General features: G+C 62.0%; 60 protein-coding genes, 2 tRNA genes, 1 other RNA gene and 1 pseudogene (1 of these 64 running past the window's edge). 31 read left to right on the forward strand and 33 right to left on the reverse strand.

Annotated elements, in window-relative coordinates:
• Positions 1–89, reverse strand: partial view of an RnfH family protein gene (locus ACREP4_RS01010; RefSeq protein WP_431594349.1) — the 5' portion only. Its footprint begins 169 nt before the window's first position; 89 of the gene's 258 nt are visible here — the first part of the coding sequence; it begins with the start codon at positions 87–89; its stop codon lies beyond the left edge, outside the window.
• A 4-nt stretch (positions 90–93) separates the two neighbouring features.
• Complete coding sequence (locus tag ACREP4_RS01015) at positions 94–522, reverse strand: type II toxin-antitoxin system RatA family toxin (RefSeq protein ID WP_431594350.1); 429 nt, start codon at positions 520–522, stop codon at positions 94–96.
• 51 nt (positions 523–573) lie between these two features.
• Here ACREP4_RS01015 and smpB point away from each other — a divergent pair, with 51 nt between their 5' ends.
• Entirely contained in the window at positions 574–1,077 is a 504-nt protein-coding gene (gene smpB / locus ACREP4_RS01020) for an SsrA-binding protein SmpB (protein ID WP_431594351.1), read from the forward strand.
• Between the two features lie 162 nt (positions 1,078–1,239).
• Here the strand turns inward: smpB and ACREP4_RS01025 are convergent, their stop codons facing one another.
• The 5 genes from ACREP4_RS01025 to ACREP4_RS01045 all read right to left on the reverse strand — a co-directional run bounded on the left by ACREP4_RS01025 (position 1,240) and on the right by ACREP4_RS01045 (position 6,015).
• Positions 1,240–1,845 carry a hypothetical protein gene (locus tag ACREP4_RS01025; protein WP_431594352.1) on the reverse strand — a complete coding sequence of 202 codons (606 nt, stop codon included), beginning with the start codon at positions 1,843–1,845 and terminating at the stop codon, positions 1,240–1,242.
• Between the two features lie 386 nt (positions 1,846–2,231).
• On the reverse strand, positions 2,232–3,398 hold the full coding sequence (locus tag ACREP4_RS01030; protein ID WP_431594353.1) for a hypothetical protein: 1,167 nt from the start codon (positions 3,396–3,398) through the stop codon (positions 2,232–2,234).
• Complete coding sequence (locus ACREP4_RS01035) at positions 3,391–4,509, reverse strand: ParB N-terminal domain-containing protein (protein ID WP_431594354.1); 1,119 nt, start codon at positions 4,507–4,509, stop codon at positions 3,391–3,393. Before ACREP4_RS01035 ends, ACREP4_RS01030 begins: the two co-directional genes overlap by 8 nt.
• A gap of 3 nt (positions 4,510–4,512) precedes the next feature.
• Complete coding sequence (locus ACREP4_RS01040; protein ID WP_431594355.1) at positions 4,513–5,451, reverse strand: DNA cytosine methyltransferase; 939 nt, start codon at positions 5,449–5,451, stop codon at positions 4,513–4,515.
• A gap of 282 nt (positions 5,452–5,733) precedes the next feature.
• A complete protein-coding gene (locus ACREP4_RS01045; protein WP_431594356.1) occupies positions 5,734–6,015 on the reverse strand; it encodes an excalibur calcium-binding domain-containing protein in 282 nt (93 codons plus the stop codon).
• A 163-nt stretch (positions 6,016–6,178) separates the two neighbouring features.
• Between ACREP4_RS01045 and ACREP4_RS01050 the strand changes: the two genes are divergently transcribed.
• The gene (locus tag ACREP4_RS01050) at positions 6,179–6,472 is read left to right on the forward strand and encodes a hypothetical protein (protein WP_431594357.1); all 294 of its coding nucleotides are present in this window, start codon (positions 6,179–6,181) and stop codon (positions 6,470–6,472) included.
• 6 nt (positions 6,473–6,478) lie between these two features.
• Here the strand turns inward: ACREP4_RS01050 and ACREP4_RS01055 are convergent, their stop codons facing one another.
• The 11 genes from ACREP4_RS01055 to ACREP4_RS01105 all read right to left on the reverse strand — a co-directional run bounded on the left by ACREP4_RS01055 (position 6,479) and on the right by ACREP4_RS01105 (position 21,788).
• Entirely contained in the window at positions 6,479–6,889 is a 411-nt protein-coding gene (locus tag ACREP4_RS01055; protein ID WP_431594358.1) for a hypothetical protein, read from the reverse strand.
• A 121-nt stretch (positions 6,890–7,010) separates the two neighbouring features.
• Entirely contained in the window at positions 7,011–7,406 is a 396-nt protein-coding gene (locus ACREP4_RS01060; protein WP_431594359.1) for a hypothetical protein, read from the reverse strand.
• Positions 7,407–7,469: 63 nt separating this feature from the next.
• Positions 7,470–14,690: a PLxRFG domain-containing protein gene (locus ACREP4_RS01065; protein ID WP_431594360.1), complete on the reverse strand. Its 7,221-nt coding sequence runs from the start codon at positions 14,688–14,690 to the stop codon at positions 7,470–7,472.
• A gap of 868 nt (positions 14,691–15,558) precedes the next feature.
• Entirely contained in the window at positions 15,559–16,500 is a 942-nt protein-coding gene (locus tag ACREP4_RS01070) for a hypothetical protein (protein ID WP_431594361.1), read from the reverse strand.
• Positions 16,497–18,362: a hypothetical protein gene (locus tag ACREP4_RS01075; protein ID WP_431594362.1), complete on the reverse strand. Its 1,866-nt coding sequence runs from the start codon at positions 18,360–18,362 to the stop codon at positions 16,497–16,499. The genes ACREP4_RS01070 and ACREP4_RS01075 overlap by 4 nt, the downstream gene beginning before the upstream one ends.
• A gap of 252 nt (positions 18,363–18,614) precedes the next feature.
• Positions 18,615–18,986: a DUF1064 domain-containing protein gene (locus ACREP4_RS01080; RefSeq protein WP_431594363.1), complete on the reverse strand. Its 372-nt coding sequence runs from the start codon at positions 18,984–18,986 to the stop codon at positions 18,615–18,617.
• A 47-nt stretch (positions 18,987–19,033) separates the two neighbouring features.
• Entirely contained in the window at positions 19,034–19,525 is a 492-nt protein-coding gene (locus ACREP4_RS01085; RefSeq protein WP_431594364.1) for a hypothetical protein, read from the reverse strand.
• Positions 19,522–19,674, reverse strand: a complete 153-nt coding sequence (locus ACREP4_RS01090; RefSeq protein WP_431594365.1) for a hypothetical protein — start codon at positions 19,672–19,674, stop codon at positions 19,522–19,524. Before ACREP4_RS01090 ends, ACREP4_RS01085 begins: the two co-directional genes overlap by 4 nt.
• A gap of 44 nt (positions 19,675–19,718) precedes the next feature.
• Positions 19,719–20,324 (reverse strand): hypothetical protein, encoded by a 606-nt coding sequence (locus tag ACREP4_RS01095; RefSeq protein ID WP_431594366.1) that lies wholly within the window; start codon positions 20,322–20,324, stop codon positions 19,719–19,721.
• A complete protein-coding gene (locus ACREP4_RS01100; protein ID WP_431594367.1) occupies positions 20,317–21,267 on the reverse strand; it encodes a helix-turn-helix domain-containing protein in 951 nt (316 codons plus the stop codon). Before ACREP4_RS01100 ends, ACREP4_RS01095 begins: the two co-directional genes overlap by 8 nt.
• A 2-nt stretch (positions 21,268–21,269) precedes the next feature.
• Positions 21,270–21,788, reverse strand: a complete 519-nt coding sequence (locus ACREP4_RS01105) for a hypothetical protein (RefSeq protein WP_431594368.1) — start codon at positions 21,786–21,788, stop codon at positions 21,270–21,272.
• Between the two features lie 132 nt (positions 21,789–21,920).
• Between ACREP4_RS01105 and ACREP4_RS01110 the strand changes: the two genes are divergently transcribed.
• The 3 genes from ACREP4_RS01110 (at position 21,921) to ACREP4_RS01120 (ending at position 23,203) form a co-directional block, all read left to right on the forward strand.
• On the forward strand, positions 21,921–22,244 hold the full coding sequence (locus tag ACREP4_RS01110; RefSeq protein WP_431594369.1) for a hypothetical protein: 324 nt from the start codon (positions 21,921–21,923) through the stop codon (positions 22,242–22,244).
• Positions 22,245–22,494: 250 nt separating this feature from the next.
• Positions 22,495–22,713 (forward strand): hypothetical protein, encoded by a 219-nt coding sequence (locus ACREP4_RS01115; RefSeq protein ID WP_431594370.1) that lies wholly within the window; start codon positions 22,495–22,497, stop codon positions 22,711–22,713.
• A 187-nt stretch (positions 22,714–22,900) separates the two neighbouring features.
• A complete protein-coding gene (locus ACREP4_RS01120) occupies positions 22,901–23,203 on the forward strand; it encodes a hypothetical protein (RefSeq protein ID WP_431594371.1) in 303 nt (100 codons plus the stop codon).
• A 48-nt stretch (positions 23,204–23,251) separates the two neighbouring features.
• Here ACREP4_RS01120 and ACREP4_RS01125 read toward each other — a convergent pair whose 3' ends face one another.
• A complete protein-coding gene (locus ACREP4_RS01125; RefSeq protein WP_431594372.1) occupies positions 23,252–23,536 on the reverse strand; it encodes a hypothetical protein in 285 nt (94 codons plus the stop codon).
• On the opposite strand from ACREP4_RS01125, the gene ACREP4_RS01130 reads away from it, so the two are divergent.
• The 14 genes from ACREP4_RS01130 (at position 23,535) to ACREP4_RS01195 (ending at position 30,990) form a co-directional block, all read left to right on the forward strand.
• The gene (locus tag ACREP4_RS01130) at positions 23,535–23,990 is read left to right on the forward strand and encodes a hypothetical protein (RefSeq protein ID WP_431594373.1); all 456 of its coding nucleotides are present in this window, start codon (positions 23,535–23,537) and stop codon (positions 23,988–23,990) included. The two genes, ACREP4_RS01125 and ACREP4_RS01130, sit on opposite strands and share 2 nt — an antisense overlap.
• A 501-nt stretch (positions 23,991–24,491) precedes the next feature.
• Complete coding sequence (locus ACREP4_RS01135; protein WP_431594374.1) at positions 24,492–25,016, forward strand: hypothetical protein; 525 nt, start codon at positions 24,492–24,494, stop codon at positions 25,014–25,016.
• Positions 25,013–25,324 (forward strand): helix-turn-helix domain-containing protein, encoded by a 312-nt coding sequence (locus ACREP4_RS01140; RefSeq protein WP_431594375.1) that lies wholly within the window; start codon positions 25,013–25,015, stop codon positions 25,322–25,324. The genes ACREP4_RS01135 and ACREP4_RS01140 overlap by 4 nt, the downstream gene beginning before the upstream one ends.
• Before the next feature lie 493 nt (positions 25,325–25,817).
• Entirely contained in the window at positions 25,818–26,048 is a 231-nt protein-coding gene (locus tag ACREP4_RS01145) for a hypothetical protein (protein ID WP_431594376.1), read from the forward strand.
• Positions 26,049–26,202: 154 nt separating this feature from the next.
• Positions 26,203–27,111, forward strand: coding sequence for a recombination-associated protein RdgC (locus ACREP4_RS01150; RefSeq protein ID WP_431594377.1), 909 nt, complete (start codon positions 26,203–26,205; stop codon positions 27,109–27,111).
• A 2-nt stretch (positions 27,112–27,113) separates the two neighbouring features.
• On the forward strand, positions 27,114–27,410 hold the full coding sequence (locus ACREP4_RS01155; protein WP_431594378.1) for a hypothetical protein: 297 nt from the start codon (positions 27,114–27,116) through the stop codon (positions 27,408–27,410).
• A 1-nt stretch (position 27,411) separates the two neighbouring features.
• Complete coding sequence (locus ACREP4_RS01160; protein ID WP_431594379.1) at positions 27,412–27,660, forward strand: hypothetical protein; 249 nt, start codon at positions 27,412–27,414, stop codon at positions 27,658–27,660.
• Positions 27,657–28,250: a hypothetical protein gene (locus ACREP4_RS01165; RefSeq protein WP_431594380.1), complete on the forward strand. Its 594-nt coding sequence runs from the start codon at positions 27,657–27,659 to the stop codon at positions 28,248–28,250. Before ACREP4_RS01160 ends, ACREP4_RS01165 begins: the two co-directional genes overlap by 4 nt.
• A 12-nt stretch (positions 28,251–28,262) precedes the next feature.
• Positions 28,263–28,556, forward strand: coding sequence for a hypothetical protein (locus ACREP4_RS01170; RefSeq protein ID WP_431594381.1), 294 nt, complete (start codon positions 28,263–28,265; stop codon positions 28,554–28,556).
• A gap of 56 nt (positions 28,557–28,612) precedes the next feature.
• The gene (gene csrA, locus ACREP4_RS01175; protein WP_431594382.1) at positions 28,613–28,801 is read left to right on the forward strand and encodes a carbon storage regulator CsrA; all 189 of its coding nucleotides are present in this window, start codon (positions 28,613–28,615) and stop codon (positions 28,799–28,801) included.
• Positions 28,798–29,652 carry a hypothetical protein gene (locus tag ACREP4_RS01180; protein WP_431594383.1) on the forward strand — a complete coding sequence of 285 codons (855 nt, stop codon included), beginning with the start codon at positions 28,798–28,800 and terminating at the stop codon, positions 29,650–29,652. The genes csrA and ACREP4_RS01180 overlap by 4 nt, the downstream gene beginning before the upstream one ends.
• Positions 29,653–29,719: 67 nt before the next feature.
• A complete protein-coding gene (locus ACREP4_RS01185) occupies positions 29,720–30,076 on the forward strand; it encodes a DUF7694 domain-containing protein (RefSeq protein ID WP_431594384.1) in 357 nt (118 codons plus the stop codon).
• A 16-nt stretch (positions 30,077–30,092) separates the two neighbouring features.
• Entirely contained in the window at positions 30,093–30,755 is a 663-nt protein-coding gene (locus tag ACREP4_RS01190) for an HNH endonuclease (RefSeq protein WP_431594385.1), read from the forward strand.
• Complete coding sequence (locus ACREP4_RS01195; protein ID WP_431594386.1) at positions 30,736–30,990, forward strand: hypothetical protein; 255 nt, start codon at positions 30,736–30,738, stop codon at positions 30,988–30,990. Before ACREP4_RS01190 ends, ACREP4_RS01195 begins: the two co-directional genes overlap by 20 nt.
• Before the next feature lie 11 nt (positions 30,991–31,001).
• On the opposite strand, the gene ACREP4_RS01200 is transcribed toward ACREP4_RS01195, so the two are convergent.
• Positions 31,002–31,847: a hypothetical protein gene (locus ACREP4_RS01200; protein WP_431594387.1), complete on the reverse strand. Its 846-nt coding sequence runs from the start codon at positions 31,845–31,847 to the stop codon at positions 31,002–31,004.
• A 219-nt stretch (positions 31,848–32,066) separates the two neighbouring features.
• Between ACREP4_RS01200 and ACREP4_RS01205 the strand changes: the two genes are divergently transcribed.
• From ACREP4_RS01205 to ssrA, 3 genes are all read left to right on the forward strand, one after another.
• Positions 32,067–33,233 carry an Arm DNA-binding domain-containing protein gene (locus ACREP4_RS01205; protein WP_431594388.1) on the forward strand — a complete coding sequence of 389 codons (1,167 nt, stop codon included), beginning with the start codon at positions 32,067–32,069 and terminating at the stop codon, positions 33,231–33,233.
• Between the two features lie 53 nt (positions 33,234–33,286).
• Positions 33,287–34,084 (forward strand): hypothetical protein, encoded by a 798-nt coding sequence (locus ACREP4_RS01210; protein ID WP_431594389.1) that lies wholly within the window; start codon positions 33,287–33,289, stop codon positions 34,082–34,084.
• Positions 34,085–34,185: 101 nt separating this feature from the next.
• Positions 34,186–34,539: a transfer-messenger RNA gene (gene ssrA / locus ACREP4_RS01215) on the forward strand.
• 97 nt (positions 34,540–34,636) lie between these two features.
• Here the strand turns inward: ssrA and ACREP4_RS01220 are convergent.
• From ACREP4_RS01220 to ACREP4_RS01235, 4 genes are all read right to left on the reverse strand, one after another.
• Positions 34,637–35,185, reverse strand: coding sequence for a DUF805 domain-containing protein (locus ACREP4_RS01220; RefSeq protein ID WP_431594390.1), 549 nt, complete (start codon positions 35,183–35,185; stop codon positions 34,637–34,639).
• Positions 35,186–35,937: 752 nt separating this feature from the next.
• A tRNA-Phe gene (locus tag ACREP4_RS01225) sits at positions 35,938–36,013 on the reverse strand.
• Positions 36,014–36,257: 244 nt separating this feature from the next.
• Positions 36,258–36,333, reverse strand: a tRNA-Ala gene (locus ACREP4_RS01230).
• 123 nt (positions 36,334–36,456) lie between these two features.
• The gene (locus ACREP4_RS01235) at positions 36,457–37,635 is read right to left on the reverse strand and encodes a serine hydrolase domain-containing protein (RefSeq protein WP_431594391.1); all 1,179 of its coding nucleotides are present in this window, start codon (positions 37,633–37,635) and stop codon (positions 36,457–36,459) included.
• An 870-nt stretch (positions 37,636–38,505) separates the two neighbouring features.
• Here ACREP4_RS01235 and ACREP4_RS01240 point away from each other — a divergent pair.
• From ACREP4_RS01240 to dxs, 4 genes are all read left to right on the forward strand, one after another.
• Positions 38,506–38,991: an LEA type 2 family protein gene (locus ACREP4_RS01240; protein WP_431594392.1), complete on the forward strand. Its 486-nt coding sequence runs from the start codon at positions 38,506–38,508 to the stop codon at positions 38,989–38,991.
• Between the two features lie 37 nt (positions 38,992–39,028).
• Complete coding sequence (locus ACREP4_RS01245) at positions 39,029–40,819, forward strand: acyl-CoA dehydrogenase C-terminal domain-containing protein (protein WP_431594393.1); 1,791 nt, start codon at positions 39,029–39,031, stop codon at positions 40,817–40,819.
• Positions 40,820–41,021: 202 nt separating this feature from the next.
• Positions 41,022–41,687 carry an HNH endonuclease gene (locus tag ACREP4_RS01250; RefSeq protein ID WP_431594394.1) on the forward strand — a complete coding sequence of 222 codons (666 nt, stop codon included), beginning with the start codon at positions 41,022–41,024 and terminating at the stop codon, positions 41,685–41,687.
• Positions 41,688–41,874: 187 nt separating this feature from the next.
• On the forward strand, positions 41,875–43,782 hold the full coding sequence (gene dxs / locus ACREP4_RS01255; protein ID WP_431594395.1) for a 1-deoxy-D-xylulose-5-phosphate synthase: 1,908 nt from the start codon (positions 41,875–41,877) through the stop codon (positions 43,780–43,782).
• Between the two features lie 67 nt (positions 43,783–43,849).
• Here dxs and ACREP4_RS01260 read toward each other — a convergent pair whose 3' ends face one another.
• From ACREP4_RS01260 to ACREP4_RS01270, 3 genes are all read right to left on the reverse strand, one after another.
• Positions 43,850–45,022 carry an MFS transporter gene (locus ACREP4_RS01260; protein ID WP_431594396.1) on the reverse strand — a complete coding sequence of 391 codons (1,173 nt, stop codon included), beginning with the start codon at positions 45,020–45,022 and terminating at the stop codon, positions 43,850–43,852.
• Positions 45,023–45,104: 82 nt separating this feature from the next.
• Positions 45,105–45,707 (reverse strand): TetR/AcrR family transcriptional regulator, encoded by a 603-nt coding sequence (locus ACREP4_RS01265; protein ID WP_431594397.1) that lies wholly within the window; start codon positions 45,705–45,707, stop codon positions 45,105–45,107.
• 209 nt (positions 45,708–45,916) lie between these two features.
• The gene (locus ACREP4_RS01270; protein ID WP_431594398.1) at positions 45,917–46,372 is read right to left on the reverse strand and encodes a CopD family protein; all 456 of its coding nucleotides are present in this window, start codon (positions 46,370–46,372) and stop codon (positions 45,917–45,919) included.
• A gap of 63 nt (positions 46,373–46,435) precedes the next feature.
• Here ACREP4_RS01270 and ACREP4_RS01275 point away from each other — a divergent pair, with 63 nt between their 5' ends.
• Both ACREP4_RS01275 and ACREP4_RS01280 read left to right on the forward strand, forming a co-directional pair.
• Positions 46,436–47,032, forward strand: a complete 597-nt coding sequence (locus ACREP4_RS01275) for a class I SAM-dependent DNA methyltransferase (RefSeq protein ID WP_431594399.1) — start codon at positions 46,436–46,438, stop codon at positions 47,030–47,032.
• 84 nt (positions 47,033–47,116) lie between these two features.
• Positions 47,117–48,335: pseudogene (locus ACREP4_RS01280) on the forward strand (polyhydroxyalkanoate depolymerase); the annotation flags it as partial.
• Positions 48,336–48,774: 439 nt separating this feature from the next.
• Here the strand turns inward: ACREP4_RS01280 and ACREP4_RS01285 are convergent.
• The 5 genes from ACREP4_RS01285 to ACREP4_RS01305 form a co-directional block, all read right to left on the reverse strand.
• The gene (locus ACREP4_RS01285) at positions 48,775–49,089 is read right to left on the reverse strand and encodes a DMT family transporter (RefSeq protein ID WP_431594400.1); all 315 of its coding nucleotides are present in this window, start codon (positions 49,087–49,089) and stop codon (positions 48,775–48,777) included.
• A 1-nt stretch (position 49,090) separates the two neighbouring features.
• On the reverse strand, positions 49,091–49,447 hold the full coding sequence (locus tag ACREP4_RS01290) for a DMT family transporter (RefSeq protein ID WP_431594401.1): 357 nt from the start codon (positions 49,445–49,447) through the stop codon (positions 49,091–49,093).
• A 63-nt stretch (positions 49,448–49,510) separates the two neighbouring features.
• Positions 49,511–50,089, reverse strand: a complete 579-nt coding sequence (locus ACREP4_RS01295; RefSeq protein ID WP_431594402.1) for a TetR family transcriptional regulator — start codon at positions 50,087–50,089, stop codon at positions 49,511–49,513.
• Between the two features lie 207 nt (positions 50,090–50,296).
• Positions 50,297–51,283: a sensor domain-containing protein gene (locus ACREP4_RS01300; RefSeq protein ID WP_431594403.1), complete on the reverse strand. Its 987-nt coding sequence runs from the start codon at positions 51,281–51,283 to the stop codon at positions 50,297–50,299.
• Positions 51,283–51,645, reverse strand: coding sequence for a PadR family transcriptional regulator (locus tag ACREP4_RS01305; RefSeq protein ID WP_431594404.1), 363 nt, complete (start codon positions 51,643–51,645; stop codon positions 51,283–51,285). The genes ACREP4_RS01300 and ACREP4_RS01305 overlap by 1 nt, the downstream gene beginning before the upstream one ends.
• 152 nt (positions 51,646–51,797) lie before the next feature.
• Here ACREP4_RS01305 and ACREP4_RS01310 point away from each other — a divergent pair, with 152 nt between their 5' ends.
• The 3 genes from ACREP4_RS01310 to ACREP4_RS01320 all read left to right on the forward strand — a co-directional run bounded on the left by ACREP4_RS01310 (position 51,798) and on the right by ACREP4_RS01320 (position 53,477).
• Positions 51,798–52,703: a peptidylprolyl isomerase gene (locus ACREP4_RS01310; RefSeq protein WP_431594405.1), complete on the forward strand. Its 906-nt coding sequence runs from the start codon at positions 51,798–51,800 to the stop codon at positions 52,701–52,703.
• A gap of 119 nt (positions 52,704–52,822) precedes the next feature.
• Complete coding sequence (locus ACREP4_RS01315) at positions 52,823–53,224, forward strand: OsmC family protein (protein WP_431594406.1); 402 nt, start codon at positions 52,823–52,825, stop codon at positions 53,222–53,224.
• 4 nt (positions 53,225–53,228) lie between these two features.
• Positions 53,229–53,477, forward strand: a complete 249-nt coding sequence (locus tag ACREP4_RS01320; RefSeq protein WP_431594407.1) for a hypothetical protein — start codon at positions 53,229–53,231, stop codon at positions 53,475–53,477.
• Positions 53,478–53,537: 60 nt separating this feature from the next.
• Here ACREP4_RS01320 and ACREP4_RS01325 read toward each other — a convergent pair whose 3' ends face one another.
• Positions 53,538–54,350 (reverse strand): DUF4349 domain-containing protein, encoded by an 813-nt coding sequence (locus ACREP4_RS01325; RefSeq protein WP_431594408.1) that lies wholly within the window; start codon positions 54,348–54,350, stop codon positions 53,538–53,540.
• Positions 54,351–54,396 lie beyond the last annotated feature (46 nt).

Consider the following 54,396-nt stretch of genomic DNA (forward strand, 5'->3'; position numbering starts at 1 on the left):
ACCGCCTCGGACACCACGCAGCCCTCTGGCAACTCCAGCTCTCGCCGCTGGTAATGATCCGGCCACGCCAGTACGACTTCAACGCGCATGGACTCAACCCTCCTGGTCGGCCACGCGTACGAAATCATTGACCATGCGGTCCGCCAGCCCCTGGAAGCCCAGCGCCAGCGCCGGCCCCAACAGCCGCGAGGTCGGCTCGAACTCCAGCTCCAGGGTCACCTTGCAGGCGTTGTCGGCCAGCGCCTGGAAATCCCAGCGACCATGCAGGCGCTTGAACGGGCCTTCGCGCAACTGCATATCAATGCTGTGCGGGCGCTGCAGCGTGTTCTCGGTCATGAACCAGGTGCGGAACGCGCCCAGCCCCAGATCCAGTCGCGCGACCAGCTTCTGGTCCCCTTGTTCGAGGATGTCCGCCCTGTCGCACCAGCGGAACCGGCGCGGATAGGCGGAGACGTCATTGACCAGGTCAAACATGCGCTCGGCAGAATGTTCGACCAGGGCGCTTCGGCGGATGGTAGGCATGAGGAATACGATGGATATCCGGAATGCCTCCGAATCGGAGACAATACGTAAATGAGCAAGAACACCGGCAAGGATAAAGCAAAGAACGCGACGGCCGACAAAACCATCGCGTTGAACAAGCGTGCCCGTCACGAATACCACCTTGAAGAGCGCTTCGAGGCCGGACTGGTACTGCAGGGCTGGGAGATCAAGGCCATTCGCGCCGGCCGCGGCAACATGACCGACGCCTACGCCTACGTGAGGGACGGCGAGATATTTCTGATCGGCGCCCAGATCACGCCGCTGATCCAGGCCTCCACCCACACTGTTCCGGAAGACCGCCGCCAGCGGAAGCTGCTGCTGCATCGGCGCGAGATCGACAAGCTGATTGGCCGCATCGAACGCGACGGCTACACGCTGGTGCCTACGGCGATGTACTGGAGCAAAAACAAGATCAAGCTCGAAATTGCCTTGGCCAAGGGCAAACAAGCCCACGACAAACGCGACACCGCCAAGGATCGCGACTGGGCCATCGAGAAGCAGCGCGCCATGCGCAACCACAACCGCAATGCCTGATTCCACCTGCGCGCCACGGCAAGCCAGCGCGCAGGAGATCCAGACACTGTGCGAGCGTTTGCTGGCCTTCAACCGCAAGGCCAGCGGCCAAGATTTCGATGAAACCCCCATCCTGATCGAGCGCCGTTGCATGCAGCATGACCTGTGCGCGCAGGGCCGGCGTCACTCAGCCATGAGCAGCCGTTTCGCACCTCGCTGGGCAGGCACCGACGCCAGCGCCGCATGCAACACCGACAACATCACCACCTGCGCCAACTCCATTTGCCTGCGTCCGTCACCCGCCAGCCAACGGCGTGCATCCTCCGCTGCCGGGGCCGGCAGCGACGCCAGGATGCCGGCATCACTCATTGCTTCTGCCATCCGTTGAATCTGCCGCGACAACCGAACGATGCGCCAAGTGAGCACCGTCACCTGCCCCAATGCGAGCACGACGCAACCAATAGCAACGCGCGCAAAGGGAGCGACGTCCAATCCAGACCACTCCGGCTGGAAGACCAACAGCATCAGCGCAGCCAGCCACTGCCAACCTGCGAATCGACGGCGCGACCACGCCATCCGCTGAACCATCCCGCCGCATAGCAGCAACAACGCGATCGCCAAGATCGGCAGGTAGTAAGACGCTCCAGCCACAACAATGGCGCCCGGCAGACCAATCAACAGCACATAGGCGAACGCAGGCGGCAGTGCCTTACGCCGATAGATCGCACCCGGGAGCCCAACCAAGGCCCTCAGGCTTCGCAGGGAATGCGGCACCTGCATGGCTTTCAAATCTCTCGTGGCCGGTTTGCCGCATGCTCAGGCCCGCCATGTCGCAGAAAGGTCGCCCCTGCGTTAACCCGCACAACCGCCCCAGCACGATGCGTGACGATTCAGCTTGTTTGCCGTACTATCGGCCCTGCTCAGCGAGGCTTTGGTCACTGGCTTGCCAGATACCCAAAGTGCTTATGGCTCTACGTCTAACCGGGGGTGCACTGTCCTCCTTAGACCGCCCGCAAGCAGCAACGAATTCCGGAAAAACTAAAGCCCGCCAAGCACTTATGCTCGGCGGGCTTTTTCGTTGTGTTGCTCCAAATGGGCTTGATTGGGCATGTTTTGGCAGCGTTTGGTCAGTTTTTTGGTCAGTTCTTACCGACTCAACCTAGCCCTCTCAGACTTCACACCAACTGATACCTGCGTGCCTCCTGCACTGCAGGTGTCAACGTAAGAAAACGGGTATCGGTCTCAAACTGTCGAGCCAACCGAACAATCCGGAGACGATCGATAACGATTGCTGCTGCTAGATCATTTCTCCGCTGCCAATCGTACTGACCATCGATAACCCCAATAAGGTCCTGAGGCATAAAATAATAAGTTGCCCACGGATGTTGCACCCGTATCGGCAATTTCGATGGAGATGCCTCGAGCTGCTTTAAAGACCATTCCTCTGCAGTGCAACCACACTGAGCGGCCGCGAGCGGCACTCCAACTCGACCATCAGCACCAAGAGGGTGCCAAGCGACTAAATCCAGCCCGCCGTCCCCAGAATTCCTTGTCTTAAAGTGGGCCTTCTTAAGGGCCAACTCCCCACGCCAATCTGCAGCCAACGTGGACAGCCGGTTAAATAAGTGCCCTTTATATCTGACGGCGGATTTCGCGCCAAACTGATGAACCTCCCATCCCAGCGGCATAAGCCCGCGGAATATTTCGGCCGCGATATTCTCAAACTCGTTCGTCAACTCAGCCCTTCTGGTCAGCGCAACTAATCGAAGAGACGCAGACAACAAGAGCTGGAGGTATAAGCCCTGCCCCCCACTTGTGAAACTATCCTTCAACTGAATCTCTTGCAGGGAATCGTCCAACTGAAATGGATATTCCTGCTGAAATAGCTCCGCGCGAACTCCCAACTGACTGTAAATAGAAGACAGTTTGGATTCACGCCTATCTGAAATCGGAAATGGATCCCCTCCCTCGCCGGCATTATCCCCTAATTCGACCCCGTCGCCCCCCTCTTCCAGAGACGCATCGTCTTCCGCATCTGAGACCTCCTCCTCCTCCCCATCGCGCAACGCAAAAGCATCAAGCTCGGCCAATGATTCGAGCAAATTCTGCCTGGAGAAACGCTTATCTGGGTGAACAAGACACCGAATTTCAACATAGTCACACCATAAGAATAAATCTGATGACTTAGGTGGGTTGCTTAATTGCTGAAATAAATCAGCCTTTGCGGCGCTAGCCGATGCAGCCTTAGCTACCGAAGATTTACCTGCACTAGCCTTGGTTGACGCCTTCGCCACGGGCGCCTTCCCTCCCACTTTGCCCCCCTGCCGCTTACGCTCAGTCATCCTGATCTCCATCAAGCATATCTTCGAGCTCGGCCTCAATCATATTCTTGACACTTCTCGCGGTCTTCAAAGCACGCTTAGATATCTCCAAGTGGCCGGCATCGACCTCGGCAACCTTAGGAATCAATTCGTAAACGGCCTGCAATCTATTGGCGGCTTGTGTCAGAGCCTCTAGCAGGGCCACGGCCGGGCCTTTGCTCATAGAGAAAGCTTGATCAATTCTTCCGCTAGCATTGAGCTCCTTTACTGCATCCCGAGAAGCTACGATGGCAGCTAGCTTTTTTAGATTTCGCGAATCTTTGACGATGCTTCGCCTAGAGTCATCCTTCACGAAGTTCCAAAAAAACATGCGCTCTAAATTTTTCTTCTTTATTTTCTTCTGATCAGCGTCCATTCTGGACTGAAGCCCAAGAAAATCAACAATGTTTGAATAGCTAAGGGATGTGGAAAGAATGGAAAAATCCACATCTTCCGCCCCCATTGAGAGGCCAAAGAAGTTAGATTCTTCTGCCTTTTCATATAGAGCCAGAGCCGCTAAGACCTGGCCGATATAAGCCCCTCGACTACCGGTCTCCCGTGCCAAAGCCCTTAAACTATCCTCGTAACTCAGATGAGAATAATGCGCATTTCTCAGTCGCTTAATATACCTAGCTTTCTGCAAGGCGCTCCATGCCTTAATTCCCGTAATGTGACGAAAACCAAGATAGCGAAGAATCTCTGACCGATCATCAAACAACAAACAAGCAGCCTGACTCGGCTTGAAATCCGCCTTTTCTATTGCATCCTCGATCGATATTCGCCCAGACGGAGGAGCAATCTCACCAGAGAGCAGCTTCAACGCTGCCAAACGACGATTGCCCTCCAAAACGGTATATCTGGCCCCATCCTTCACCACCAACAGCGGCTCGCCTCCAAAGAACCCTTGGTTCCCTATTGACTCCACAAGCTCCAGCAGCCGCTCATCTCGCACAAAGCGCTCAATAAGATTAGCGGTGGGTCCCGCCGCTATGTCCGGCGGAAACCGGGGATTATCGGGGTCGAAGTCCAGCTTTTCGACCTGAATCTCCATTGCTTGAGGAGCGTTACCACGACCACCTTCTCTGTTGTTCATTAATCACCAGATATCAGGAAGTGCAGATGCAACAGCATTGAAAAGAGGAGGAGGAACAGCATTCCCTACAACGGTATATCGCATATCCAAGCTTCCGGGTCTTGTATCGGGAAATACTAGATCACTAAAACCTTGGAGTCGCGCCGCCTCACGATAGGAAAAACGTCGCGCCGGGGCATCTGATACAAATTTCCAAACATTGTGTTCAATTTTTTTCAACGCCGGGCTCATCGGATGCAAAGGCATGTGACGGGAATTTGCAACGATCGTTTTGGAGGGTTGATCCCAATCCCTTCGCCTATCACGCGAAAGATAATACCAATGAAAATCACGAGCGTAAAACTCACCTTCCGGCCAAACAGGCATATCCCCAATCGCATCCCTTATCGTGCGATGGGGGTACTTGCAGGCCAAGCCATGCGTCGCCTGCGGAAAATCATATGGCGCATCAATGTCAGACCGTATACCAACGATAAAGATCCGCTTCCGCTCCTGCGCAACCCCGTAATCTGCTGCACTAAGCACTTCACACTTTACACGGTAGCCTGCCCGTCGAAACGCTGCCAACTGATTACGCAGAAGGTGCCGAAAATTCGATCGGATCATCCCTGAAACATTCTCTACGATAAATGCCTTCGGCTTGATATCCCTTAACGCTCTAGCAAATTCCAAATAGAGCTTATTGATACCCCTGCTCGGCTCACGCACCCCTCCCTGGCTAAATCCCTGACACGGATAGCAACCTACCAACAGGTCCGCGGATGGAAATGACTTGATGTCCGCGACACTGCCTAAACGATAGTCCGTATCCTCATGATTGGCTTGGTAGACATCGCGCGCATAAGGCAAAACATCATTCGCCATAAGGATCGAAAAGCCCGCCTGAGCAAGGCCGACATCCGACCCGCCGCATCCGGTGAACAATGAGACAGCAGTAGGCATTTGGCAAAAAGCCTCGAAAATTCTTGATGGTGATTTTACGTTAACACTAGAGACCCGTGGCCCCCGCCCTGACAATTCCCCCTGCATTGGGCCAGAAATCCGAGGAGAGCTTAGCTTAAGCCCTACCTGAGGAACGCCCGTACCAGCCAAGGCGGCGTTGGCTACGTGGGATTTGAGCTAGCGGGCAGCAAGTCTGCGACTGGGATCTTCATCGAACTAGGCAAGCAAGCCCTTGCCGATCACGCCATCGCTCCCTCCAGCCATCCCAATGCAAGAGACATTTCAGCTACACCACTGCCTCTCGCACGGCACGCCATCGCCGTCCCCATCCATCTTCGTGTTGGGGCAATGCTGGATGAAGTAGGTTGCTTCTGCGCAGGAACGCATCTCAGAGCAATGCGTTCGCCCGTCGCATCTGAACTGCGCTGTTGCCGCAGCAGGGCTCACCTGCGCCGGAGCTGACACGGAAGAAAGCGCCTCTGGACCATGTCCATTTTTGACCTTGCCGTATCCGTACCAGGCCAAAGCGCCTGCGACAGCCAGCACTAAGAGCTTCTTCATCATCCCTGACCCTCTCGCTTCCCCGCTGCGATCCTATTAAGAATGGCGCGGACCAACAAGTCAGTCAGATTTCCCCTACAGCCAGTCGGGGATATTCCGCATGGACTCAGAGAAGCCCTGACACGAGGATCCATATCTTCCCGAGCAGCCACATAGGTGGATGCCTATGAGCTACGAGAGCCTGCGTGCCAATTTCGATAACTTAGCATTCGAGATCGTCGTCGAAGGATTTGGGCTATCCCCGACCGAGCGCAGCAGCAAAATGCAGGAGCTCTGCCTTCTTGCCGCTAGGGTCATGCTTGAGGTCGAGGGCTCAGAGGACGAAGTCAAGATTCTCTGCAACTTGGACGGAATCATGCATCGGGCACACAGCCTGATCAGCGCACTTGAGCAGTGCGAGGATCTCCGCGCGAAGTCTGCTCGAAACTATCTCGGCAGCCTCCATACGGCCAGCCTGTGACCATGCCTACCGAACATGCAACTCGTAGGGCCAAGGCTCAGCTGCGATATCCAATTGCCCAGACGAGAACACGGCCCCATCCAGGGAGTACCGCCAATTGAGGTAATCATTACTCACGCCTCCGCAGATCGTTCTCACATCCAGTCGCTGGGAAGCGTTCGGCGAGAGCTCCATCACTCGCGAGCTCGCCAGTCCGTTGGCTTGAAGCTCCTGCAAATCAACCTCGCGAAAATCCGTGACATCCGGCCGCACAGGGCGCTCACCGTAGAACCACTTAAGCGTGATCGTGACTGGCTCGCTCCGATGATTGACGACATCGATGCTGAGACCGCAACTCTTCGCCCCTGCGGGGGAGGCAACGCCTGCTGCGACCATCAGTGCGACTGCCCACCATATCTTCATCGACATCACGCTCATGGCCGTCCTTAGTATTTGTTGACGCCACTCTAACTCAGCGCTGTTGTCGGCAACCCCGACGACCTGCAGGGCTTCGTCTAACTCTGGCTCTGACGGGCAGCGCCCGCCAGAGCAATAGTCATCAGGTCAAATCAGGAAGGCCCAACTGGGCACGAATCAAGGTGGCCACCACCTGCGTTGAGCGGGCGTTGGCCAGCATGTCCCTGGTGATCTGGTCGAACTGTTGGGTTACACCCGGCGATGCGGTGCATCCGCTTTTCCGAAACTCGGCGTAGAGCACGACATGTTCTTCGTTCAAGAACCTTTCCATTGGCACGTCTTCGGTAGCGCGGCATTGGTGCTCGCTTTGAGCAATGCCGCGATTCATCCGCTTACCCGGTTGCAGCCGCGAAACCACCGATGACGGCACGTCCTTGCCGTCCATCGAAAGAACGAGGGCACGCTTCCTTTGCTTTTCCTTGTCCAAAACTAACCCCTGTAACAACGCCGGCGGATTGCCGACGACCCGAACTTGCACTGATCCGCTCCCCTGACATTGGGGCGCGCAAAAGTCGCACTTTCTTGCACCCGCTCTGCCTCCCTACTCCGCTGTGCCCACCCTTGCGTTCAAGCGAGCCGACAACTTGGGGTTCAGCACGATTCCGCCCTCGGCATTCGCGCTGTAGCGGGCGCGGGACTTCATCGATGTCCGGATGCTGCTCGACGAAATCGCCACCTCAGGGTTGGTTTTGTTGAAGGAAAGGATCTTCTCCATCACCGCCGCGCGGTCCGCGGCGTCGCCATTGCGGATGGCCATGGCATAAGCGTTCATCAGGTTCTGGCGACGGCCGGTGATGTGCTCTTCGTAGTTCTTCAGCGCGCGATTCCGCTCGTAGCGCTCGGCAATCTTCGCCGGGCTGAAGCCCGCGCCCTGCAGCAGCACCTGCCAGAGGTTGACGTCCTCAAGCACCGGATCTCCCCGAAGCGTGTTCACGCCCTGCGTGGCATAGCGGCCAGCCTTGATGACGTCCTTCATGCCTTTGGGCAGCATCGTCTCCACACCGCGCATCGTGTGGCCTTCGCTAACCTGCTGCGATCCGACCAGGACGTTCTTCAGCACGCCTCCCATCGGGCCCGCGGCCTGCTCGAGCAGGTGGTTGAACAATCCCCTGCCCTCGAGCTCACGGTCTGCATCGCGGATCCACAGGGAATCCAACCCCACGCGGCCGGCGATGTTGGCGCCCGTCAGCTTGTTGGCCGGGCCGCGCAGCAGCAGCTCTGCGCCACTGGGCCCCACGGCTTCCGACAGGAAGGCACGGAACTCGGTCTCCGCATCCCAGGGCTCGTCGTCATCACCGAAGGCGGCCTGCAGGGCATTCAGCGTGCCCATGGCCACACTCATCATCGGCAGGCCGAACGCGCCCGAGAATAGCGAGCTCATGCCCAACACGCCGGCAAGGTTCCGCCGAGCGATCCGGCGCACCTCGGGATCCTGCCCCTTGGTGCTCTGCCACACCATGCGGCCCAGCGCCCAGGTCATGTTCAAGCTGTACTGCCGGAACATCAGCAGCACCTTGGCCGTGCCGCTCTGCATGAAGCGGGCCCGGTTGGCGTTGCTGTAGTCGAAGTGCGTGTCGAAGATGGCGTCACGCGCAGAGCGCACGGCCTCGTCGAATCCGGCACCACCGTCGCGAGCCAGACGGAAGGCCGCCATGCCTGTCGCCTCGCGGTTCACCACCTCCGTCTTGTGGAACCCCCAGCCAATGATCTCCATAGCCTTCGACCAGGCCGGGTTGTAGCCCGCCATGCCGCCCTCGGCGATACCCGCCAGGTTGTGGGCCTGCGTCTTGTCGATCGCCCCGGAGACCTGCAACGCCTGATAGGCCCGCAATTCGTCTGGATCCGTCAGGGTGCGCTGGATGTTGCCCATGGTGCGCACGGCGTCGCGGCTGGCAGCCAGCATGTAGTTCATGGCCTTGATCGGCCCATGGCGTGCTGCCAAGAACGGGTAGCTGACCAGCGCGGTCTGGGTCAGGTTGACCAGCGCCGCCGCCGGCGTGGCGCCAAGGTAGTAGGTGAAGCCGAACGACGACACCAGGTTCGTGAGCGCGCTGTCGGTCGGATTCATGATCCAGTCGTGCCGCGTCTTGAGTTCTTCAATGATGTTGTCGCCGGCCGCGATGTGACGTACGTCCGCACCATCCTCCTTGCGGGCTTCCTCCTGCTGTTTCTGGATCAGATCGAGCACTCCCTGCAGCTTATGCGAGTAGCGCAGCCGGGCGAGCTGATGCGAACCATGGTGCATGTTGTAGGCGAAGGCACGTACGGCATCTGGGTCAAAGCCGGGGATGCCCTTGCGATGGATGCTGTGTTTGCGCATCGACAGCTCAGGCAAGGCCTCCAAATAGAGTTGGTAGATCTCGTCTTGAACCTTGTCCGAAATGTGAGCATTGCGCAGCTGTTGAATTACATCGGCGACGAATGTTCCCGAAGGCGCATCTTTGGCTTTGACCTGATCACCCTTCTTGCCGTGGGCGGTGACGGTCCAGCCCTTTGCCTTCAGCCCCTCAACCCCTCGCTCCAGCTCGTTCAACGACGGGAACATCATGAATGTGTTCGTATCGTCCTTCGTTGCAGAAACGTAGTGTTGCCCGAAGCGCTGAAGCGGGAAATAGACACCCTGAAGGCGTGCGGACTCGAACTGCTCACGCAACTTGCGGACCAACTTCTGACGCTCCGTCTGAGAAACGCCATCGCCTGCCAGATCCTCGATGCGTTGGGCCAGCGCCTCCTCCATGGCGTCCGACCGCTGGCGATAGGCATCACGGAACTGCGCGTAGATGCCTTGTGCTTCCGGTGACAACTGATTCCACCGGTCGACCAGCGGTGCGTACTGGCGGCGCCGGCGCGGCTCGGCGTGGCCCATCGCAGTCAGCGCCTTGATCTCGTTGATCATGTTGGCCTTGCTGTCGCCAGAGCGCTCACGCATCTGCTGACGCTTGACCTTGATGGCGTGGGCGACGTTCTTGCGCGTGACTTCAAACTGCCCCTGCTGGCCCGGCATCCTGAACATCAGCGGCTGATATGCCTTGGACGGATCCACGCCGTCGATGGTGGTGTCATGCATCAGATCGAACAGCTGCTGGGCCTCAGCAGTGTTCTGGCCAACCCACTTCCGCGCCGCCTCAGCTACACCTTCGGCTTCGGCCTGAAGCTGGTTTCGATCTGCCTGCATTTCGGCCAGGTAGTCGGAATAGTGGTTGATGTTCTTGAAGTAGTCGGCCCCAAGCTCCGTCAGATGTCTGGTCGTCAGCGCCCCCAGCCACGTCGGGCGCTGAGCGTCCTTCAGCTTCTTCGGCGTGAGGTCAGCCAGCAGCTGCTTGGCTCGTGCCAGAAGCCCCTCACCCTGCAGACCCTTCTGGATGGCATCGATGTCGTCCAGCGCGTCCGATGCCGGCAGGCTGAACAACCGCTGGTCGGAATCCAGCGCCGCGGAGTCACTCTGCTGGACACCTCCTGGCTCCTGCCGTAGGTTTTTCCCCGAAGACCCTTGGTCCGGTGTACCACTACCAGGCATTGAGAGCTGGCCAAGTCGTGCCGGATCAGGGGCTTCATTGACGACGTCAGCCCGCGAGAGTACCTTGCGCCCTGAAGAACCCTGGCTTGGTGAACCACTTACGGGCAATTGCAGCCCTACGAGTCGTACCAGGTCGGGGTTTTTCGCATCTGCGACGTAGCGAAGCAGGCCGTCCTTCGTCCACCCTCGATACTGCTCCTCCGGCCGGCCATAGGCGCTGGCAATCCTGTTCACGACCAAACGGTTCTGTTGCTGCTGCAGATGCAGGGCAACCATCACCGGGCGGCCGCTCGCATCCTTGGCGTCGAGCAGTACCGCAAGCCCGCCTGCATCGGCCCGCGAGTCGAACACAGCCTGCGGGTCAGCAAGTAGCTCCGGCAGCTGTCGGATGACTGCCTTCGGCACGTCATGTTTCACGCCATTGGTAGCCTTGCGCACGACGTCCCGCATGATCGTGATGGGCAGATCCGGCGCCCCCAGCGCGCGCAGCACCGGCGGCGTGCGGCCAACGGTGATTGGCGGCACAACGGTACGCAGGCTATCGACGACCTTGTCGAACTGCTCGCGGAACGATTTCGCCTCTTCTGCACTCGGCTGCAGGGCCGACCGGCCTTCCCCTTGAGAGAATGCGTAGGCTTGGACGGTGGCCTGCCGTTCTGTCGCCGACTGGCCCGCACGCAGGAACCCATCCGCTTGGCTGAGCAGGTCGCGCACATCGCTTTCGGTCCACTGTAGAGACGGCATGAGGCGCCGCAGGAACCGCCGAACGGCAGCCACCACTCGGCTCGTAAAGCTGTTGCGGATCCCGCGCTCAGCCATCACCGCGATAGCTTCCTTGGCGAACGTCTCCCGGTCGACGGTGCCGTAACGCTTGCTGACCGAATCCAGCACCGAGCGCAGCGCGGCCGACCCGCCGCCGGCGCTGGCCAGCTTGTCGATGGCATCGACGATCTGGGCCCATTCGTTCGCGCCGACCACCTTCTCCACGCCATAGTGGCCAATGGCCTCATGCGCCAGCACCTGTCCGAAGCGGGCCTCGTTGGTGATGGCGCCAGCGTTGATCCAGACGGTCGGGCTGCCGTTGTAGAGACCTTCCGCACGCCGATAAGCCGGATCAACTTTTGCAGATGCTGGGAAGTCCTCCGCACTGCGCACCACCACCACGTTCGGAGCATTGTCGCCCCACTTCGCGGTGAGCTCGCTCTTCAGCTGCAGCGCGCGGTCGAAGCTCAGCCCGGGCCCGGTATCCCCACGCGAGAAGCGGATGTCCGGGTTCGTGAGCTCGAACGTGCCGCGGTTCTCCGACGCAGATTTGATCTGCTCTGGACGGAAGGCGATCCAGGTCTCTGCAGCCGGAATGTGGATCCCATCGAAACCCTGCCGCTGCAAGTAGGCCTGAAATGCGGCCGAGGCTTCGGGGCTGTCCAGCGACTGGGCCTCGTCCAGTGGCATGACGTACGGATTCTCGATGCGCAGATGGGCGTCGACCACACGTTCGTCCGCCGGCACCCCGTCACTGGCGTTCTCGGCGTACCGCTCGGCCAACCGCCGATTCGGAGTGAAGAAGTGGCCAAGCGGCGCGGTAGCGTGCCCAGTTGCCTGGCCGGAACGTTGCTTGCTGAAGGTATTGAACTCTTCGGCTGTGCCGTGAAACACCAGCTGCGGCCTCCCGTCCGTGCCCACCACCTGTGAGTCGGCGAACCATCGCTTGAACGCAGGCGAATCGGTCGCGTCTGCAGGAAGTGAGAACAACTGCGGCCCTGACTCTTCTGCAACGGGTTCCTTCGGGGGGCTGGCGGGCTTGCCGCGGGTCGCCTTCTTATTCGCCGCGAGAGGCAATGCGGGAGCGCTCGCCGGCGAGACGCGATCAATCGCGACCCAACCGGTACCGCGACCATCGGATTTCGCATCGTCGCTGGCCACCTTGAATGCCGTACCACCGTACACAGGTGCTGCGTTGACCTCGATCTCCGTCACGGTTGCTTCGTACGGATCTCGCTGCGGTCCGGTGCCGCTGGGCGCCACGCTGACGCGATCACCCACCTTGATGCCGTTGGGCGCAACGTCGGCTGCACGCGGCAGAGCCGCCTTCGGCTTCGCCCCCGACGCGCCGGCTGCTGGCTTCGCGGCAGCTGCCTTTCGCGGCTTCAATTCGGGCTTACCCAGCACCTCCGCCAGATCTCGCGGTGGCGGCGATGTCGAATGCCAGCGCGCGTCTTCGTCTTTGATGAAGTTGCCGTCCTTGTCGACCCGCTGCACCTTGACGCTCCAGTGCCCGTGCTTCTCCACGCTGGGCTTGAACTCAAGCACCCGGTCCAGCAGCCCCGCATAGCCCTTCACGACGCGCCCAGGTTGGAAGTAAGCACCCAACGTGCCCACGTCATTGCGATCGTACTCGGGCGATCCGCCGATCCTGCGCACGCGCGGCGTGTAAGTTGCCGCTGCTGGTGCTGGTGCCGTCGCAGCAGGAGCGGCAGTGGCCGGTGCCGGTGCAGCCACCGCTTCATCCGCGGCGACAGAAGCTGCCGGCGCCGACGTTGGTTCGGGGGCCACTGCCGGTGCAGGTGTCGGCGCAGCACGCGGGGCTCGGGTGACGCGGCGTGTGGTCTTTTTCGGATCGCGCACCCATGCCTTAAACTCGTCCTGAGTCATCTGTTTGATGCCGCCAAGACCCGTCCAGCCCTTCGAGTAGTTGTCCAGGTAGGTCGATCGCGCTTCTGCCTCGCTCGCCGTACCCATCACCACCTTGTGCTCGTCGAACGTTCCGTCCTTGTTGACCTGGTCAACGACGAATACGGGCAGCTGCGGATCTTCGGCCCGGTCGGTCATGAAGACGTCGACGTGATCCTTGTCCTTGCCGATCGTTCCCTTGATGTAGCCATAGTGATTCTTCAGCGCGGGCCACTCAGGGCTACGCTTGCTGCCGGCCGGGTTCTCGATGCTGATGTCGTGCCCGTTGATGCGTCGGTGGCCCTTGCGATAGTTGCCTGCCTCCTTCTGCGCCTCCGTTGGTTCGGGCAAATCGTTTGCGGGGCTCGTAGCGGCTTCCGCAGCTGCACCGGCCAGGGTCGGAGTTGCCATCGCCGGCGCGGGATCCGCTTCAGCAGCGCCTGCAGCTGGCTGCGGCCGAGCCGCGGCGTCAGTATCCACGGCGGTACCCGCGCTGCCGGAGACGTCTTGCTCGGGCATGTCTGGTTCAATCGGCGCCGCATCCGTAGACGCAGCCGCCGGCACCACGCCCGCAGTGGAATCCCGTTCGGCCGGCGCAGTGCCTTCGGAGTTGATTGAGCCAACAGCATCTGCCGCACTAGGTTGAGGTTCAACGCTAGCTGGAACTGCTTCTGCAGGATTGGCACGGAGACCTGCGTCCTGGACGGTGGCTGCCAGACGCGCACGCTTCGCTTCGGATTGCTGCTGCACCTGCTGTGCCAGCTGCTCGTCGCTGAAAGCTTCCGCCGGCGGTCCACTTTGGACTTCAGCGCCCGTGGTATCTGCAGACGGCGCCGGCGTTAGCGACGTAGTGCCACGCTTGCGCTCGGCTTTGACCTGCGAAAGCGCGGAGCGCACTGAAACGCCCGGGAGGCCATATTGGTCGCGCATCGCGTCGACAGCGACCTGCGAGCTGATTCCACCGCCGTTCGCCAGCTGGTAGTCCAGATTGGCATGCAACAGTTGCTTGATGTCAGCTTGCGTCGGTTCGCGCAGGGCTTCACCTGTTTCTTCGTCGATCCAGGGCGGCGCGATCGCTGGCACCTGCGGCACTCCAGCACGTTCGCCCTGCGCCGGCACTCCAGCTGCTGCAGGCGTGGTCAGCAGGTCGGCCGGGGCCTGCACCGACGCCGTGCCCGAAGGCTGTTGCTGCCCCCGTGCGGCCGCCGTGACGTTCGCAGCATCCGCCAGACTGCCAGGCGTTGCATCAGGGAAGGGCACCGTAGGACGCGGAGCAATCGCCGGCTGTTGGTTCAAGCTGCCCCCTGCAACCCGGGTGCCAGGAACAGCGGCCGGGTTCGGCGCCGGCGGCGCGGGTTCGCCAACAACCCGCGGATCCAGCCCGCGCTGCTCGGGCGTGAGCACGGTGCCGCCCGGCGTAACGATGTTTACCCCGAAGCTCGGTTCGCCATCCGAAGGCGGAAGCGCCAACTGCTTTGGCGGCAGATCCGGCGGCGGCATGGTCGGGGGCTGGGGGCGAGGTGCAATGGGTTGCTGGTTGTCCGCACGACTGGCGATCGCACCACCTGCAGCCATACCACCGCCGAGCACAGCGCCAAGCGCTGCGCCGGTACCGGCTGCTTTCGGATAACCGCGCCCTGGCGACCGCGAACTGCCTGCGTCGGCACCGGCCGCGGCGCCGCGACGGTGGCGGCTGCAGCGGGCGTTGGCCGGGGAGCCATGGACTGGCCAGCCGCAGGTCCAGGCGCTGCAGCTGGCGCGATGCCGCCAGTCGAAAGCGCCGGCTGTCCGTTGGCCAACTGCACGCCTTGCTGCAATCCGGCGGCGCTATCGCTGTAGACATTGTTGCCACTGGCATCCGTGGCGCGAAGGATCCCGGCCGCGGCCGAAGCTGGCGGCGACGTCGGTGCCGGCTGCGCTGCTCCGGGCAGAACCCTGCTGGAAACACCAGCAAAACTTGGAGCTGGTTTGGTCGCAGTCGCCGGTACAGCTCGGCTGGTCACGTCCGAGAAGCTCGGCTTCGGAGCAGTGCGCGGAAACGACGGCATGCTTGGAAGGCTTGGCATGCCAACTGGCTGACCCGCGTTGGCAGCAGGTGCCAAGCCTCCGAATGCACGGCCGGCGTCCCTCACGACACCCAAACCGGCGCGCGCTGGCGCCGTACTGCCTGCCACCACCCCGCGAGCTGCGCCGGCGGCCTGCTGTCGCGCGCGCCCGGCCATGATGCCTGCACCGCTCAGACCGGTCCGCAATGCCGTCCCCGCGACGGTACCGGCAGACGGCCGAGGAGCAATGGGTGATGCACCCGGCGTTGCATCGACAGCGACTTGTCGGCGGGCATGGTCCAGATCATCGGTGATGGCCATCTATTTCTCCTGGCTTGAAAACGAAAAAGGGCCGCCGAAGCGACCCTTTGGGAAATGAACTTTCTTGTTCGGCGGACTCAATATCCGGCCTTGAATGTGACCTCACCGATGGCTGTGCCAATCACCTCCGAAGACGGGCCGAAGAACTCCAGCTCCACAACGTAAGGAACCTCATACCCGGCGCCCTCCCAAATATTGCTTTGCGACCACCGAAGGTGGCGTGCCTCAGGGTCCGTCCCGGCTGACCAATCTTCATAGCTCAGAGGGCACGCATTGGATGCCGCCGCCCGATCCCATAGGACCTTGCCGTCCTGGTCACGCGCGATGACCAATGTGGCCGCAGGGGGAGCATCGTCGATCCCGGCATGCCATGCGTCCAACGTAGCAAGGATCATGTTCGGCCCGGCGGCGATCCAATGGGACGCCTCGATGTTGGTGCCGCCGGAACCCCCTTCGATCGGCGGCGATACGAAGTGCAGATCAGGCTTCACCGGGTTTCCGCCGCAGATCTGCTCGGTACGTACCAGGTCAGTCCAAAAGCACGCGCCGGGCTCTGGATCTGGGCCGCCACCACCGTCGACATCGATCTCCACGAGCATTCGCAAAGTCGATTCCTGCGGCAGCCCGCCTATCTCGAGCGCAACGAAGTCCGTCATCGACGGCACTTGAAGCGCGAATGTGTGTTGATTGGGATCCCACTGGCTAAGTGCGGTCCCGGAATCGCCCGGTTGAACCACCGTGTGCGGATACGCCAGGTTGTCGAACTGCTCCCGGTCACCGGCGCCCTGCTTTGGGTACAGCACGATATGCGCGGCAACGAACGGTTTCCCATCGCTCCCCGCTGGGATCGTCGCGGCATATGACAGCACCGTCACTCGGTACCCGAGCGCCGTTTCCGGCGGGTCCAGCCAGCTAATGTCGCTTGCGGTGGAAAGTGTCCAGATGCCATCGCCTTCGTACGCGAAGTCATCGGAGGCATTGCTGCCTACGTCTCCGTCGGTGAGCGGTCGCCAGGTCATGCGTCTGCCGTCTCCCCGTTGAAGTTGAAGCTGGTGTTGCAGCTCTGGTTCTGGCCGGTCGATGCAGACACGCCGGCGCTGTAGTTCACTGCCGACCAACTGCTTGCCGTCAGCTGGGCCGCGATCTTGGCCTTCGTGTCGCGAATCGACAGAAGCTGGTCGGTCAGGTGCTTGGCCTGCTGCAGCATGAGGTTTGCATTGATGCTCCCGGCTTCCATGCGGGCACGTGATCGCGAAAGGCCCAGTTCAAAGCTGCGATCGGACGCAGCCGACGCCGCCTGCTCTACCGATGCCGACGCGGAATAGAGACGCGCCTGGCTGTCGACATAGGTGGAGACGGCCGCGAGCCTCGAGCGCTCGATGTCCAGCTCACTTTCGCGCTTGGCCAGCAGCGCGCGCCACGAATCCAGAGACTGCCCATGCTGCTGGGTCCGCAACCGCTCCCGATCCAGCTTCAGGCTCTCCCCGGTTGCCCAGCCGTCCACCCGCTTGGAGTGGGCATCGACCAGGGTGCGGAAGAGATCCGCACGCTTCGACTCGCCCTCGACGCTCGCCGTGAAGCCATTCCACTCGGACACATGGGCCCGCCAAAGGGTGTCGAATCCATCCATCGCGGTCTTGTAGCGATCGAATACAATCCGCTGCGCGTCTGCCTTGACCTTCACCGCCTCGACCTGCGTCCGGTAAAAGTCGGCCATCAGGTTCACCGAGCGGATCTGCTCGGCATACAGCCGCACGCGCTGCTCGTTCACTTCGCCGCGTACCCGCTCACCCTCGAGCTGGGCCCGGAACAGCTCCACCTTGGCCAACTCTGCTTGGATGCGATCGCGCAGAACCTGCGCTTCGATCTGGTACCCCTGCATGCGGGTCTGAAACACCGACAACCGGTACTGCAGGACCGCCATCGTGGTTTCACGCGCATAGCGCGCCGCCTCCAGGGCGAAGCGCTGCTCCTCGATATGCAGGTTGATGTAGACGCCTTCTAGCGCAGCCCCTTGCGCCAATGCCAGGCGGAGATTCTGTAGCGTCTCCTCGTACTGCTTGATCACCGCTTCGCGGTTGAACTCAGCAATCCGGTCCTGGCCACGCTGACGGATGTCCCGAACCTGCGCCGTCAGGATCCCGTTCGGGGTGTTCCAGCCACGCGAACCAAACTCGGTCAGGGCCTGGTCAACCTCGCGCTCTGTCTCGACCTCCTGCCGGCTGCGGCCGCGCTGGAAGATCGCTGCCTCGATCGCCGCTGGCAGTGCCGAACGCCCTTCGAGCATGCGCTCAATGGTTCCGATCAAGTGCTCCTTGAGTCCACTGGTGTACGCCTTCGGGACGAAGCTCCAGCTGTCGTCGAAGTGCGGCTCCACCAGTTCAGGAAGCTGGCCAGTGAACTCAGGCAGGTCGATGTTGGGCAGGGTCGGCAGGTTCAACTGCTCGAACGTCGGCAGCTGCGGCAGCTGGTAGGAGGGCTCTGTCGGGAAGACCAACTCCCCCGGGTCCGCTGGCATTACGGGAACGGCGACATTGGGGCGTGTCGGCCGTGGTCCGAACGAGAGCGTCGGTGCCTGCGCATCGATTTTCGGTGGTAGCGAGCCGTCAATGGGCGCCGGGACGAAGAGCGGCGGCGCTGAAACGTCCCCAGGCATGCGCAGGACGAAGTCGCTCGGGTTGAGCTCGGGGCGCGTCGGCCGAATGAAGGGCGACAGCTGCCCTTGGAAGTCGAAATTGACGTTGAACTCGATCGGGTGCAGCCCGACGTCGTCCAGATCGCCCAGGTTGCTGCGTAGGTGCCGCCACAGCGTCGAGCAATCTCCTGCAGCAGATCCTGCAGCGGAATACTGGCCAAGTCTGTCGCGCTCATTCCAAGCCACCTCGTTTCAGAGCGCGGCCGGCGCCGTCGAGGAACGCAGGTTCGTCGAACTCGAAGCCTCCTGGGAACGCAACGCATGCGGGAAACGCCTTCGGCGGCGTCAGGCCACAGGCTGCCAAGCGCCCCACGCCATCGAATACGCGAGCCCTGTGCAAGCAGTAACAGCAGCCGCCATCCTCAATGACCAGGCTTCGCACGCGCTTAGTCTGGGCACGGCTGCAACTACGCTCTGGTTTGGTCATGTGGTCAGCGGTCATGCCAGAAGGATCCGGAAAGGAAAGTGGTGTTCCACCTCACGCTTCTTGATCCTGAACTCTTTGGTCTCGCGGCCCTTTACGTCGACGAACTGCACCTCCCCGGTCTTCAGGAACACCACGAAGTCCAGGACGTACTTGGTGCCGCCGGGCAGATGCACGGGCACCTGGCGCAGCCAGAAGTGCACCTCGCCGCTGCGCTGCCGTAACTTGAGCTGCTCGTAGTAGCCGGCCTCTTTCTTCGAGTCGAAGCGGATGCCATCCACGGTGGTGATCAGGTTGCCGTACTTCCGGCGTTTGACCGAAGCGGCGGGCAGCTCGTCAGTACCACTTGGCGACAAGGCCGCCTTCCCCTCGACCAAGGCGCGCATTGCTGGTGGCATGTCCGCTACGCTGCCAAATCGTAGGCCCCTACTGCTCAAGTGACGCTCCCGCCCGCAAGGACGCGACGCGCCCGATCTCTGATTACGTCAACCTCTGCCTGGAAACGAGCAGTGGCTTCGGACAGTTCGTCGCTCACCAAGAGCATCGCCATGAGCTGTTCGCGGGAGAGCCCCGCCATAGGGTCATACGGGCCTGACGAAGGACTCACCGATGGCCGGCGGCTGGGCGCCGGCGGTTGCGCCACATTCTCGATTCCTTCAGCCAAAGCCCACGTCGGTTCGCTGCGGCCGTGGCGCGTGTTGCGACGCCCTCCACGCGGTACAGCCAAGCACTCGTTCTGCAGGGTGCGGAGCACGCCAGCGATTCCGGCCGGAGTGATGGATCCGCATTCTTTCGGATGCCCGCAGGTCAGCGCCGTCGCGGTTACGGCTTCGTGGATCTCCGCCGCGGTCATGCCGCCGTTGGACTGCAGAACGTAAATCGTGGCCTGCCGGTGGTACTGGCGAAGGTCGTCGGGACTGATCATTTGGCCTCCAGCAATGGGCCGGCGTAGTGAGTAATGGGGATCACCCGTGCGCCATCGCGCCATACCGTCTGGCCCTTCGATGCGTACAAGATCAACGGCTTCATGCCGTAGCCGTAGGTCAGGTGCCAGCCGGCGGCCGCGGTGGGCACGGAAGCCTCCGTGACCTGCAGAACCATCTTTGGCAGCGCGCGGCTCATGGCGCCCCCTCGTCTGCCAGCTCCCGCTTGAGCTTCTCTATTCGCGCCAAGACCTCCGGGGACGCCGGCGGCAGCTGCAGGTGCGGTGTCGCCGCGTCAGCGGTCAGGAGCCCTGTCGTCTGGGCGTGCTCGATGGCGGCGTTTCGCCCGTCGGTGTCGAAGCCCATGGAGGCTTGGTACTCGCCGCGGCGGTTCTGCGCCCGCGCCTCCTTCGTCTTCCGCGTATAGGCCTCGATGAAGGCCAAGCGCGCCGCAATCTTGTCACCGGCTTGGACCAGCGGCAGACAGGCTGCCCATGCGCCTTGGATCTCAGCCGTCCAGATCACCGTGTTCCGCTCGTCCGCCGCCGGCAGAGCGATCGCCCATGCCTCATTCGGTGCCGGGTGGCCATCGTCTATGCGCTCGAGAATCGCCGCCAGAGACAGGCGCCCTTTCAGTTCCCGCCTACAGGTGGCCAATGCCCTATCCAGCGCTGGCAACGGGTGGGCGGCCAGCTCCCGAACCATCAGCGCCACCACGTTGGGGCGGGCCTCGTCTCCCATCACCTCGGCGGTCGCCACCAACAGGCGGGCCAGTTCTTCCTGCTGGGCTTGATCAAGCATCGGCCGGTTCCTTCTTTCGCAGAATCGCAATGGCCTGATCTGCAGCAGTAGAGTTCGACTGCGACCTATCGAGCTGCGTCGCTTCAGTCGCGGTCACCGTTCGCCCGGTTGCCCACTGCGTTCGATAAGCCTCTGCACGGCTGAGCAGCGAGCCCACGTCATGACAGGCCTTCACCACCCAGGCCTCGTTGATGGACTGGACGTACCAAGCCGCCACCGCCGCCGCTTCGCCGCGGCCTATCCGCCTGACGAAGTCCTTCATCTGCGAGCTGACCTTCTCGTTTCGGACCGGCGGAACGCCGTAGCGCGTGGCATAGGCCATCCGGTAGGCAGCCCAAGTCACTTTGCACGCTGCCTGCAGCTCCGCCTCCTGATCCGCCTTCAGCTCGGCCTTGGTGCGCGCCGCCACCGGCGGTGCTACTGGCGGTGCTACTGGCGGTTCTTCTGACGGTTCAATGATGGTTAGTTGATGGTTAGGCGGCGCCCCGTGCAGGGGGTCCGGCGCCCCGTGCAGCCCCAGACCGGCAGCGGGCGCAGCCCCACCTGCACCGGATTCACCCCCTGCATTTCCTGCACCCCCTGCGCCCGGTGCATCCCCTGCACCGGGCGCACCCAGTGCGCCCGGCGCAGGAGGTGTGCCAGTGCCGACCTTTCGCTTTCCAGGAGGCAGGCCTTCATTCGGCTTGTAGGCTGCGGGCGTCACCTTGTAGACGGAGCTGCTATTGAAACGGCGCTCACGCGAAACCAGCCCCACTTGCTCCAGGTGATCCATGGCGCTACGCACTGCGCGCTCAGACATGCAGCAGCGCCTCGCCACTGTCCCGACAGCTGGCCAGCACACACCATCGTCGCTGGCTTGGTCTGCCAGAGAAATCAGAACGGCCTTCTGGGTGACGCTCAGTCCCTGCAGCATCCAGCACTGGGACATGATGATTGTCGACATGACTACGGGCACCCTTCCCGCGCAACCACGGAATGGTCAGCTGCGCCGGTCCAGTCCTGACTGAACTGTGGCCGTTGCCCAGGGATCATGGGCGGGGACGCGGCCGTGCTGGGCGCAGCCTGCAGTTGGGCCATCAGACTATTGATGCGCTCCACGTGTTCAACGTGCTGCGCTTGGAGCTGCACGAGATCCTCGAGCAGCTGCTGCTGACGTTCCGCCGTGGGTACGCGGCGCACCTCGTACCCGAGATCCGCAGCCATCGCGATGAACAGGTCGTGTCGGCCAAAACGCTTGGCCAGCGCCCACAACTCGCCGACCTTGAAGAACTCGGATTTGTTCGGGTTGAGGCAGCTGTTGAACTTTGCGATCGCGCTTTCCCAGGTGCTGAGCCTGTCCTTGTCCCAGAACCCTTCGTCCAGCAGGAACTGGACCATTTCGTTTTTGGTGCGTGCGTCGACGTCGAGGGTGCGTTTCAGCGCGGCGAGCGCTTCACGCAACCATGCTTCTGTGGTCCAGGCCATTTTGGAGTCCGTGTAGATGAGGGGCGTACATGCCTTCAGGCCATGCCCCAAGGGAATCGGGCCGCCCCCGACATACGTCGGACAGCGCGCAATGAGATATTCAGTAACCCTGAAAGGAATGAGGCCAATTGAATGATTGAGGAAACCCCTGCCATGGACGTCAATGCCGTGGCACGTCTAGAGATGCTGCGAAATTTGGCTTTCGACCTCATTGGCAGTCATCCGCAGCCCGCGCAGGCAGTGGCTGTGATCGCCCATTACCGCGACCACCTGAAAGAAATCTTGGGATCCACCCCAGCAGGCTCGAGGGAACACGCGGTGGCTTCGGAGGGACTTGCCGAGCTCCGGCGACTGCTCGCCCGTCTAAAGCGGGCACAAGAACGTGCTCGAGAGGCTTCGGATACACCAGAGAAATCTCAGGCAAAGAGGCCTCGTGCCCAAGAGCACGAGCGCTGAGCTCGCGACGTCGAAGCCTCGACAGTTCCGACTGCTGTTTCTCTACTTGCTGCTCAAGCTCGCGCACCTGCCGCGAGAGGTGCAGCTGCGCCCGCTCCATGGCGCCGATCCGCCGCAGCATTGCCGCGGCCAACGTCGGGTTCTTGATGTCCGGCGCGCCCTTGCTCATGCGGCACCGCCGGAAGAATGGGTGGCGTTCTCCGGGTAGGCTTGATGGTCCGACCCAAACAAACCAACGAAGGAGAACACCATGGGAAACGTCGTGGATACGGGCGAATTTGCCCGCGCTGTTGTGAATTCACTCGCAATCGCCGTGCTCATTGAAGAGCACCCCCAGCGTGAAGCCATCCAGCAGCGAATCCGCACGCAAGTGCAAGGAACGCTGGCCAGCTCGCGGACACTATCCGACGAACAGCGCGCCGAACTCGCGCAGGCAGCCGAGACCGCTCTTCGAGAAATCGGCGCATAACGGCCGACTGCGCCGCGCGGACGCTGCGACGGGCCTGTTCATCGCAGGCCCCTTCCCCTGCCCCATCCCGAGGATTGTTGAGGTTTTTGTCGGCCATCAAGCTTCCTCCAGAGGACTGAAACAAGGGGTGCCAACCTGCCGGTAGGATTGGTGGTCCAACCCAACCAGATCACTACCGGAGGAAGGCATGGAGAATGAAATCGATGCGCGCGCCCAGCAACGTCTGATCATGCTGATGCTCGGCGCGATGGACGCCCACAAATGCGCAATTGAAGCGATCATCGCTTCGCACCCCAGACCCGATTGGCTACGCGACACATGGCACCAATCAAAGCCAGAATGGATTGACGACTCAGAACGGAAGAACGTCTTCCGCAGCAAGGACTTTCAGGAAGGCTTTGTTCAGGCGCTCTCGGCGTTCTCGCAGTCGATCGACACGGCGGAAGAGATATCCCGGCCGGACGGCCAAGTTGGTCCAGGTAAGCCTTGATCCGGCCCTGACTATCGCCCTTCTGCGGGCCATTGGCGGAAGCGCTCATCAGGCTTCCTCCACCGACACGATCCGCGTTTCATCGGGGTCAGCTTCCCGCCCAACGACGGACGCCGCCGGCGGCGGTTCGGGGCGCACAACCCCCTCGAACAGATCCAGCGCCTCAATCAGCTGCTGGAGGCTCGAGACAGTCGGGTTTGTGATTTGGCCATGGGCCAGCTTCGTCAACCACGAGTAGCTGATCTGCTCGTTCTGACGGGCGATTTCCGCGTACTGGCCTTCGTGATTACGAAGGCGCTCCACGGTGTTCTGCAGAAGGGTGTCGGCATCCATGCGCCAAGAAATAGCATTTAAATGCTCCTACGACAAGCACCGCAATGCGCACTTCAATGCTTACCCTCAAAACATGAACAAAACAGACGCCTCGCTTGTCTTCACCGCTAACGTCCGCCGCTTGATGGACTCACGTGGGGATTCGCAGGCAGCGCTTGCCGGTCGAGCAAAGGTGTCGCAGCGCGCGATCGGCGACCTGATGACCTACGGGCGCTCACATTTTAAGAACCCGACCCTCAAAACTATCGAAGGGATCGCCCACGCCTACGGTGTTCCGGTCTGGACGCTCATGCTTCCGGATGCGCCGATCGAGCTGCTTGGCGAAAAGGCCCTCCCGGCATTGGTCGAGGGCTATGTCACGCTGGAAAGCGTCGGTCGCACAGCTGTGCAAAACACCCTGTCGCAAGAACTCCGTTATCACGAAGCTAAATCTCAGCAGCGCAAATCAGCTTAGGACGAGCAATGGCAACTGCGAACAGGACTCGCTCAACTCACGAAATTGCGTCGGAAATTGCCTCACTGTTGGAAGCTGCGGCGATCAACCAGGGACCAGGCAAGCTCACTCACCACGATGCTCAGGTCGCGCTGAACATGTTTGGCAATCGAGGATTCTCACTTTGGAATGGGCCCCTTCCAGAGCCCCGCGCCGCCGTTCCACTTGCCCCCGTTGCCCGCTCTAGCTCGCGTCGCAGAAGTGTTCGATCTGGCGACACAGCCAGGCGTATCGCCAGCCCTAAGCGGCCAGATCCTTGCGGCCCTACTTCCCCAAGCCATTGATGCTCTCGCCCTGCAGGTATGGGACGAATTCTTGGCCATTAAGCGCCGACTCCAGCAGCCCTAGAATCCGCTCGGTCAGAAGTCGGCCGTAGTACGTGCGACTATTTGGCACTTTAGTGCTTGACACTGTGAATTATGAGCACTAGTGTGCTTACCAATTCACAGGGATGGCTATCGCATGTCGCTTCTGTCTTCCACGTTGTACCTCGCAGTAGGCGCTGTCCTGGCAGTTGGGGCAGGCTCCTGGGGTGACACCCAGCCGGCCGCTACATCCGCCGAGCTGGCATCCCTCGACGACACTCCTGCAGCGCGCGTCCCGGCGGATCTGATCATCACGAACCCGCGGGTCTGCGCAGCAGTCGAGGTGTACCAGCTGGCCCAGGTCAACGACTGGGGCCTTCGCACCACCGTCGCCAGCACCGCTCTCAACAGCTTCCGCAACGCCGGTTCGGTACCGGACTGCAGCGCGCGGCTGAAAGCCCTCATGGCCCGCGACTTCTCTTGGTCCCGCTGGCAGGAATCACTCGACGCCGTTGATGCTGTATCGAGCGGCAGCTACTCAATTTCCCCCGACGCTTGCGCCAGAGCAAACACGATCGTTCCCCTGACGATCGTGCCGGACTCCCCACCGGATGCCACGTCTGTGGCTGCTCTGGCGCAATGCGTCATCTATGACCTGGCCTTCGTCGAGGTGCGCTCGTGAGCGCCTCCAACGTCGAGCTGATTACGGAGCAGCGCGCGCTGGTGGTGGGCGGCCCTGCAGGAACCATTGTCTGGCTCACCTGCGCCGAGTACCGCATCTACAAGCAGCTACTGCAGGCCGGCGGTGAACTGGTCACACACGCGAGCCTGTCAGCGGCTCAATACGGTGGCACTCCGCCCGCCGAGTCCAACTGCCTGCAGGTGTTCGTCAGTCGCCTGCGCAAGAAGCTGGCGAGCGCCGGCGCGAATCAGCGAATTCGGACCACCCGAAAGATCGGCTATCAGTTGGTCACGGTTAGTGCGCCATGAAGCCCACCTATCGCGACGGCCCCAAGTTGCCGAACCCGAGCTCACAACACCAAGGCATCACGGTAGCAATCCGACTGGTACGCAAGTACAGAACGCGGATCCCCACCGCCGACGAGCTCTGCCGTGAATTTGGCATGAGCAGGGCCACTGCCTACCGGTGGGTGGCAGCACTGCGCGATGACCATCAATCGCGAGTGCAGAGGGGCACGTCCTGATGCGCATGCCCTCCCTGCAATCGGTCGACAGCCAGTTCGACGTGCTGTTCGGAGCACACGTGCTGCCCGACGACATCGCCCCCCCTGCCCCGCGCGGCCACGAGCCGGACGAAGACGGCGTGTGCATGCACTGCGGCTACCTCGGGCGTGCGCCACAGGGATCTATCCCGCCATGCGTGTGAAGCGCTACCCCAACCTCCTCGAGGCATTCGCCGGCCCGTTGCTCGCCGCCGTCATGTCTTCCGCCTTGATCTGCGTTCTTGCTTGGAGCCATCCGAATGAACCAGGACATCGGTTGTCTGAAGTGCCAGCTCAACCGGGTGGTGTTTCGCACCATCCGGACCATGAGCGCTCGCGAGCGCATGCAGCGCTACTACGAGGCGTTGATCGTGTACCCGCCGCCGAAGCACGCCATGCGCCAAGACATCGGGACAAACCTGCAGGACGCATGGAAGGCGGGTAAGCGCCCGAACCTGCGCCTGATCGCCCGGACCCTCGCCGCCCTATGAACCTGTTCCGCCTCTACATCCCTGGCCTTGCCAAGCCGCACGAAGCCGTAGCGGACGACGAGCAGGCAGCAATCGAGGACGCGCTTTACACCCTGGGCCTGCGCGACTTGCCGCCCGGAACGTCCATCACGTCCGAACCGTTTGGAGATCCTCCATGTTCTTCCGCAACCTGACCGTGTTCCGTTTTCCAACCGCGATCGACTTCTCGGAAGTCGACAGCCTGCTGCCCGCGGCCACGCTCAAACCGGTGGCTGCTTTGGAAATGAGCTCACGCGGCTTCATTTCGCCCTTTGGTCGGGAAGAGAAGGAGCAGCTGTCGCACCGCATCGGGGACGCGCTGTGGCTGACGATCGGCGGCGAAGACAAGATCCTCCCGCCCGCGGCCGTCAACGACCAGCTGGCCCGCAAGCTCGAGGCCATTGAAGAAAACGAAGGCCGTAAGCCCGGTGGGCGCGAACGCAAGCGGCTGAAGGACGACTTGCTCCATGAACTGCTGCCGCGCGCGCTGACCCAGAGCCGGCGCACCGACGTGCTGCTCGATCTGGAGCACGGCTATGCAGTTGTCGACACGTCCAGCCGCAAAACCGGCGAGAACGTCATGAGCGACATCCGCGGGATGCTCGGTAGCTTTCCGGCCATGCCGCTCAATGCGGAAGTGGCACCGCGCGCGATTCTCACCGCGTGGATTGCCGGCGAGCCGATGCCGGAAGGCCTGAGCCTTGGCGAGGAATGCCAGCTTCAGGATCCGGCTCAGGGCGGCGCAGTCGTGAAGTGCCAGTACCAGGAACTGCGGTGCGACGAGATCGACAAGCACCTCGATGCCGGCAAGCAAGTCACGCGCCTGGCGCTGGTGTTCGAGGACAACCTGTCGTTCGTGCTGGGCGAAGACATGATCGTTCGGAAGCTGAAGTTCCTGGACGGCGCGCTCGACAAGCTGGAGCACATCGACGAGGACGGCCGCCGCGCTGAGCTCGACGCGCGCTTCGCCCTGCAGAGCGGTGAGATCCGTCGCCTGTTCCTGCTGCTGGAGGCTGCATTCAAGCTCTCCAAAGCGGAGGCCTGAGCATGGCCGACCAATTCAACATCCGCTTTTGCGTCGAAACGAACTGGCCCACAGGCCGCCGGCGGCGCGCTGAGGAAGCCAGCCTCACTGGCATGGATTGGGAGTGCTTCCTCCCGTTGCCGTTTCTGCCGCGTAAGGACGACATGCTCAAGGTCCACGCAGAAGACGAGTTCCGCTGCGTGGAGCAGGTGTTCATTTACGCCGACGAGGATCCGCACAAGGTCGAGGTGTTCTTCGCGTTCCAGGAAGACGCTCGCCACGCCTCGTTGATCGAAGCCGGCTGGCGGGAGGTGCGCTGATATGGCCGCCAAGAATCCCACCCGCGCCCAGGAAGCCGGGATCAGCACGAAACGCCTGATGCGGATGGCAAAGCTGCGCTGTGAGCGCATGCGCTGCAGCGTCCTCGCGATCAACCAAGCGTGGGATCCGCTCGACGACGCCATGGTCGAGGCTGCTATGGACAAGGTCATCGCAGCAATCGATCAATTCCAGCACGACCTCGATGAAATCGTGCAGTACCACGATGAACCTGTGGGAGGGCTGTCATGAGGCTCACCAAGATGGCCGACGTGGTCACCATCATTCGCGGCGGCGGGTCTGCTCGGAAAACTGGGCAAGGCGGTCTGCTGGCCCTGTACGACGCCGACGGCAAGCAGGTTGAGGCCTGGCAGAACGCTATCAAGGCGGCCGTAACCTTCCTCAAGTACGACGTCTCGGACGCCACAGAGCAGGCCGGTCCTGAGCCTTCCGAGCCAACCACCACTGTCGACCTTTGCCAGTTGCCGGCCGGAGACAAGAAGCAGAGGTTCTGCGCCCTACGTAATAGGGTGAAGGAACTCGCCGACTACTTCGAGATCGCTGGCAAGCGGCCGCCCCGGATCGTCTTGAGCCCGGTCGACTTCGCCGCCCTGATCCGCGGCGCGAACCATCGCATCGCATGCGATGCCAGGGCGGCAGCACGTGCAGAGAACGCGCGACGCAAGGCGGAAAGGATCCGCGGCCAACGTGCCAAGCCGGTCTACACCGAGGCCCAGACCATGACTTGGAACGGTATCCCGCTGGTCGAGGGCCCCGCGTACTCGAAGCACCGCCCGTTCGACTTCACCCCACTACCCACCACTTCATCCCTTCTTCCGTAGGAGCGCCTGCCTGTGTTCAACCGTCGTCCCCGCCTGCTGCTCGGTGTTGCTCTGGCTCTCGGCTCCCGACTCGCCGGCAGCCAGGTCCAACGCGAAGCGCAACCCGCGCCGAAGCCTGAAACCCAGAAAGCGCACAAGCCCAGCCGCCTGCAGCGCTGGACACAGCACCTCACCGAGCGACGTCGCTGGTTGATCCGCTGGGCCCCCAACGGCGGTGGCTTGCGCGAGCGCCTGCGTCGTCAGCGCCAGATCGCTGCAGGAACGCTCAACGCCTCGAACGGCTTGCTGCCTTTCAACAAGAACTGATTCACCCCGTCCCGGCTGCAGCGCGCGGCCGGGCTCCAAGGAAACAGGAGATACACATGCTCGTCCTCACCCGTCGTGAAAGCGAAACCCTGTACATCGGCGACAACGTCGTCGTTACCGTCCTGGGCATCAAAGGCAACCAGGTCCGCATTGGCATCACCGCACCGCGCGAAGTGAACGTCGCCCGCCAGGAGCTGCTCGAACCGGTCGAGGTGGCCAAGCGGCAGGAGGCTGCGAACGTATGAGCGGGAAGACCACTCACACCCTGCGCATGGCCAAGGCCACCCACGAAGACGTTGATAGCGCGATGAAGATCGCGTCGCTCGTCGAAGGCCTGCACAAGGACCAACACCCCGGCGAAGCCGACTTCTTCGATGCTGATGATTCTGAGCATCTGCGCGCCCTCTACGACCACGTGATCGCCGCCACCGCAGGTGCCGGCGGCGGCCTGTTCCGCGTTGCCCTAGGCATGCACAGCATCTTGGCCAGCAACATTCTGGACCCCGACGATGACTGCCTCGCCCTTCACCCGCGCCTGCAGCCCGTCGTGTGGGAGGCGTCCACCGCAGAGATCGACCTGGCACTCAAACTTGTCGACTGCCCGGACGCCCTTGCCGCCGAGCTCCGCAATGCCGCTCGGATCCTGCGCGCCGAGACCTTGCTCCGTTGGCAGCAGCGCACAGCCCTGAGCTTCCGCCTGCAGGCGCTGCAGCGCGCGCTGGTCGCCGCCAACATCGATGACCAATCCGAGCTGTACCAGGCCCTGCACGACGCCACGGCGACCGCAGAGGCCTGGATGCACCCGGGCACGCTGGATGAAGCAACCGCAGCCCACATCCATGCCCTCTCCGTAGTTCTATTCGGCCCACCCACCGAGACCATGCGCATCGCAGGCTTCGAGTGCGCTGCGTTTGACGAGCTTATGGACGCTGCGACTGAGCAGAAAGGCTGGCCGTATAGCTGCAAGGAAGCTGCGGACCTCTGCGCCGCGATCTTCCAGGCGATGGCAGTGGCGTCGGTCACGCTGCGGCGCGTGGAAGCCAACGCCGACGAGCAGAGCGAGATCGTGAGCGCCGGCGAGGTGGCCTGTGACTGATCGCCAACTCAACAGGGCTGAGCGCCGTGCACGAGCCGCACAGCACCGGGCGTTGCCTGAGGTGCTGGTGGAAGTCCCTACGCACCTATGGCCTACCGCCATGATCGGTCTGTCGCGCCCACCGGAGCGAGTCTGGCGCAGCCGTGGCTTCCTGGTGCAGCAGTACGTTGTTGACGGCGAACCGACCCGGCTATCGATCAATCGCCTGCGCATGCTCGGCAACGGCCGCTGGGCCGATGGCATCACGTGGGACGAGATCCAGAACCTCAAGTCCCAGGCGGGCTACGGCGAGCGCTGGGCCGTGGAGATCTTTCCTGCAGCGCGCGACCTCGTCGACGTGGCCAACGTGCGCCATATCTGGCTGCTCGACGAAGCACCCGAGTTCGCATGGGGGCGCAATGAAGCACCGCGCTCCGTGGACTGAGGACGAGGACGAGACCATGCGCCTCAACTATCCCCGTTTTCCTGCCTTCCTGATCGCTCATGTCTTGGGTCGCTCGGTCTGTGCCGTGCAACGGCGTGCCAAGACATTGCACCTGTCGAAGTCACCCCAGGTCAACCAGCACCCACTGGCACATCTGTGGAATGGCACTCGCAACCCAGCATTCGTCGCCGCGCGCTTCCAACCTGGGCAGGTACCGCCGAACAAGGGCCAACGCCGACCAGGTTGGCACTCGGGGCGCATGAAAGAAACCCAGTTCAAGAAGGGCCGCTTAGCTCACGAGGCGCGCAACTACGTGCCCATCGGAACCGAGAAGGTCGAGCCGAAGCGAAAGGTGCTGATGCGCAAGGTCACCGACGATCCGGCTCTCTTTTCGGCGAATCGCTGGCGCCCTGTGCACGTCATGGCATGGGAGGCAGCAAACGGCTCGGTACCGGAAGGCCACATCGTGATCTTCAAGCCCGGCATGAAGACCTTTGTTTCCGCCGAAATCACCGTTGACCGGCTCGAGGTCGTGACGCTCGCCGAGAACATGCGCCGCAACAGTTTCCACACCAGATACCCGAAGGATGTGGCCGAGCTCGTGAGGCTCAAGGCCCTCATTACCCGAAAGATCAATCGCCGCACGAAGGAGCAGCGCGATGAAGAACAAAGTCAGTGACGTCCGCGACCACCTAGTCCTGATGCTTGAAAACCTGGGCGACGACAGCGCGTCGCCGGAAAAGATGGCTCAAACCATCGAGCGCGCAAAGGCCACGTCGTTGGTGGCTAGCACCTACATTGCCGCGGTCAAGGTCGAGCTGGACGCAATTGAGCTCCACCACGAAGTCGGCCGCACCACTGTCGCAGTGGATACGCAGCCGGGCACTCCCGCGCTTCCCGGACGCCGCCAATGAGCAAGCCCCTTCTAGGATTTACCGTCAGCCGCCGATTCTGCGAGTCGCCGCAACTCGTAGTCGGCCTTGGCGGCATTCATTTCGCGAATTTCGACCAAGCCAAACATTTTTATGCCAGGGATGTCGGCGAAGTAAGTTTGAAGCTCAGTCTTCGTCTCGCCGATGATCACCAGAGTCTCGCGGAACTCGGCGAGAAGTTTGTGACGGATAGCGAAGAAATCGAGTCGAGGTGCCGTTTTCATGCCCTCAGACATAAGAGTGAGCGTCGACCAATTCGTCATATTGTTGACGATCGAAATGGCCGTCATGTCGGGAAATACGTCCAAATGGTCCACGAATCTTTCGTGCATTTTGAAAATAGACATTCGGAGCGGCTCGGCGTAGATAGCCTTGTATTCCTCCAAATTGTGAGCAGTCACCTTCTCAGTGAGCTTTATCAGCGCAATCAGTTCCCGCGCAGCTTCGGTCAGTTCACGATCGAATATTTTGGCGAGACGCCGCGCTTGCGATTTTCTAGCAGCCTCTTGACGCTCAAGCTCTGCACGCGCGCTCAGACCCGCAGCCAGCAGTTCATCATTTCGGATGCCATCGGCTCTATTCCGCTCGGAAACCCTGTGTCTGTTCTCGCTGGCGATAGCCAGCAAGGCCACACCTACGGCCAACACCGTGGCTACAGCCGACGCCCAGCCGGCGGACTCTGCAGAGGTCAGGCCAGGAATACCCAAGATCAGCACCACCACGCCAGCCCCGATAGCGAAACAAACAGGGCCAAGGATCAGCGGGCGCACCAGATAGCCGGTCGCGCCAAGTATCCCTCTCGATTCCATTCCCTGATCCCCCTGTGGATTGGCATGCATTCTGCCATGGGGCACCTCTATGGGTGATCTGCAGCGTGCCACCTCAATCCGAGGGCTGCTGAGGCCCCCCCGCTTTGTAACGATCGAGAAGTTCCAAGAACTGACCGGCTACACCCCCGACGCAACCAGGTCGAAGATCAAGCGCGGCGACTGGCTGGAGGGGGCGGTTTACACGAAGGCCCCAGACGGCCGGATATTGATGGACATTGAGGGTTACGAATGGTGGGTTCAAAGCGGGGCAGCGGTGTCCGCCCAATTACATCGGGCAGCATCGAAATAGACTTCTACTACCGCGGCGCGAGGTGTCGGGAGCGGGTCAAGCTCCCCCCGACCCCCCGCAACATCCGCTTCTGCGAGAACCTTCTGGGCCAAATCAAGATCGAGATCGAGAAGGGCCTGTTCGACTATGCGGCGCACTTCCCGACCAGCAAGCGAGCCCGCCTGGTCATCGAAAAGCCCGCCACCCTGGACGACATGAAAACCGTCCTGGATCGGTGGCTGGCGCGGAAGGGCTTGGAGCTCGAGCACAGCACGATCATTGGCTATACCCGGATCGTGGAGAACATCCTGATCCCGCGAATCGGGGCTATCGCCCTGCGCGACTTCGACCGCACACAAGTCAGGGAGCTGGTGGTTAAGTTTGGTTCCGAGGTCACAGCCAAGCGGATCAACAACGTCCTTGGTCCACTCCGTGGCGCCTTGGATGATGCCGTCGACGACGACCTGATCAAGGTCAACCCACTGGATGGCTTCAAGATCCGCCGGCGGGCCCAGATGAACGCCACGGAGGAAGTCGACCCCTTCAGCCCAGCGGAGGTCGCAGCGATTCTGGCCGGGATCGACGAGGCCCAGGTGCGCAACTACTGCCACTTCAATTTTGCGAGCGGCCTACGCACGTCGGAAATGATCGGGTTGTGCTGGTCGGACATCGACTGGAAACACGGCACCGTGAAAATCCGCCGCGCCTGGGTCATGGGGAAGATGAAGGCGCCCAAGACCGACTCCGGCCTGCGTGAGGTCACGCTGGTAGCACCGGCCCTCGCCGCCCTGAAGGCTCAGCGCGCGCATACCCTTCTGGCCGGCGAGTTCGTTTTCCACGATCCGAAGACAAACGCCCGCTGGGGATCCGATCAAACGATCCGCGCCGGCAGCTGGCAGCGGGCCCTGAAGAAGGCCGGCGTCCGGTACCGATACCCCTATCAAATGCGCCACACCTTCGCCTCGCAGGCCCTGAGTGCCGGCGAGAATGTCATGTGGGTGGCCAAGCAGATGGGGCACCGCGACTGGACCATCACCGCCAAGAAGTACGCACGGTGGATCCCGTCCATGGTTCCGGATGCCGGTAGCAAGCTGGCATCAGCTTGGGAGAAAACAGGCTGCCCTTAGAGCCGTAGCGTTATGCTGGCTCCGCACATACGCGTAGGTCAAAAGGACGAGCCTTGGAGCGACTGCAAACTCGCGGCCCTGAGATTGGGATATGCAATATTTGCGGCTTAACAGAGCGACTGACGGACGACCATGTTCCCCCAAAGGGGGTGCCGCTCGTTGGCCAGGTATACCTCGACCGGCTCAGTGAAGCTCTAGGCGCCCAAAAGCCGACGCGGCAGGCGCGTCTGTTCCAGCGGGGTGTGAAGTATCGATCCATCTGCGCCAAGTGCAATAACGAGAGACTTGGCCAAGCCTTAGATCCCACTCTCGTGCAGTTCTGCAAGGATGCCAAAGCAGCCATTACAGAGCGCCTGTACCTGCCGAGCGACATCCGGGTTCAACAGAACAAGCTCTTCCGGTCCGTAATTGGACATCTGCTTGCCCACGGACTTGGCACCCATAAGGCTGGGCAATTCATCGAGCGTAAGACCGAGTACTTCCTCAAACTCGATCAGCCGTTCCCGGAGGACCTGCGGCTGTACTACTGGGTCTATCCGTACAAGCCTCAGATCGTCGGAAGAGCGTTGGCCCGGAAAGAGCTGATCATCGGCACCGATGTCGTGATCTTCTCGCTGCTGAAGTTCTTCCCGATAGCTTGGCTGTGCTCAATTGGCGACTTGGAGGGGCCAGACGCTGCCCAAGTGACGCGAGTCGATCATCTGGCAACGCCCAACATCGAAGATTTCGCCCACCTCCGGATAAACCCTTCCTACATCCCGGCAGCCCACTGGCCTGAGGCTCCAGGCGGCAACTCAGTGGTGCTCCACAACAGGCTAGGAACGATCGCAATCCCTCGTCCCCCCCAGTGACTGTTCAGGCTCTTTGCCGTAGGATCCACCCTATCAAGAAGGTCTTTAGTCAGCTTTTGGTCATTCCGGGGCTAAAAACCGTTTCTGATCAACGTCTAACCGGGGGTGCACTGGTTTCGACGGAGGTTATGAAGTCGCTTGGTGCATGCCGAGGGGGTAGCTTTCCTCGTAAATCCAGCTGCAAAACTCTAGTTGCCAACGACGACAACTACGCTCTCGCCGCTTAAGGCGTAAGCCCCGAACCCACTTGTGCCCGTGCTCGTGGATGTAGGGTCATTATCACGGAACCGGCTGTGACGGCTGCCTGTCAGTCATGGCTTAACCAAAACAGGCTGGTCCTGGGGTGCGCTTGGCACACCGTGCTGCCACAGGACGAGACCCAACGGTGAGCTAAGCATGTAGTACCGGGGATGGAGTGCCTTCGGACGGCGGTTCAATTCCGCCCACCTCCACCAATGAAGTGGCCGTCAAGGCCCGAACAAGGCCGGAAACCCGCAAAGGTTTCCGGCCTTTTTTGTTTCCGTCCGTGCGCAGCCTATGGCTTTCGCCTCCTCACACCGACGCTGCATCCACCGGCTCTTTTGCCTTGGTCGGATAGGTCAGCAGATAGAGCAGCACCAGAATGCCGCCCACCGGGGCCAGACTGATGGCTTGCCACCAGGGATTGAGACCCGCGTCGCGCAGACGCCGGGTACAGGCTGCAATCCACGGCAAAAGCACCACCAACGAGACGATTTGCAGCGGCAGCGGGCCAACGGCATCGGCGAACAGCTGGGCGAAGGCCAGCACCATGACCACCGCCAGCGCGAACCACCAGAAATCAGCTCGCGGGGTGACGCCGGTGAAATCCAGCCCACGCAGTACGCCTTCCCGCATTGCCTCGAGCGCCGGCTGGCTGGGTGTCGAATCGCCCACCAGCAAACTATCGGCCGGCACTTCAAAGACGGCGGCCAATGCCCGCAACGACTCGGTCGAGATCTTCGCGCCTGATTCGAGGCGCTGGATGGTGCGCAGATTCAGACCGCTGAGATTGGCCAGCTGCTCCTGCGACCATTGGCGGGCGACGCGCAGCTCTTTAAGTCGAAGGCTATTGATGTGCATGACTACTCCTCGGAATGGGTTGCTCGGCTTCCCGCCATGATCCCGCCGCACCCTGCTTTCCGTGACGACACGACCCCGACACGGACATGTCAGGAGCCCGACTTGTGCTGTCGGGCCAAGCTTGCACGGCCTCCAAGCGGCATAGTGCCTCATCTGAAGCCACACGCCAGCGGCGACCAGCCCCCATCCAAACAGACCTAGCGGGTGCGCCAGTCCTCGCACAATGAATGACGGCGATTCGCCAATCCAGAGACGATCACCGCCGGGACCGAACGACTGAACCCGCTCCACCCTCCTCGCACAACCAAAGCACTCTCGCCGGAGAGGCGGACTTGAACAGAACCACCGAATCGGATGAAGCCCGCTTCGGCGCGCATCCGAATGCAAACGTCCGCGCCGCACGCGGGGACAATCAACGCCTGAGTCCTGATCAACCGCCAACGATATGCAGCCTGTCGCCACCGACATCGCGAACCACGAGCCGCCCACTGAGTCGCGAGCACTCACACCGCGCCCACAGGCGACGGATAGAACCACTCATCCACAACGACACCATCCACACCGCGTGCTCACGCTCAGCACGAGCCACAACATCACGTAGCCAACCGCGCCAAACACACGGCACACGATGCAAACAATCAGAACGAAGAAAGGTCTGCATCTCTGCAGACCTTTCCTTGAAGAGGCCATGCAGCATCACTGCACGCCTGAAAACAAGAAGGGCCTGCATTTCTGCAGACCCTTGAATCTTATGGTGGCCGAGGACGGAATCGAACCGCCGACACGGGGATTTTCAATCCCCTGCTCTACCAACTGAGCTACTCGGCCACTTTGTTTTCGTTGGCGTTGTCGCCAGCGAGGACGCGAATATTACCCATCCGTGGCAGTTTGGGCAAGCAAATTTCACAAAAATCTTCACATCCAATGAAATTCGCCGGAAACAGCAGATTCGGCAAGATTGAAGGGCGTTCTGATGCCTCCTTGCCGACAACCTGCAAGCCTTCAAAGCAGCACTGCCAACGCGCAAACGCAAAGAGCCGCATCTGACGATGCGGCTCTTTGTTTGACGTGTTGGTGGAGCGGAGGAGGATCGAACTCCCGACCTTCGCATTGCGAACGCGACGCTCTCCCAGCTGAGCTACCGCCCCACGCGGTGTCCGGATTCTAGCGCGCGTCTTTGGCCTTCGCCAACAGGCTGCGCTCGTACCGGACCAGCCGGCTGACAAGGGCCAGTTACGAGACCCCGCCATGGGGCGACACCTATCCGGCGATCACGGCTTCGCTGCAGCCGGCGGTGCCAGCTCAGCGAAGATCGGGCCCATGGCGCCCATGGTTGCCTTGTCCGCGCCCATGTCATCGGCTGCATTGGCGATAGCGATTACGCCGTTGCCGGTTTCCGGGAACAGTGCTACCCAGGCAAGCCAGTTGCCGTCCGAGCCGCCGTGGGTGAGCACCGGCCCTTTGCGCCCGGCGATGGAAGCCTGCACGCCCCAATCCATGGCCGACGGGCTGCCGCTCTGTGCGGTCTGCATCAGGCGATAGGAAGCCGGTGCGAGCAGTTTGCCCTTGCCTCGACTGCCAGCCATCTGGTCGATGGCGAATTTCGCCATATCCTGCAGGCGCATGTGCAGGTTACCGGCCGGCGTGTACATCGGCGGTACGCCGTCATCCGATTTCTGCGGCGCAGTCGTCACCGGTTTGCCGGCGCGATGACCTTGCGGCTGATCTGCGGCGGTCGGGCCAAAGCCGGCACTGTCCATTCCCAGCGGCTTGAACACCTCACGCTGCATCAGCGTTTCAAAGTCGGTGCCGGTGACACGCTCTGCAATCACTGCAGCAATCAGGAAGCCGCTGTTGCTGTACGCGAACTCACTACCGGGCACGTTGACTGGCGCCTCCTGCAGCGCCGCGCGGATGTACGCCTCGCGCTGCACCGGCAGCGCACGCGAGTCGGTGAAGAAGGCGTCCAGCGCCGCCGCGTCCTGCAGGTTCTCCGGCAGGCCTGCGCGGTGCGACAGCAACTGCGTCAGGGTGACGCTGCCGTAGGCCGGATTGATCACAGTGAGATCCGGCAGCATCTTCGACAACGGTGCATCCCAGTCCAACACTCCCTGCTCGGCCAGGCGCGCGATCAAGGCGACCGTCATCGGCTTGCCGGTTGAACCGATCAACCAGACGTCGTCGCTCTGCGCTGCCACGGCGCCGTCGTTGCGACGCACGCCGCGTACCGCCTGCTGGGCAACCTTGTCATCGCGAATAACCAGCATCGCCACTGCCGGCGTCTGCGTGCCTTCCATCGCCGCCGCGAGGATCGGGTCCAGATCGCTCTGCGCCAATGCGCCGCCGCTGAGCGTTGTGCCCAGCGCCAACGACAGGCCGAAGAAGAGATGGCGAGACGCGTTTAAAGCCTGACGCGTCCAACGTGAACTGCAACGTGCGGTAGTCGCCATGGTGGCTCCTGAGCAGAACGATGAGTGGGGGCGTAGCATCGCAACAGCGACACTGCGGTCGTCGATACGTGGACGGCAACTCATACTGCGGAAACACGCAATGAATGCAGCAGTGCCATCCGGCATACCGCACAAAGGCAGGGGTGCGACGGGGGTTGCAGCACTGCATTCAAGCATTTCCAACAGCGACAGCATTTACCTATCAGGTGACTGGAAACGGCGGACTGCCGAACGCACTTCCAGCGATACAACACCGCACGCGATCTTGCAGCGGAGGTCACCGCGACCTTGGCGATGAAGTCACTTCACAGCACTACTGTCGGCAGTCCAGCGGCGGCGTTTCCCGTTGCAGCAACGGCTGATAGCGGAATCCGTCTCCCCGTTGGCCATCAAACTTCTGCTTGGCCTCGCGGAGTGTTTCTGGCGACTGCAGCACTTGCACAGCGCCGCCCGTAACACAGCGGGTTGTGGGCGGACGCCAGCAACTCAGCAATCCGTTGCGCATTGAAATGCACCCGCGACGAAGGCCAGCCAGTCGCTTCGCTTTGCAGCACCCGCAACCCATTGACCATGAAGTTGCCCATTCTTTCCCCGGCGCTGCGGTTGCGCACACCAGGCAAGCCTCCAAACGGCATCCCCTCGAAATCGATCGTAGCCGCCATCGCGAGTCCAGGCCGACCCAGCCAGCTCAGATCGAATGTCGCGAAAAGCGGCAACTACGGCCCCTTGCATGTTTTGATGCCCGGGCACGAAGGTTCCGCCATCCGTCTTCGTCTATTGCCCCAAGGTACCTAACCTGCCCCCGCGCACCAGCCCATACGCCGTAGTATCCTTCGGCGGTAACCACTTCGGACTTGAGGATCACGCCGCATGCGTTTTCGCCCCCGATACGCCCTGATTGCACTGCTCGCGCTGACCGCATTGACGCTCACCGCCTGCGGTGGCGGCAAGGTCAAACGTGTTTCCGAGCCAGCGGCCAGCATCCAGCAGCTCACCGTTGGCAACGACGGCAACTGGGAGGTCGAGTTGCGCCTGCGCAACTACAGCTCCATGCCGATGCGGTTTGATTCGGTATCGCTGGTCATCAAGGTCGGCGACGAAAACGCCGGCACGCTCAGCGCCACCCCGGCGCTGTCCATCGGCCCGGAGTCGGCCGACATCATCAAGGTTCGCCTGCAGCCTGCTTCTTCGGCCCGCATCGTGATGGCCGATTCGCTGGCCGGTGGCCGTTCGCTGTTCTACGAACTGGAAGGCACCGTCAGCGCCACTCCGGAAGAAAAGAAACAACGCAGTTTCGACATCAAGTCGCGCAGCAGCCTCAACCAGGCCCCGGGCCTGCCCGGCGTGCTGCGCTGATCCCCTACCGTTTCCCGCATCGTTCGAGATCGTTTTGATGAGCAACTACAAAGCCCCCGTTACCGACCTCCGTTTCGCCCTGCACGACGTGCTCAAGGCCGAATCCCTGTTTGCCGCGATGGGTCTTGAAGACGCCAGCGCCGACGTCATCGACGCCGTACTGGAAGAAGCCGGCCGCTTCAGCAGCGCCGTGCTGGCACCGCTGAATGCCGTTGGCGACCAGACCGGCTGCAAGCTCGACGTAGCCACCGGCGATGTCACCACCGCGCCGGGCTTCAAGGAAGCCTATGCACAGTTCGTCGATGGCGGCTGGACCGGCCTGACTGCAGCGCCGGAGTTCGGCGGCCAGGGCATGCCGGGAACGCTGGGCATGGCCCTGAGCGAAATGGTGTCCTCGGCCAACCTGGCCTGGAGCCTGTTCCCGATGCTGTCGCACGGCGCCGTGGAAGCGCTCAAGCATTACGGCGAAGACTGGCAGAAAGAGGCCTTCCTCAAGCCATTGGTCGCCGGCAACTGGACCGGCACCATGTGCCTGACCGAGCCGCACGCCGGCACCGATCTGGGCCTGATCAAGACCCGCGCCGAGCCGAATGCCGACGGCAGTTATGCGATCACCGGCACCAAGATCTTCATCACCGCCGGTGAGCACGACCTCAGCGACAACATCGTCCACCTCGTGCTGGCCAAGCTGCCCGATGCACCTCCGGGCCCGAAGGGCATCTCGCTGTTTGTCACGCCCAAGTTCAAGGTTGCCCGCGATGGCACGCAAGGCGAGCGCAACGCGCTGCGCTGCGGCGCGCTGGAGCACAAGATGGGCATCCACGGCTCGTCCACCTGCGTGATGAACTTCGACGGCGCCGAAGGCTACCTCGTCGGCCAGCCGCACAAGGGCCTGCAAGCGATGTTCGTGATGATGAACTCCGCCCGCCTCGGCGTTGGCGTGCAGGGTCTTGCGCAGTCCGAGCGCGCCTACCAGGGCGCACTGGCCTACGCCCGTGACCGCCTGCAATCGCGCTCGCCGAAGGGCCCGGCACAGCCGGACAAGGCGGCCGATCCGATCATCGTCCAGCCGGACGTGCGTCGCATGCTACTGACCACCAAGGCGCTGACCGAAGGCGGCCGTCTGCTCGCCGCACACGCCTACACCCAGCTCGACGCCGCTCAGCACGCCAGCGATGAAAAAGCCCGTGCCGACGCTGACACGCTGGTCAGCTTCCTCACCCCCATCGTCAAGGCCTGCCTGACCGAGTGGAGCATTGAAGCCACCTACAACGGCCAGCAGGTATTCGGCGGCCATGGCTACATCGCCGAGCACGGCATGGAACAGTTCGCCCGCGATGCCCGCATCACCACGCTGTACGAAGGCACGACCGGCATCCAGGCGTTGGACCTGATTGGCCGCAAGACCGCCGTTTCGCAGGGCGCAGGGCTGAAGCTGTTCCTGGCCGAAGTCGAGCAGTTCATCGCCGACAACGCCAACAACCCGACCGTGGCCGAGTTCCTGCCGGTGCTGGGCGCCAAGTCCAAGGAATGGGGCAAGCTGACGGTGAACGTGCTGCAGCGCGCCGCCGCCAACCCGGAAGAACTGGGCGCCGCCAGCTGGGATTACCTGTTCTACAGCGGCTATGTCGCCCTGGCCTACTGGTGGGCACGTTCGGTGGTCGCCGCACAGGCTTCCAGCCACACCGATGCCTTCAAGCAGGCCAAGCTGGAAACCGCACGTTTCTACTTCGCCCGCATCCTGCCGCGCACCCTGACCCATGCCGCCAGCATGGAAAGCGGCGCCGATTCATTGATGGCGATGGACGCCATCCGCTTCGGCGATTGAGCCCAGATCCAGGCAGTCAAAGCCCTTCTCCCGTGCACGGGAGAGGGGTTGGGGTGAGGGGGAAGCTTCTAGCTAGCCAGCCAACGTCAAAAGCCCCTCTTCCGCCCTATGGGCACCTTCTCCCGCACGCAGGAGAAGAACATGCCGAAACCCACCCGCATTTACACAAATCGTCACGCTTCGTGTATAAGCTGTTTTCCCGATGGAGACAGACACTACACCGCGTAGTCTGATCGATACCGGAGCCGATACCACTGCTCCGCTGGCCGGGTTTTCGCCATCGCCTCCCCTGCACCGCCTTGGCTCCGTGCGACTCCTGTCGCTGGACGCGCATGGCCGGGTGCTCGATTGGATCAACTGGCAAGACGCCGCCTGCCTGTATGTGCGCGATGCCGTGTCCTGGACCTTGGGCGATCCTTGCCTGCATGTGCATGGCGCCATCAACCGCGACAGCGGCCTGCAAAGCGGGCTGGACCTGCACCCGATCATCGCCTCGCGCGGCTTCGCCCGTTCGCGCGCCATTGCGCCCACACCCAACCTGACCAATACCGCGCTGTTCGCCCGCGATGCGCAGCTCTGCCTGTATTGCGGCCACCAGTTCAGTCGTCCGCACCTTACTCGCGACCACGTCATGCCCATTTCCAAGGGTGGCCAGGACACGTGGGAGAACGTGGTCAGCGCCTGCTTCCACTGCAATTCACGCAAGAGCAACCGCACCCCGCAGCAGGCCAATATGCCGTTGCTGGCGGTGCCGTATCGGCCCAGTTGGATCGAGCACCTGATCCTGTCCAACCGCAACATCCTGGCCGACCAGATGGCCTTCCTGAAAGCGCAGCTGCCGAAAAACGCCCTGCGCCGCAGCGCCTGAAAATCGCCGTTCTCTGCCGCGCGCAGGCACGCGCAAATGCCCGGAACACAGCGCAGACCGCGCCAACCTGAACTGATACTTCAGATTGGCGACAATCTCCGTCATCTGCTCCTCACATACAGAGCGCTTTGCTTGCCCCACCCTCGGTTGGCGGCGAAAATACCGCGTCGCTTGAAATACGAAGAAAATGATCGACTCTGCCTGCTATCCGCGCCTGTCGCGCGTCCAGAATCCCGAAGACCTGCGCACGTTCGATGAAACCGAACTGGGCGCGGTGGCCGGTGAGCTGCGCGCTTATCTGATCGAATCAGTCGGCAAGAGCGGCGGTCATTTCGCTGCCGGGTTGGGAGTGATCGAACTTACCGTCGCCCTGCATTACCTGTTCAACACACCGGTCGACCAACTGGTGTGGGACGTAGGCCACCAAACCTACCCACACAAAATCCTCACCGGCCGTCGCGACAGCATCCACACGGTCAAGCAGAAGGACGGCGTTGCGCCGTTCCCCAAGCGCGAGGAGAGCGAATACGACACCTTCGGCGTCGGCCATTCCTCCACCTCCATTTCTGCCGCACTGGGCATGGCTATCGCGCGCCAGCACCAGGGCGACGAGCGCAAAGTCGTCGCGGTGATTGGTGATGGCGCAATGACTGCCGGCATGGCGTTCGAGGCGCTGGCACACGCTGGCGGCATGGACGACGAGCCAAACGTGCTGGTCGTGCTCAACGACAACAACATGTCCATCTCCGAAGCGGTTGGTGGGCTGACCAAGATGCTGGGCCGCGCTACCGCCAGCCGCACGCTCAATGCATTGCGCGAAGGCGGCAAGAAAATCCTTGGCGACAAGCACAGCCCGCCAGCGCGCTTCGTCAAACGTTGGGAAGAACAGTGGAAAGGCATGTTCGTGCCCTCCACCGCGTTCGAGCAGATGGGCTTCCATTACACCGGCCCCATCGACGGCCACGATCTGCCGCTGCTGCTGTCCACGCTCAAGCGCCTGAAGGATGCGAAGGGCCCGCAGCTGCTGCACATCATGACCACCAAGGGCAAAGGCTACGAGCCGGCCGAAGACGACCAGATCGGCTATCACGCGGTCGGCCCGTTCGACCCGAGCAAGGGCCTGCCGACCAAGAGCGCGCCCAAGAAGCCAACCTATACCGACGTTTTTGGCGACTGGCTGTGCGATGCCGCCGCCGCCGAACCGCAGCTGCTGGGCATCACCCCAGCAATGCGCGAAGGCTCGGGGCTGGTCCGTTTCAGCAAGGAATTCCCGGAGCGCTACTTTGACGTGGCCATCGCCGAGCAGCATGCGGTGACCTTGGCCGCAGGCATGGCAACCCAGGGCGCCAAGCCCGTCGTCGCGATTTACTCCACCTTCCTGCAGCGCGCCTATGACCAATTGGTGCATGACGTTGCCGTGCAGGAACTGGATGTGCTGTTCGCCATCGACCGCGCGGGCGTAGTCGGCCCGGACGGCGCAACGCATGCCGGCAACCTCGACCTGAGCTTCCTGCGCTGCGTGCCGCACATGGTGGTGATGGCGCCGGGTGACGAGGCCGAATGCCGGCAGATGCTCAGCACCGGCCTGCAATACAACGGCCCGGCCGCCGTGCGCTATCCGCGCGGCACCGGCCCGGGCGCAGCCGTCGGCACCGATCTGTCCACGCTGGAAATCGGCAAGGCGCAGCTGCGCCATCAAGGCAGCCGCATCGCCCTGCTCGCCTTCGGCTCGACGCTGACCGCCGCCGAGCAGGTTGGCCGCGAGCTCGGCTTGAGCGTGGTCAACATGCGCTTCATCAAGCCGCTGGACAAGGCGATGCTGCTGGACCTGGCGAGCACCCACGAAGGCTTCGTCACCATCGAAGACAACGTGGTTGCTGGCGGCGCGGGCTCCGGCGTGGCCGAGCTGCTCAATGCCGAAGCGGTGCTGATGCCGGTACTGCACCTCGGCCTGCCGGACAGCTTCCAGCATCACGCCAGCCGCGAAGACCTGCTGGCCGAAGCCGGCATCGACGCCGCCGGCATTCGCACTGCGGTTCTCAAGCGCTGGCCAAAACTGAAGGACAGCGCCGCGCCACTGAGCGCAGCGAGCTGATCGAAAAGGCCCCGCGATGCGGGGCCTTTTCATTGAACTACACCGTAGGAGCGGAACCCTTCTGCCCTCACTCCCACCCCTTGCTGCTGGCACGCAGGTACGGCAGCACTGACAACAGCGCCAACACCGCAAGCACCACTCCGATCCACAGCGCCGAGCGCAGGCCGTAACCGGCGGAAATCGCCATGCCGCCCAGATAGGAACCACCGCCCAGGCCGATATTGATCACCGAAGTGTGCACGGCATTCACCATCGGGCCGGGATGGGCGACGCTGACAATGCGCGCCATCATCGCCGGGTTCATCGGCACGCCAGACAGGCCGATCAGAACCACCGCAAGAATCGCCACCCACTTGTACTCAGCGAACAGCGCCATGCCGAACAACGACACGCTGAGCACGCTCAGCCCGACGACCATGATCGCGAGGCTGTGACGGTAAGCCAGCCGTCCAGTGATCACGTTGCCCACGATGTTTGAGAGGCCATAAAGCATCAGGATGAACGGCACCACGGCCATGCTGAAACCGGTCACGTCGACCAGCACCGGCACGAAGTAGCTGAAGGCAGCAAAGCTCGCGCCGAGGATCAGGCAGCTGGTCGCACAGGCTTTCCAGTAGGCCTTGTTTCGGAAGGCCTTGAGCTCTTCTTCCATTTTGAGCGTGCCGCCACCGGCCAGATGCGGCAGCAGGCGCACCAGCGCGAACAGGCAAACCAGAACCAATACGGCCACCAAACCGAAAGCGACGCGCCAGCCCCAGTGCTGGTCAACGATGGTCGCCAGCGGAACTCCGAACACGTTGGAGACCATGAAGCCGCCGATCACCACCGACGCGGCAAGCGGGCGGTTTTCCGTAGAAACCAGCGCCATGCTGGTAGCCAGCGAAAGGCTCAAGCAGCCCGCGCACAACACGCCGGTGATCAGACGGATCGCCACCAGCACGCGATAGTCCGAGTTGAACGCACTCAGTCCCTGCGTAACCACATACAAGGCCAGCAACCACAACAGCGTGGAGCGATACGGCACTTTCAGCTTCAGGAAGACATAGGTCAGCACCGGTCCACCCAGCATCACACCGAACGCGTAGTACGAGATCAGGTGACCGACCTCGCCTACCGTCACGCCGAATGCCTCGGACAGACTGGACATCATGCCGGCCACCATCAATTCGGCCGTGCCCAGGGAAAATATGGCCAAACCCAGTACGTAAACTGAGATCGGCAAACGCTTTGTCGACGACATACTTCTCGACCTTCTCCTAATAATGGAATAAACGTTACAAAAACAGACGAAGTGCGGCGGCCTGAAAATCAGCCACCGTGACTTAGAGATTGATCAACAACCCGGCGACGACATCTTCGAGCACCGCCCTGTCCTGGATGTTCCGGCTCAGCACGCGCAGGCCGTAGTAGCCCGCCAGGAAGCCCCGGGCCATCTGTAAAGCCGATGCGCGGTCGCCAAGCTCGCCACTCCGCTGGCCTTCAGTGAAGACAGCCACCAGCGTCTGCTCCAGTCGCTGGCGATACTCATGATTCAGCGCGGCAACGGCTTCATCCTTGCTGCCGCGCTCCAGCGCAGAGAACAACACCATTGCATCGTGCTGCCCGGGCTGCGAGAGATCTTCGTCCATGCCCCACAGCAGCAGGGTGTGCAATCTGGCTTTCACCGGACCCGGCTGCGTGAGAATGGCCAACTGCGCGGCCATCGTCTGTTCGTGGCTACGCAGCAAGGCCTGTTCATACAGCCCCTGCTTGCTGCCAAAAGCGTTGTACAAGCTGCCTCTGCCAAGCCCGGTACCGTCACAGAGATCTTGCGCCGAGGTGCCGGCAAACCCATTGGCACTGAATACCGCCACGGCAGCATCGATGACATCTTCGTCCTCGAACTGCCTCGGGCGACCCGGATATAACGGCTTTTCAGTGCTCATGGCGGCGTCCGAGCGGAGCGATGCAGGCTCTGGCTCGCTCCGTTATGGAATGGGCATTCCAATATTCTAGCATGAGGAAAAGCGACTGGGCGGCGCCCAGCTGAATCATCCGATATTCCGCAGACACCTCAGGCAGGAAACCATGTACCGACTCGATCACCAAGGCCGGCATTGCCAACCGTCCTTCTGTATCGCAAAGCTGAAAAACCTCAGAACGGCTTGGCCAACACCAGATAGACGATGGCGATAAACAGCACCAGCGGCAGCTCGTTGAACCAGCGCAGCGCGCGCGAGGACGGCAGCGACTTGCCTTTCATCGTGCCCTTCAACCAGCGGCCGGTGAAGATGAAGTACACCAGCAGCAACACCACCAGACCCAGCTTGGCATGCAGCCAGCCCGCGGCACCCGGCGCGACCATGGTCGGGAAATCGGGCAGCACTTTGTAGCCCAGCCACAGCACCAGGCCCAGCAGAAAGGCGATGCCGAACATGCTGTGACCAAAGCCGTACAGGCGCTTACCCATCAGTTGCAGCCGCTCCACCACCGCCGCTTGGCCGGAGGCTTCGGCAATGTTGACCAGGATCCGCGGCAGGTAGAACACCGATGCCATCCATGCGACCACGAATACCAGGTGGAAGGTCTTTACCCAGAAATAAGACTGCATGCATGTGCTCCAGCGGCGGCGTAGGATGAGCGCCATTTTCGCCCATCCGCACAAGACACGCACATGCAGGACAAGCAATACGACGCCGCTTACTTCCAACGCTGGTACCGACGCGGTGATATCGGCGGCGCTGCGCGCTTGGCGCGCAAGGTGCAGCTGGCCGTTGCCAGCGCCGAGTACTACCTCGAACGGCCCATCCGCAGCGTGCTGGATATCGGCTGCGGCGAGGCAGCCTGGCGTGCACCGCTGCTCAAACTGCGGCCCAAGCTGCAGTACATGGGGTTTGACAGCAGCGAGTACGCAGTGCGTCGCTACGGCCGTACCCGCAACATGCATTTGGCCCGCTTCGGTGATTTCCAGTGGCTGCGCCCGTGCGCGCCGGTGGATCTGCTGATCTGTTCGGATGTGATGCATTACGTACCCAGTCGCGAGCTGCGTCAGGGTGTGGAAGGCCTGGCCGAGTTGTGCGGCGGCGTCGCCTTCCTGGAAACCTTCACCGCCGAGGATGATTTCCACGGCGACCACGACGGCTTCCAGAAGCGTCCGGCGAGCTGGTACCGCCGCCAGTTGCAGCAGGTGGGCTTCCGTTCGGTGGGCTCGCATTGCTGGCTGGGGCCAGCCTTCAGCGAGGACATCGCCGCGCTGGAGCGCACCCGCTGAATACGTGGCGCACGCGCTTAACGCCACAATCGTCCGATTAGGCTATGCTGCGCAGCACCATATGACCATACATATTGCATAGACATGCTCTATAACCTGCATGAGTTGACCCGCAACCTGCTCGCGCCCTGGGTTCACCAAGCGCAAGCCAATGCGGCGTTTTTCAACAAACCGGGGCATTGGTGGTCATCCATGCCGGGTGCCGACCGCTTTGCCGCGATGAACGAGTTGTTCCATCGCCTCGGCAAGGATTACGAGAAACCCGAATGGGGCATCCATGAGTTGGAGCTGGACGGCGAGATCGTCCCCATCGCCCAGCTCACCGAACTGGAAAAGCCGTTCTGCAAACTGCTGCGCTTCAAGCGCCACAGCAACGACACCTCCAAGGTTGAAGCGCTGCTCGCGCAGCCGGCCGTGCTGGTCGTCGCGCCGCTGTCCGGCCACCACGCCACGCTGCTGCGCGACACCGTGCGCACGCTGCTGCGCGACCACCGCGTCTATGTCACCGATTGGGTGGATGCGCGCATGGTGCCGGTGCAGGAAGGCGAGTTCGGCCTGGACGACTACATCGAGTATGTGCAGGAATTCATCCGTCACCTCGGTGCCGACAACGTGCACGTGGTGAGCGTCTGCCAGCCGACCGTGCCGGTGCTGGCGGCGGTGTCGCTGATGGCCAGCCGTGGCGAAACCACGCCGCGTTCACTGGTGATGATGGGCGGCCCGATCGATGCGCGCTGCAGCCCGACCGCGGTCAATAATCTGGCCACGCGCAATCCGCTGTCGTGGTTCGAGAACAACGTCATCCACACCATTCCGGCGCCCTACCCGGGCCAGGGCCGCCGCGTGTATCCGGGCTTCCTGCAGCACGCCGGTTTTGTGGCGATGAACCCCAGCCGCCACTTGATGTCGCATTGGGATTTCTACACCGACCTGGTCAAGGGCGACATGGACGATGCCGACGCGCATCGCCATTTCTACGACGAATACAACGCCGTGCTGGACATGCCGGCGAAGTTCTATCTGGACACCATCCGCGTGGTGTTCCAGGAATTTCTGCTGCCGCGTGGCGAGTGGTATGTGCGTGGCGAACGCGTGGACCCTTCGGCGATCCGCGACACCGCGCTGTTGAGCATCGAAGGCGAACTGGACGACATCGCCGGCCTCGGCCAGACCGAAGCCGCGCAAGCATTGTGCACGGGCATTCCAGCCTCGCGCCGCACCCACCTGATCGTTGACGGTGCCGGCCACTACGGCATTTTCAGCGGCCGCCGCTGGCGCGAAGTGGTGTACCCGAAGATGCGCGATTTCTTCATCGCACAGTCGCAACCGGCGGCGGCGAAGAAGAGCAAGAAGGCAGCAAGCACCAGCAACGTCACCCCGCTGCGTCGTCGCGCGCAGCGCTGAGGGCTTTGGCTTTGGCTCTAGCTTTATAGCTTTGGCTTTGGCTTTGCCTAAGCCCCTCTCCCGTTCACGGGAGAGGGGTTGGGGTGAGGGGAAGATCGAAGCAGCGGCAGTTGAACTTGCAGTGCGCTATCCGCAGCCTGCTGTAGAAGCCCAAGAACGTTGAAGACTCAAGCGCTAAAAGCTCCCCTCATCCGCCCTTCGGGCACCTCGCTCCGCGCCCCGGCCTCGCACAGCGTGCGAGGCGTTCAGTCATGCACGAGCCGGTGGCTCGTAAGCCGCATGCCTTCACCCCGCGCGCGGGAGAAGGGAAACAATCACGGCTCCCCGCAATGCCGTACTCACGAAACCGCCTTCAGCCCCACCACACCGATCACGATCACCCCCAGGCTGAGCACGCGCGCAGTGCTGCGTGATTCGCCGAAGAACACCATGTTGACCAGCACCGCAGCAGCCGTGCCCAAACCAATCCACACCGCGTAGGCCACGCTCAGTTGGATGTAGCGGAACGATTGGTACAACAACACGAACGACGCGCCGAAGCCGCCGAAAAACATCAGCGCATTAAGCGCACTCTTGCGCAGGCTGTAACGCTTCAAACCAATCACGCCCAGCGTTTCCATCAGCGCGGCGGCTACTACCAGAAACCAACCCATCTCAGCCTCCCTGACCGGCGGCGCCGGTGCTGTCTGCGGCCTTGCCATCGGCCAGCTTGAGTGCGATCACACCGATCACCAGCAGCGCCATGAAGCCGCCCTTGGCGACGCTGAAGCTGCCGCCGAACAGGAAAATATCCATCAATGCCGCGCCGACCGTGCCCACCGCGGCAAACACCGCGTACACCGTACCGGTCGGCAAGGTTTCGCAGGCGCGCGCCAGCCATTGGAAGTCCACCAGGATCACCGCGATGATCGGTATCCAGTGCCACCACACCGTTGCCACGTTGAAGCCGTAGACCCAGATCAGCTCGAACACACAGGTCAGGGCCACATAAAACCAGCCTTTATTGGCCATGTGTTTCTCCTCGTTGATTGTTTGCACCGCGCAGGCGCGCAGTGAATTGCATGGTCCGTGTCGCTACACGGCCGCCGTGCGGCCAAGGCCGGCACGGATGAAGCGCTCCAGCTCCGCGCGATGCGCCTGCGCATCTTCCGGCGCGGTGGCGGCGTACAGATGCACCTGCTCGGCTGCCGCTTCGATGGCACCGACCAACACTCTTGCCGCGTAACGCGGCTGCACATTGGCCGCCACCGCGCCTTCGGCACGCGCCTGTTCCAGCACCTGTTGCAGCCAGTCGTACAACGGCGCGTAGATGGCTTCCCAACGCCGCATTTCATCGGTCTGGGTCATGCCGCTGTACAGCAGCGCCACCACCTGGTGCTGCTCTTCCACCACCGCGAAGATCGCGCCGGCCAGCGCGTCGAGCTGCGCGGCGGGCGACAGCCCGTCCAGTTGCTCATGCAGACGCTGCAGCATCCGCGAAACCACCTGCTCGGCTATGCCGCCCATCACCGAAAGCCGCGACGGGAAGTACAGGTAATACGTGCCCTGGGCGATACCGGCGCGTTTGACGATGTCCGAGACCGTGGCTTTCTCCACGCCCTTTTCGCCGAACACGGCAATGGCGGCCTCGATGATGGCGGTGCGCTTGTCCATGGATTCGCAACTGACTGACTTTCAGTCATTTTAGGGATCGAACCTGCCGGGTCAACCGGGGCGCGCATCACGGGTAAGTGAGCGTTCAAATTCCGCACGCACTTATCCGCCTGCCGCGAACCCCGAAGTGACGTTTCGTAACGGCAGGGCCCGCAAAACAAAACGGGACGCCATAGGCGCCCCGCTTCATTGCGCATTCCGAATGGATTACAACCGCACCAGCAACTGCTTGGCCATCGCGCCGTGCAGCTTGCCGATCGCGCGGGCCAGATGCAGCGTGGCGAACAACAACACCGCGCCTACCAGCACTGACAGCGGCCACAACCAGAACGCTCCCGCAACGTTCACGCCGTCGATCCAGATACCCGCCGGCTGGTCCACAAAGAAGCTGGCCAGCGGTGCGAACATCAGCGCCAACGACAGCGACAGCAACGTCGTGGCAATGCTGAAGTACACGGTGCCCAAGGGCAGCATCAGCAGGAAATACAGCATCGTCAGCCAGGTGCGGCCGTCGGAGAACATGTCACCGATGCGCGCCAGCCAGCCTTGGCTCTTGTCGGTGTAGGCAGGACGGCGCGGCATGCGCACACCGAGCATGGTTTCGATGATGCGCCCTTCCACCAGCGACAGCACCCGCACCGAGCCCAGGAACAGCAGCAGGATCGGAATGCCGATGATCAGGATCAACAGCGACACCGACAGCGATAGGCCGGTCACCACCCAGGTGAAGAAGAACGTGCCGGTGGCCAGCGACAGCAGCATGTAGAACAGCGCGCCATAGGTGTGCGGATCCAAGGCCACGCCGAAGAACCGTGCCAGCGCCGAACGTGGCTTGGTTGCTGCCGGTGATGGCGGAATGGCCGCACCGACCGAGGCAGCCGCGGCGGCCGAGGCCACCGATGCCGGCGTCAAACGCATGCCCGGCGTGCGTAGTGCGCGGTTCACGGTGACTTCGGTTTCGCGATAGATCTCGGCCACCTCTTCCGGCGCGCCGTAGCTGCCGGCGACGCCTGCGATCACTTCGGCTTCGCTCTTGCCGGCCTGCTCGGCCAACTCCGAGCGCAGGTATTCCTCGGCGTCGTACAGCGCGTCCTGGATCATCGCCGGGTCGGCACCGGCCAGCGCGGCACGCAGCTGCTCCAGGTATTCGGGGATCGTGGTCGGGAGCGCTCTTGGGGTGTTGTCGGTGTTCATCAGTTGATTCCCTCCAGTACGGATTCCAGCGAATTCCGGGTAGCAGTCCAGGCGGCGATCCACTGCCGCAGCGCGGCACGTCCGTCGTCATTGATGCGGTAATAACGCCGCGGCGGTCCCGCTACCGACGGTTCAACGTGGCTCTCCAGCAGGCCGGCGCCTTCCAGGTTGCGCAGCACCGGGTACAACGCGCTCTGCTTGCCGCTGAGTACTCCGTCGCCTACCCGCTCCAGCTCCTTGGCAATCAGGTAGCCGTACATCGGCGCTTCCGCCTTGGCCAGCACCGCCAACAAGGCCAGCGACACCGTGCCGGTGCTCAGCTCTTTCTGAAACTTGCGTAGGTGGGCTTCCAGATCGTTCATGGCTTACTCCGGTGGACTAGCCTGAAGCCAACACTAGTGTTTAGTTCGCTATAGCGAATGTGCCGGTAGTCACTCCCACCACGGTCATGGCGCTGGCCGCCCGGCCTCTGGATCACGCAGAATCGGCCCACACCCAATCTGGAATGCGCCCGATGACGCTTCGCCCCACGCTGTTGGCCCTGGCCCTGATGCTGTCCCCGCTGCCGCTGCTGGCCGCCGATGCACCCGCCAAGTACCGCAGCGCGCAGGAAATCATCGACGCCGCGCCCGCCAGCGATTGGCACACGCCGGCGCCGGAAAACACGCTGTACATGAACCTGGAAGGCGGCCGCGTCATCATCGAGCTGGCGCCGGACTTCGCCCCGGAGCACGTCGGCAACATCCGTACCATGGCACGCGAGCACTTCTGGGACGGGCTGAGCATCTACCGCGCGCAGGACAACTTCGTCGTCCAGTTTGGCGACGTGGATGCCGAGGACAGCACCAAAGCCAAGTCGATGGGCAGCGCCAAGCAACATCTACCAGCCGAGTTCCAGCGCCCGGCCAAGGGGCTGGCATTCACCGCCCTGCCCGACCGCGATGGCTGGGCGGCCAAGACCGGGTTTGTTGGCGACTTCGCGGTGGGCAGCGATGGCGAACATGCGTGGTTGGCGCATTGCTACGGCGCGCTCGGTGCCGGCCGCAACAATGACGAAGACAGCAGCGTCGGCGCCGAGCTGTATGTGGTCACCGGACAGTCGCCGCGTCAGCTCGACCGCAACATCACCCTGGTCGGCCGCGTGCTCAAGGGCATGGAACTGCTGAGCAGCATCAAACGTGGCCCGGAGCCGATGGGCTTCTACGAAAATGCTGCCGAGCGCACACCGATCACCTCCATCCAATTGGCCAGCGAATTGCCGGCCGACCAGCGCGTGGCGCTGCAGGTACTGCGCACCGATTCCAAGACGTTTGCCGATGCAGTGGAAGCACGCCGCAATCGCGTGGATGACTTCTACAAACGCGCGGCCGGCCATATCGACCTGTGCAATATCCCGCTGCCGGTGCGTATCGGCAAGTAATCCCGCGCGCCGCAGGCCGCATCGTTCACTTCACGGGACGGTGCGGTCACCAAATGCAGACTACCGGCGGTCATACGCAGGCTCTAACGTGACTGCACCTGCACAACCGGAGACGCCACATGGCTCACGTCAGCATCACTTCTTCAGGCACGAACTTCGCTCACCAGATCAGCAACGGCAAGCACAGCCTGGTGGCTGACGAACCGGCCAGCCTCGGCGGGCAGGATGCAGGCATGGCACCGTTTGATCTGTACCTGGCCTCGTTGGCCGCCTGCACTGCGATTACCTTGCGCATGTATGCAGAGAAAAAAGGCTGGGAGCTGGGTGAGTTCAATGCGCAGCTGAGTTCCAGCCGCGATGAAGCCGGTAAGCTGCAGGTGCACCGCATGCTCGCCGCGACCGGCCCGCTATCCGATGCGCAATGGGACCGTCTGCTCGACGTGGTGTCGCGCACACCGGTCACGCTGGTGATGCGCGAAGGCGCCACCATCACCAGCGAACGCGCAACTGAAGGCAGGTAACCGCATGTATACGATCGTCATCATCTGGGACAGCAAGAACGCCGAAGTGACCCAATGGGAGGAAGCGCCCATGGTCATCACCTGGAAGGACCGCGAGGTGTCCCTGCGTGCCGGCCCGCGCGAGCGGATTGACCAGAACGGCGTCGCCAGCAAGGTGGCTGTGTACCTGCCCGATGAACTAACCGAAGAAGAATTCCAGGAACTGTTCGCGCTGCACGAGAAGACCATTCCCGAGCTGCATCTGCATTCGTAACCGGCGGCTCCTGCAGTGCATGAAGAACAACGGCGCCTTTCGGCGCCGTTGTCGTCTGCCTTACTGCTTGGCCGCGCGCTTGCTGCGGCGTCGACGCCACCACGTACGTGCCAGCCACAACACGAAGCCGCCGATGATCGCTACCGGCAGCAGGCCGGCAATGACGCGAATGACGTAGGCCAGGCTGGTGCTGAAGATTTCGCCGAAGTCGCCGAATGCGCGACCAATCTCGCTGCGGTTGCGCTGGCTGCTGGTCGACTCCAGGTTGATGGTCACCAACTGCGTATCGATGCGCCGATGCTGCTGCGCCGATGCGCGGTTGGCCTGTTCCAATCCTGCTTCGATTTCCGACAGGCGCTGCGAGATGGTCAACAGATCCGCCACGACCAGATCACGCCGCTGCTGATATTCAACCAGGCGCTCGTGTTCGTTCTTCAACCGCGCCTGGGTCAGCTGGGTTTCGGCGACCTGCTGCGCGAGATCTTCCGCCTGCGTGTTGCGCGTGGTCAGCTCACCCTTGTCGCTGGCCAATGCGATCAGCGGCTCCACCCCTTTGGGGGCGATGCGCACCTGCACCGAGCCACTGGGCGCATCGCCGGCCTGCTGCGACACATTGAGCACCGCGCAATCACCGAACGTCGCGCTTTGGCAGGCTTCGGTCACGGCCTTCACCCGGGGTGCGATGTCCTTGCCCGGCAGCCGCAGCTGCGCCGTGTGTTCGTAGGCCAGGAACGCACCATCGGGCGACTGCAGCGCTTCGGCCGGCGCGGCGCCCGCATCGGCCGCCATTTCATGCTGGGCGCAACCGGCCAACACCATCAGCACGCCCAGTCCCGCACCCAATATCCAGCCATTTCCCTGCAAACGCTTCATGCTTCCGTGTTCCCTGAAAGGTTGGTGCCGGCCACCCGGCAGCGCG

The sequence above is a fragment of the Stenotrophomonas sp. genome, assembly GCF_050737575.1.
Taxonomy (GTDB): domain Bacteria; phylum Pseudomonadota; class Gammaproteobacteria; order Xanthomonadales; family Xanthomonadaceae; genus Stenotrophomonas.

Bases quoted from the DNA above. Each gene is read 5' to 3' on its own strand.
- ACREP4_RS01015 (WP_431594350.1), bottom strand. From the start codon at position 522: ATGCCTACCATCCGCCGAAGCGCCCTGGTCGAACATTCTGCCGAGCGC.
- smpB (WP_431594351.1), top strand. From the start codon at position 574: ATGAGCAAGAACACCGGCAAGGATAAAGCAAAGAACGCGACGGCCGAC.
- ACREP4_RS01030 (WP_431594353.1), bottom strand. From the start codon at position 3,398: ATGACTGAGCGTAAGCGGCAGGGGGGCAAAGTGGGAGGGAAGGCGCCC.
- ACREP4_RS01035 (WP_431594354.1), bottom strand. From the start codon at position 4,509: ATGAACAACAGAGAAGGTGGTCGTGGTAACGCTCCTCAAGCAATGGAG.
- ACREP4_RS01040 (WP_431594355.1), bottom strand. From the start codon at position 5,451: ATGCCTACTGCTGTCTCATTGTTCACCGGATGCGGCGGGTCGGATGTC.
- ACREP4_RS01045 (WP_431594356.1), bottom strand. From the start codon at position 6,015: ATGATGAAGAAGCTCTTAGTGCTGGCTGTCGCAGGCGCTTTGGCCTGG.
- ACREP4_RS01050 (WP_431594357.1), top strand. From the start codon at position 6,179: ATGAGCTACGAGAGCCTGCGTGCCAATTTCGATAACTTAGCATTCGAG.
- ACREP4_RS01055 (WP_431594358.1), bottom strand. From the start codon at position 6,889: ATGAGCGTGATGTCGATGAAGATATGGTGGGCAGTCGCACTGATGGTC.
- ACREP4_RS01065 (WP_431594360.1), bottom strand. From the start codon at position 14,690: ATGGCTGCAGGTGGTGCGATCGCCAGTCGTGCGGACAACCAGCAACCC.
- ACREP4_RS01070 (WP_431594361.1), bottom strand. From the start codon at position 16,500: ATGACCTGGCGACCGCTCACCGACGGAGACGTAGGCAGCAATGCCTCC.
- ACREP4_RS01080 (WP_431594363.1), bottom strand. From the start codon at position 18,986: ATGCGCGCCTTGGTCGAGGGGAAGGCGGCCTTGTCGCCAAGTGGTACT.
- ACREP4_RS01085 (WP_431594364.1), bottom strand. From the start codon at position 19,525: ATGATCAGTCCCGACGACCTTCGCCAGTACCACCGGCAGGCCACGATT.
- ACREP4_RS01095 (WP_431594366.1), bottom strand. From the start codon at position 20,324: ATGCTTGATCAAGCCCAGCAGGAAGAACTGGCCCGCCTGTTGGTGGCG.
- ACREP4_RS01100 (WP_431594367.1), bottom strand. From the start codon at position 21,267: ATGTCGACAATCATCATGTCCCAGTGCTGGATGCTGCAGGGACTGAGC.
- ACREP4_RS01105 (WP_431594368.1), bottom strand. From the start codon at position 21,788: ATGGCCTGGACCACAGAAGCATGGTTGCGTGAAGCGCTCGCCGCGCTG.
- ACREP4_RS01110 (WP_431594369.1), top strand. From the start codon at position 21,921: ATGATTGAGGAAACCCCTGCCATGGACGTCAATGCCGTGGCACGTCTA.
- ACREP4_RS01115 (WP_431594370.1), top strand. From the start codon at position 22,495: ATGGGAAACGTCGTGGATACGGGCGAATTTGCCCGCGCTGTTGTGAAT.
- ACREP4_RS01120 (WP_431594371.1), top strand. From the start codon at position 22,901: ATGGAGAATGAAATCGATGCGCGCGCCCAGCAACGTCTGATCATGCTG.
- ACREP4_RS01130 (WP_431594373.1), top strand. From the start codon at position 23,535: ATGCGCCAAGAAATAGCATTTAAATGCTCCTACGACAAGCACCGCAAT.
- ACREP4_RS01125 (WP_431594372.1), bottom strand. From the start codon at position 23,536: ATGGATGCCGACACCCTTCTGCAGAACACCGTGGAGCGCCTTCGTAAT.
- ACREP4_RS01135 (WP_431594374.1), top strand. From the start codon at position 24,492: ATGTCGCTTCTGTCTTCCACGTTGTACCTCGCAGTAGGCGCTGTCCTG.
- ACREP4_RS01145 (WP_431594376.1), top strand. From the start codon at position 25,818: ATGAACCAGGACATCGGTTGTCTGAAGTGCCAGCTCAACCGGGTGGTG.
- ACREP4_RS01150 (WP_431594377.1), top strand. From the start codon at position 26,203: ATGTTCTTCCGCAACCTGACCGTGTTCCGTTTTCCAACCGCGATCGAC.
- ACREP4_RS01155 (WP_431594378.1), top strand. From the start codon at position 27,114: ATGGCCGACCAATTCAACATCCGCTTTTGCGTCGAAACGAACTGGCCC.
- ACREP4_RS01160 (WP_431594379.1), top strand. From the start codon at position 27,412: ATGGCCGCCAAGAATCCCACCCGCGCCCAGGAAGCCGGGATCAGCACG.
- ACREP4_RS01165 (WP_431594380.1), top strand. From the start codon at position 27,657: ATGAGGCTCACCAAGATGGCCGACGTGGTCACCATCATTCGCGGCGGC.
- csrA (WP_431594382.1), top strand. From the start codon at position 28,613: ATGCTCGTCCTCACCCGTCGTGAAAGCGAAACCCTGTACATCGGCGAC.
- ACREP4_RS01180 (WP_431594383.1), top strand. From the start codon at position 28,798: ATGAGCGGGAAGACCACTCACACCCTGCGCATGGCCAAGGCCACCCAC.
- ACREP4_RS01190 (WP_431594385.1), top strand. From the start codon at position 30,093: ATGCGCCTCAACTATCCCCGTTTTCCTGCCTTCCTGATCGCTCATGTC.
- ACREP4_RS01195 (WP_431594386.1), top strand. From the start codon at position 30,736: ATGAAGAACAAAGTCAGTGACGTCCGCGACCACCTAGTCCTGATGCTT.
- ACREP4_RS01200 (WP_431594387.1), bottom strand. From the start codon at position 31,847: ATGCATGCCAATCCACAGGGGGATCAGGGAATGGAATCGAGAGGGATA.
- ACREP4_RS01205 (WP_431594388.1), top strand. From the start codon at position 32,067: ATGGTGGGTTCAAAGCGGGGCAGCGGTGTCCGCCCAATTACATCGGGC.
- ACREP4_RS01220 (WP_431594390.1), bottom strand. From the start codon at position 35,185: ATGCACATCAATAGCCTTCGACTTAAAGAGCTGCGCGTCGCCCGCCAA.
- ACREP4_RS01235 (WP_431594391.1), bottom strand. From the start codon at position 37,635: ATGGCGACTACCGCACGTTGCAGTTCACGTTGGACGCGTCAGGCTTTA.
- ACREP4_RS01240 (WP_431594392.1), top strand. From the start codon at position 38,506: ATGCGTTTTCGCCCCCGATACGCCCTGATTGCACTGCTCGCGCTGACC.
- ACREP4_RS01245 (WP_431594393.1), top strand. From the start codon at position 39,029: ATGAGCAACTACAAAGCCCCCGTTACCGACCTCCGTTTCGCCCTGCAC.
- ACREP4_RS01250 (WP_431594394.1), top strand. From the start codon at position 41,022: ATGGAGACAGACACTACACCGCGTAGTCTGATCGATACCGGAGCCGAT.
- dxs (WP_431594395.1), top strand. From the start codon at position 41,875: ATGATCGACTCTGCCTGCTATCCGCGCCTGTCGCGCGTCCAGAATCCC.
- ACREP4_RS01260 (WP_431594396.1), bottom strand. From the start codon at position 45,022: ATGTCGTCGACAAAGCGTTTGCCGATCTCAGTTTACGTACTGGGTTTG.
- ACREP4_RS01265 (WP_431594397.1), bottom strand. From the start codon at position 45,707: ATGAGCACTGAAAAGCCGTTATATCCGGGTCGCCCGAGGCAGTTCGAG.
- ACREP4_RS01270 (WP_431594398.1), bottom strand. From the start codon at position 46,372: ATGCAGTCTTATTTCTGGGTAAAGACCTTCCACCTGGTATTCGTGGTC.
- ACREP4_RS01275 (WP_431594399.1), top strand. From the start codon at position 46,436: ATGCAGGACAAGCAATACGACGCCGCTTACTTCCAACGCTGGTACCGA.
- ACREP4_RS01285 (WP_431594400.1), bottom strand. From the start codon at position 49,089: ATGGGTTGGTTTCTGGTAGTAGCCGCCGCGCTGATGGAAACGCTGGGC.
- ACREP4_RS01290 (WP_431594401.1), bottom strand. From the start codon at position 49,447: ATGGCCAATAAAGGCTGGTTTTATGTGGCCCTGACCTGTGTGTTCGAG.
- ACREP4_RS01295 (WP_431594402.1), bottom strand. From the start codon at position 50,089: ATGGACAAGCGCACCGCCATCATCGAGGCCGCCATTGCCGTGTTCGGC.
- ACREP4_RS01300 (WP_431594403.1), bottom strand. From the start codon at position 51,283: ATGAACACCGACAACACCCCAAGAGCGCTCCCGACCACGATCCCCGAA.
- ACREP4_RS01305 (WP_431594404.1), bottom strand. From the start codon at position 51,645: ATGAACGATCTGGAAGCCCACCTACGCAAGTTTCAGAAAGAGCTGAGC.
- ACREP4_RS01310 (WP_431594405.1), top strand. From the start codon at position 51,798: ATGACGCTTCGCCCCACGCTGTTGGCCCTGGCCCTGATGCTGTCCCCG.
- ACREP4_RS01315 (WP_431594406.1), top strand. From the start codon at position 52,823: ATGGCTCACGTCAGCATCACTTCTTCAGGCACGAACTTCGCTCACCAG.
- ACREP4_RS01320 (WP_431594407.1), top strand. From the start codon at position 53,229: ATGTATACGATCGTCATCATCTGGGACAGCAAGAACGCCGAAGTGACC.
- ACREP4_RS01325 (WP_431594408.1), bottom strand. From the start codon at position 54,350: ATGAAGCGTTTGCAGGGAAATGGCTGGATATTGGGTGCGGGACTGGGC.